The organism is Devosia pacifica, from assembly GCF_014652635.1.
GTDB lineage: Bacteria > Pseudomonadota > Alphaproteobacteria > Rhizobiales > Devosiaceae > Devosia > Devosia pacifica.
In genome coordinates, this window is record NZ_BMZE01000002.1 from 340,172 (window position 1) to 396,734 (window position 56,563).

Here is a 56,563-nt window from a genome sequence, read left to right on the forward strand (position 1 = left end):
TTCATGGTAGCGGGGCGCGAAGAGCTGCTGCTGCATCCCGAACTCGTCAAGGCGGTGCGCCGCTCACTGCGGCTGATCGATGCCGATCTCAGGCGCAATGCCGATGCAAACGCGCATTTCCTGACCATTCTCACCAACCCGACCTATGTCGAACGCATTCTGCGGGCGATGAACGAGTCCGGCGTTCTCGGCAAGTTTGTGCCCGAGTTCGGGCGCATCGTCGCTTTGATGCAGTTCAACATGTACCACCACTACACGGTGGACGAGCACCTGATCCGCGCCATCGGGGTGATGGCCGATATCGAGAATGGCGGGCTGCGGGACGAATTGCCGCTGACGCACGAATTGCTGCCGCAGCTCAACGATGTGCGCCTGCTCTATGTTGCGCTGTTCCTGCATGATATCGCCAAGGGCCGGCCCGAGGACCACTCGATCGCCGGGGCCCGCATCGCCCGCCGCTTCTGTCGCCGGCTCGGGCTGTCCCCAGCGGAAACGGAAACCGTCACTTGGCTCGTTGAATACCATTTGTCGATGAGCGAGGTGGCACAGGCCCGCGACATCCAGGATCCCGAGACTGCCAAAGCCTTTGCCGATATCGTGCAGTCGCCGCAACGCCTGGCTTTGCTGATGATCCTCACTGCCTGCGATATCCGCGCCGTCGGGCCGGGGGTGTGGACCGGCTGGAAGGGCTCGCTGCTGCGCGCCCTGTACTTCGCAACCGAGCCGCTTTTGTCGGGCGGGCACTCCAAGGTCACCCAGTCCGACCGGATCGAGGATGCCCGCATCGCGCTGCGTGGAGCACTTGGCAAGTGGCCGGATGAAGAGCTCGAGGCCTATACCGGCCGGCATTACGATCATTACTGGCTGCGCGCCGAGCCGGAGCTGCAGATCGAACACGCCCGGATGATTCGCAATGCCGACAAGTCGGGCGAACCGTTCGCCGGCACCATTCGCGTCCAGGGCTTCGAAGGCATCACCGAGGTCAGCTTTTATACCCCGGACCACCCGCGGCTGCTGTCGCTGATCGCCGGTGCCTGCACCATGCAGGACGCCTCGATCATCGGCGCGCAGATCTTTTCGACGCGAGACGGGCGGGCCATCGATACTTTCCGGCTGAGGCGGACCTTCACCTCGGATGAGGATGAGAAGGTTCGCGCCACCCGTATCCTCGATACAGTCAAGCAATTGCTGCAGGGCCAGCGCCAGATCCTCATCGATCTCGGCAAGGAGAGTCGCTACAACAAGCGCCTCAAGCCGTTCTCGCTGCCAGCCGAAGTGATGGTGTCGAACAATCTCAGCGAGAAATTCACTGTCATCGAGGCATCAGGGCTCGATCGCATCGGGCTGTTGCACCAGCTCACCCGCGAAATCTCCGATCTCAACCTGACGATCGGCTCGGCGCATATCGGCACCTATGGCGAGAAGGCTGTGGACGTGTTCTACGTCACCGACCTTACCGGCCAGAAGATCACCTCGAAGCCGCGCCAGAAGAAGATCCACGATGCGCTGATGCAGGTGTTCGAGAAGAAACCCTCTGAAAAGAAGCTGCTCAATGCCTGAGCGGGCGGTACCGAAGGTGCCTCCGGCGCCCTTGCCGTGAGCCTTTACAAGAATTTCCTCTCGGTCGGCGGGCTGACGCTGCTCTCACGCGTTGTCGGGTTCGTTCGCGATGCGCTGATGGCGGCGGTGCTGGGCACCGGCCCGGCGGCTGACGCGTTCTTCGCCGCGTTCCGCTTTCCCAACCTCTTCCGGCGGCTGTTTGCCGAAGGCGCCTTCAACACCGCGTTTGTGCCGATGTTCGCGGGCGCGCTCGAGGCGGAGGGCGAAGCGCACGCCAAGCATCTGGCCGCCCGCATCATGGCCTGGCTCACAGCGGCGCTGCTTGTCATCACCGTGCTTGCTGAACTGTTCATGCCGGTGATTCTGATTCCGTTTGTGCCGGGCTTTGCCGATCAGCCGGAAAAGTTCGAGCTGACGGTTCTGTTGACCCGGATCCTGTTTCCCTATCTCGCCTGCATGTCGCTGATGGCCGCCTATGGGGCGATCCTCAACAGCCTCGGGCGGTTCTTTGCGGCGGCGTTCGCGCCGGTCCTTCTCAATGTCGTCAGCATCGCGGTCCTCGTGCCGCTGACGGTGATGGCGCTCGAGGCCGATATCGCCGCTATCTGGGTAGCGATAGCGACGCTGTTCGCGGGGTTCGTGCAGCTGCTGACTGTCTGGATTGCGTTGCGCCGCACCGGCTTCATGCCGCGCTGGCAATTGCCGCGCATCGATCGCGAGGTGCGCAGCTTCTGGATGCTGGCAGTGCCGGCCATCCTCACCGGCGGAATCACCCAGATCAATATCTTCGTCGGCACCATCATCGCATCGAATGCGCAGAGCGCCATCTCCTATCTGTACTATGCCGATCGGCTCTATCAGCTGCCGCTCGGCATAATCGGCATCGCCATAGGCACCGTGCTGCTCCCCGAATTGACCCGGCATCTCAATGGCGGCCGTACCGAAGCGGCCCGCGCCAGCCAGGAGCAGTCGGTGCTCATCTCCATGCTGCTGTCCGTGCCGGCAGCGGTGGCCCTGTCTGCCATTGCGGTGCCGATCGTTCGCGTCCTGTTCGAACGCGGTGCGTTCGATGCAGAGGCAACGGTGCAATCGGCGCGGGCGCTCGTCGCCTTCTCCGTCGGCCTGCCGGCATTCGTTCTGGTACGCGTGCTGCAGCCGGGCTTTTTCGCGCGCAAGGACACGATCACCCCAACGATCTTCGCCGGCCTTTCGGCTGCCGCAAATATCGGGCTGTCGCTAGCCTTGTTTCCGGCGTTCGAGCATGTCGGGATTGCTCTTGCGACTTCCCTTTCGGCCTGGCTCAACACGGTGTTGTTGATGGTGGCGCTGGCCTGGCGCGGGCATTTCGCCCTGACAGCTTCGGAATGGCTGAAGCATTTGGCAATCTTCGTCATCAGCCTTGCGATGGGTGGGGCACTCTGGGCGCTTGGCAGCCGCGGCACGGGTCTCTTCGCCTCTGGTGGCAATGTCGTCTTGCAGGCGGCGGCGCTCGGCGCCATCATCCTGTTCGGTATCCTTTTTTACTTCACCTTCATCCACATCACGCGGGTGCAGCCAATGGGCCAGTTGCTGCGCCGCCTGCGGCGCGGTTAAGGTCCGGCTTGCCTTGGCACGCCTGTTCGCGCGATAAGCCAAGTCCCTCAGCCTGTCCCAATCGATAATCGGGATCCCGAATACATGGCCTTCACCGACCGCGTCTTTTCCGGCATCAAGCCCTCGGGCGATCTGCATCTTGGCAATTACCTGGGCGCCATTCGCCGGTTCGTGCCGCTACAGGATACGCACCAGACCATCTATTGCGTCGTCGATATGCACGCCATTACGGTCTGGCAGAACCCCGCTGACCTCAAGCGCTGGACCTATGAAATCGCTGCGGCCTATATCGCGGCCGGGCTGGACCCGAAGAAATCCATAATCTTCAACCAGTCCCAGGTCATCGAGCATGCCGAGCTAAGCTGGATCTTCAATTGCGTTGCGCGCATGGGCTGGATGGAGCGGATGACCCAGTTCAAGGACAAGGCCGGGGCGAACTCGGAGAATGTCTCTCTGGGCCTGTTCGCCTATCCCTCGCTGATGGCCGCCGACATCCTGCTGTACAAAAGCACTGCCGTGCCGGTGGGCGAGGATCAGCGCCAGCACCTTGAGTTGACCCGTGATATCGCCAAGAAGTTCAATCACGACTTCAAAAAGCAGATCAAGGCCAATGGCCATCGGGGCGACTTCTTCCCCGTGACAGAGACGATGGCCGCCGGTCCGGCCATGCGCGTCAAGAGCCTCAAGGACGGCTCCAAGAAGATGAGCAAGTCCGACGCTTCGGACCTGTCGACGATCTATATGATGGATGACGCCGATCTGATCGCCAAGAAGATCAAGCGCGCCACCACGGATGCCGATGCCTTGCCTAGCGAAGAGGCAGGCCTCGCCGGCCGCGCCGAGGCCGAGAATCTGGTTGGCATCTATGCGGCCCTTGCCAACCGCACTGTCGACGAAGTCCTGGCAGAATTTGGTGGCCAGGGCTGGGGCGTCTTCAAGCCGGCGCTAGCCGAACTCGCCGTCGAGAAGCTCGCCCCAATGGCGGATGAAATGCGGCGCCATCTCGAGGATCCAACGGAAATCGAAAACATTCTGCGCGACGGCGCCGGCCGCGCCCGCGCGATTGCCGAAGAGACGATGCAGGCGGTCCGCGCCATTGTCGGATTCGTTCGCTAGATGCGCGTTCAAGCGACAGCATCGCGCTAGACACACAGGAGGCGCCGATGGTTTCTCAGACCGAATACAAGCGCAAGTTTCTCGTCGTCATCGATGAGACGGAAGAGTGCGACCGCGCCGTCACCTTCGCGGCCTGGCGGGTGCATCGCACTGGCGGCACCGTGGTGCTGATGAGCATTATCGAGCCCCCCGAATTCCGCGGCCTCGGGGTCGAGGACGTGCTGCGTGCCGAAGCGATCGAAGAGGCCGAGAACAATCTCGATGGGCGACTGCGCCGGCTCAAGGAGATCGGTGACGTCAAGGTCGAGACGGTGATCCGCGAAGGGCGTGGCGCTGAACAGATCGAGAAGCTGATCGGCCAGGACCCGGACATCGCGATCCTCGTTCTGGCTGCCTCGCGCGCCGGGGACGGCCCGGGGCCGCTGGTGACGCACTTCGTCGGACGCGGCGTGCCGATTCCGCTGACCATTGTCCCCGGCTCGATGAGCGACGACGAGATCATTGCTATCTGCTGAGCGTCGGCGAGGTGTCTGCCACCGCATTTGCGACGGTACGCTGCTTTCGGGCCAGCATCGGATCGTTGAGGAAGGTCCCGAAGGGAAAGAACGACGCGAAGAGCGTCTTCAGCCATTCCCATGCCGTCAGCCCCCTGCCCGGCAGACAGACCAGCATCGCCGCTATATAGGTGAGAAAGGCAATGCCGTGGATCATTCCCACTGGCGGCACCAGATGGGGGTAGGCAAAGGCGTATTTCAGCGGCATCGCGACCAGAAAGAGCGCCAACGTTGTGATGCCTTCGACCACGCCTATTGTCCGGAATACCCCGATCATCGCCCACCCCATCGCTCTCAAATAACCTGAAAAGCGCTTTCAAGTTTTCTTGGGACGGCTTATCACACCATTGCGTGCTCCGAACGCGGCGCATCGTCGCTTTTGCCCTTGCGCTCAAGCCACGAACTACTATTTTAGAAGCGTTCTAAATCGAGTTGGAAGGCGTACGCCATGTTCATCCAGACCGAAGCCACGCCCAACCCGGCAACCCTGAAGTTTCTGCCCGGCCGTGAAGTGCTGAGCGGCGAACCGCGCGACTTCCGGTCGCCGGAAAGCGCAGTCGTCTCGCCACTGGCAGCATCGCTGTTCGAGATCGATGGCGTCACCGGCGTCTTCCTCGGCTCCGATTTCATCTCGGTCACCAAAGATGACACCAACTGGGCGCATATCAAGCCGGCGATCCTTGGCGGGATCATGGACCATTTCCTGTCTGGTCGGCCGGTCATTGGTGAGACCGTTTCGGGCGCCGATATCTACTCGGAGACCGAAGAAGAATTCTTCGAGGATGACGACAGCGAGACCGTGGAAGTCATCAAGGAACTGCTGGCCACCCGCGTTCGCCCGGCAGTGGCGATGGATGGCGGCGACATCACCTTCCGCGGCTACCGCGAAGGCACGGTGTTCCTTCACATGCAGGGTGCCTGCTCCGGCTGTCCCTCCTCAACTGCAACGCTGAAAAGCGGCATCGAGAACCTGTTGCGCCATTTCGTACCTGGCGTCGAACACGTCGAGCAGGTCTAGGCGCAAGCTAGAGCGATATTTTCAAAGCCCGGCCTCCGCCGGGCTTTTTTGTATCCTCGATCATCCTTGCCGAGGTGGCAGAAAGCGCTTTTCGAGACTTGCCACCATCGTATAGGCCGGATCGAAGACATTGCCGACCCGATAGCGAATGGCCTGCCCCATCAGATGGCTTGCTCCCGTCGCGTCGAGACCATAATCCGCGGTCAGCCAATCGAGCATTTCGGTGGTTGCATGCTGCAGCGCCTGGTCGAGCGGACGGGCATTGCCGACGGTGAAGATCTCATCCGAGGTTTCGCCACGCGGCCAGTTATGCCGGCGAAACTTTTCGACAGAGAGCCGCACCGTCACCTCCATCGGCGTTTCGACGCCCGTGCCGACGATTTCGCCGTCGCCCTGGACGGCATGGCAATCGCCCAGGAAGAAGAGCGCGCCTTCGACAAAAACCGGGAACCACGCCGTCGTCCCGGGACCGAATCCGCGATAATCCATATTGCCGCCGTTTTCGGCGCTGGTTGCGGTCGAAAAGGCTTGGCCCAGCGATGGCGCGACGCCAAAGCAGCCGATCATCGGCTCGAAAGGCAGGCTGAGATAGTCGAGCAAGGGCGGCGGCGATTCGAGCCGCACCGTGCCCGCCTCGGCATCGATCAGCCATTCGGTCCGGTCGCGCGGGGGCAAGGATCGGACCCGCTCAGGATCGACGACGTTTCCAGCAAGCGCCGCGCGGGTCCAGCCGCGCTCGCGGATCGGACGCATTTCGAGAATTTCAACCCGCAGCGAATCGCCCGGTTCGGCCCCTTCGATATAGACCGGCCCGTTCATCGGATTGGGTCCATGGGCGCGCGAGATGCCATCCTTGTCATCGCCGATCGCATCGAGCGTCTGCGTTAGCACGGTGTCACCACTTTCGATGCGAAGTGCGACAGGCATGCTGCCCAAAACGTTATGCCATACAGTCGGGACGAGGTGATGCGTGGACATGGGGGACACGTGCTTCGGACGGTTGCGGACCGCTCAGTTTGAACACCGCAAGCCGCTTAAAACAAGATGGGCGACCCTCGGGCCGCCCATTGTGCTTATTCCGCTGCTTCCGGCATCCCGTCCCGCGTTTCCAGCGAGTCGAGGATGATTTCCGGCTTTTTCTTGCGCCTGATCCGGATGCGCTTGATCCGACGGCTGTCGGACGCAAGGATCTCGAAGTCGAAATGCGGCAACCGGGTCACGACTTCGCCCCGCGAAGGCACGTGCCCGGCGAGGTCGAACACCAGACCGCCAAGCGTATCGACATCGTCGGCATACTCGCCGGGGTCGAACTCCGAACCCAAAAGCGCAGCAACATCATCGAGTTCAGCCCGCGCATCGGCGATATAGACCTCGGGACCGACCTTGCGGATCAGCGCGACTTCAAGCTCGTCGTGCTCATCCTCGATCTCGCCGACAACAGTCTCCAGCAGATCCTCGATGGTGACGAGACCATCCGTGCCGCCATATTCATCGACAACGATCGCCATATGGACGCGACTGGCCCGCATCTGCTGCAGCAGGTCGCCGACCGGCATCGAGGTCGGCACGAACATCGCGGTGCGCAGCAGATTTACCTTGGAGAGTTTCTGGCGAAGCGCTGCGGAGTTCATCTTGACCGGCACGGCTTTATCGTCGCCGGTGACCTTCTCGGTGATCTTTTCCATCACGTCCTTGACGTGGATAAAGCCGAGAATGTTGTCGAGATTCTCTTCATAGACCGGCAGCCGCGAATGCCCGACTTCGCGGAAGCGGGCGACCAAGGCGCCGAGATTGGTATCGTTTTCAACCGCTTCGATGTCGGAGCGCTCGACCATCACGTCTTCGACAGAGATCTGGCGAAGCTTGAGGACGTTCTTGAGAATCGCTCGTTCGCTCTCGGAGAAGTCGCTGGTGTCGCCATCTCCGTTCACATCGAGCGCAACCTCGAGGTCATCCCGAAGCGTGGCTGTGCGCATCGCCCACATGGCCTTGAGCCTTTGCAGGATGCCATTCTGCCCCCGCGACGTGGCGAGGGCGGTGCTAGAAGGAGGTTCGGGCGTCTGTTCGGACGCTGCGGACGTCACTGTAAGATCAGTATTTGTCATCGTGTGATGCCGCCCATGCGGCTCGTGGTCCTCTCATTGTGCTGCGGCCTTGGCCACATCGGGCTAAACGCCCTCATCGGCATAAGGATCAGCTATTCCCATCCCTGCCAGTATCTGGGTTTCGAGACCTTCCATGTTAAGGGCCTCGTCCTCCTCGAGGTGATCATACCCGAGAATATGCAGGAATCCATGTACGACAAGATGGGTGAAATGATGGTCAAATCCAATGCCCATCTCGTCCGCCTCGCGCACAACCGTCTCGCGCGCCAGGATTATGTCGCCTAACAAGCCGGCAACCGGCCCGAAAGGCTCGATCTGCGGAAACGATAACACGTTGGTCGAGCTATCTTTTCCCCGCCATTCCGCATTCAGCTCGCGTTGTTCTGCATCATTGGTCAGAACAATGGAAATTTCTGCGGCGCCAGTCAGTCGCGCACCAGAACCTTCCAGTGCAGCCATAATGGCCCGTTCCGTCAGAGCTTCGGCATTTTCGGGCCAAAGCTCGTCATTACGGATGACGGCAATATCGAGCGGCGCCTTGCTCAGTTGTCGGCATCCTGCGGTATTTCAGCGTGCGCACGGGCTTGCGCTTCGATCGCTGCCTTGCGTGCCAGCCGGCGCTGCTGGTCGGTCTCATAGGCGCGAACGATCCGCCCGACCAGCGCGTGTCGAACCACGTCCTTATCGGAAAACTTCGTAACGTGAACGCTTTCGACGCCCTCGAGCAGCCTGACGGCCTCGATAAGCCCCGAGAATTCGCCACGCGGCAGATCCACCTGGCTTGGATCGCCGGTGACGATCATTTTCGAGTTCTCGCCCAAACGGGTGAGGAACATCTTCATCTGCATCGAGGTGGTGTTCTGCGCCTCGTCGAGAATGATCACGGCGTTTGCGAGGGTGCGGCCGCGCATAAAGGCGAGCGGGGCAACCTCGATAATGCCGGAAGTAATGCAGCGCTCGACATGCTCGGGGCGCATCATATCGTAGAGGGCGTCATAGAGCGGGCGCAGATACGGATCGACTTTTTCCTTCATGTCGCCCGGAAGAAAGCCCAGACGCTCGCCGGCTTCGACCGCCGGGCGCGACAGGATGATGCGATTGATCTCGCCGCGTTCGAGAAGCGATGCCGCATAGGCTACCGCCAGATAGGTCTTGCCGGTGCCCGCAGGGCCTGTACCGAAAATGAGCTCGGCGCGATCCATGGCGCGCATATAGGCGTCCTGCGAGGGCGTACGGGCAACAACGGTCGCCTTGCGCGTCGCAATCTGCGCCATGCGCACCTTGCCCTTTTTCTCAAGGGTGGGCAGCGTCAGCTGGCTATCTTCAGTTTCGATCATCCGAATCACGGCATCGACGTCGGAGATCTCGGCAGCGCGGCCTTCTTCGAGCGAGGCATACAGCGATTCGAGAACCCTGCGTGCCTGATCGACACCGGCCGCGGGTCCTTTGAGAAGGACATGATTGCCGCGCGGCGTCGCCGATACCTCGAGACGCTGCTCGATCAGCGCGAGGTTCTGGTCGAAATCGCCATAAAGCTGCGCGGCAAGGCGATTGTCATCGAATGCGAGTTCAAGTTGGGATGCGAGTGCGTTGTCGGCGGTCGGTGCCAAATGCCTGCTCAAGCTGGTTGCGCTCCACTCATAAGGACCTCGACGAATTAGTCGTCGGTTCGCCCCGGTGAGGTCGACGTGGTGTCACGCCACGTGACTATCAACAAGGCTACCAGAATTGTGTTCCGAATCCCGTGACAATTTGCCGACAATGGAATTTTTTCCAACATCGATGATATCGACCGGCACGATGGACCCGATCAGGCTCTCATCGCCATCCATGTGGACTGCTTGTAGATAGGGCGAGCGACCACCCACCTGGCCAGGATTGCGGCCCTTGCGCTCAATCAGAACGGGCAGAGTGCGGCCTACACAAGACGCATTGAAGGCCGAGGTGCGCTCACCCAGCAGCGATTGAAGCCGCGCCAGCCGCTCAACCTTCACCTCTTCCGGCACTTGATTTTCAAGCGCAGCCCCGGGCGTGCCCGGGCGGGTGGAATATTTGAATGAGAATGCCGAGGCGTAGTCGGCCTCGCGGACAATCTCGAGCGTCTGGGCGAAATCATCTTCGGTTTCCCCTGGAAACCCGACAATGAAATCACCGGACAGCGCCAAGTCCGGGCGGGCGCTTCTGATGCGCGCAATCAACTCCAGGTACTCGTCGCGGGTATGCTTGCGGTTCATCGCCTTGAGGATGCGATCCGAGCCGGACTGCACCGGCAGATGCAAATATGGCATGAGAAGCGACAGATCGCGATGCGCCTCGATCAGGGCATCATCCATGTCGCGCGGGTGCGAGGTGGTATAGCGCAACCGCTCCAGCCCATCGATCTCGGCAAGGCGATAACACAGTTCGGCAAGGCCTACGGAGCGGCCTGCCGCATCAAGCCCGTGATAGGCGTTGACGTTCTGGCCGAGCAGCGTGATCTCCTTCACCCCCGCATCGACCAGGCGGCGGGCTTCCTCCAGCACCTGCGCCAGCGGCCGCGACACTTCGGCACCGCGGGTGTACGGCACGACGCAGAACGAGCAGAACTTGTCGCAACCTTCCTGGACGGTAAGGAACGCCGTAAGCCCGCGCTTCAGCGTCACCTCACGCCGTGCAGCCGGCAGGTGCGTGAACTTGTCCTCCTCGGGAAAGTCGGTGTCGATCACCTGGCCCTTCATCGAGGCTTCGAGAAGCTGCGGCAGGCGGTGATAGGCTTGCGGGCCAAAGACCATGTCGACCATCGGGGCGCGCTTGATAATCTCCTCGCCCTCGGCCTGGGCAACGCAACCGGCGACACCAATCCGCATCTCATGCCCTGCCGCCCGCCGCTCATCACGCAGCACCTTGAGCCGGCCCAGTTCGGAAAATACCTTTTCGGAGGCCTTTTCGCGAATGTGGCAGGTGTTGAGAACCACCAGATCCGCCTGTTCCATCTGCGTCGTCGGCTCGTAACCATGCGGCGCCAGCGCATCGGCCATGCGGTCGCTGTCGTAAACATTCATCTGGCAACCATAGGTCTTGATGAAGACCTTGCGGCTGTTCGGCTTGGTATCGGGTTCGCTCATGGCGCGCTGTTTAGCAGAAAGCTCGGCATCTCTCCAATGAAGATCACAACAGCATTACCTCGATGCAACCTGCGGCGGCGCCATCGGGTTGATCGGGAAAGCATCGTTCAAGGAGTTGATGATGAGCGACAAGGACAAAAGCCAGGGCGGCGAAGCCCCAGCATTCGACGATCACGAAAAGCCTGGCCCGAAGAATTCGAAGGTTCAGATCCGTGATGCCGGCAAGGAAGCCCAGGCGGACGAGCCAGAGGATTGGGACAAGCGGGATGAAGCCTCAGACGAGAGCTTTCCGGCCAGCGATTCCTCAGCCAAGTACTAGGCTCACACCCAATGACACAAGAGAAGCGGCCGGCGCATTGCCGGCCGCTTCTTTTTCGACTGCCACAAATACAAACGGCCCGCCGTGACAGCGGGCCGTTATGAAGCAAGGCCTTGCGCCTCGCTGCGAATTCTCACCGATCAAGCAAGGCCGATGAAGGAGAGAATTGCAACAACGATAACGACGAGACCCACAATGTAGATAATGCTGTTCATGGTTTAGCCCTTCAAGATTTACTCGATCTTGCCGGATCAACCGAGCAGCAGGAGAATCGTTCCCGACGATGTGAACGAGGACAGGACGAATCTTGTCGTCCCGCCCCCATGCCGTCTAAAGGCCGTCTGTCACGGCAGTCGTTGTCGCGCCTTCCGGCTCCTCAGTGATCGCAGGATTCTCGGGGCTGACAGAATTGAGAAGGGTCTGCACCGTCTGCTCGTAATCATCCATATCGAGCACACCGTCCGAACCGTCGACCAGCTTATTGATCTCGTTGACCTGGTATATCTGGTCCTCAAGTGTCATCGCGCCGGTCATGTCGTTGTCGACGATGATCTGGGCGGCTTCTTCCGGGTTTTCGGCAGCATACGCCCAGCCTTTCATCGAGGCGCGAACGAAGCGCGTCATCTTGTCGACGAATGCCGGGTCCTCAAGGTCTTCCTCGAGTACGTAAAGCCCGTCCTCGAGCATGCCGACACCTTCATCACGATAGTTGAAGACGGTCAGCTCGTCCTCCGTGAAGCCGGCGCGCAGCACCTGTCCATACTCGTTATAGGTCATGGTCGAGATACAGGCGGCCTGCTCCTGGATCAGCGGATCGACGTTGAAGGCCTGCTTGAGAACCTCGACGCCGTCCTCCCCGCCTTCAGTCGGCAGATCGAGTGCGGCCATCCAGGCGTAGAACGGATACTCATTGCCGAAGAACCAGACGCCGAGCGTCTTGCCGGCGAAATCATCGGTCGATTCGACACCCATATCCTTGCGGCAAGTGAGCAAGAGGCCCGAATTTGCGAAGGGCTGAGCGATATTGACCAGCGGGACGCCACGTTCGCGCGCCGCCAGTGCTGCCGCCATCCAGGTGGTGATGACATCGGCACCGCCGCCTGCGATGACCTGCTCTGGCGCGATATCCGGACCGCCCGGCTTGATCTCGACGTCGAGATTCTCTTCCTCATAAAAGCCCTGCGCCTCGGCCACGTAGTAGCCTGCAAACTGGCCTTGTGTGACCCATTTGAGCTGCAGCACGACGCTGTCCTGCGCCGTTGCAGCCCCGGCACCAGCCAGCACCATCGCGCCGGCGACTGTCCCGATCAGTAGTTTCTTCATGGTCTGCGTTCCCCTTGTTGATTGGGCGTCCGCTCATGCACCACGCACGGACGGATGCCAGTAGGTTGTGGCTCGCTCGATGAGCACCACCACCCCGTAGAAGGCCGATCCCGCGAGCGCCGCCACCGCGATCTCGGCCCACACCATGTCGACGTTCATCCGGCCGACTTCGGTCGATATCCGGAAGCCCATTCCCACAACGGGCGTCCCGAAAAATTCCGCCACGATCGCCCCGATCAGCGCCAGGGTCGAATTGATCTTCAAGGCGTTGAAGATGAAGGGCGCCGCTGCGGGAAGGCGCAACTTGGTCAGTGTCTGCCAGTAGCTTGCGGCATAGGTGCGCATCAGATCGCGATCCATGCTGCCGGCAGCGCCGAGGCCGGCGATGGTGTTCACCAGCATCGGAAAGAAGGTCATGATCACGACGACTGCGGCCTTGGAAGGCCAATCAAAGCCGAACCACATCACCATGATCGGCGCGACGCCGATGATCGGTAGCGCCGAGACGAAATTGCCAAGGGGCAGAAGCCCGCGCTTAAGGAAATTCGATCGATCAATGAGGATGGCCACGACGAACCCGGCCCCACAGCCGAGCGCGTAGCCGATCAGGACGGATTTGAGAAATGTCTGCTGGAAGTCGGCCCAAAGGGTTGCCGTGCTGGTGACGATCCGCGCCCAGATGGCAGAAGGCGGGGGCAGGATGACTTCGGGAACATTGGTGCCTCGCGTCACCGCCTCCCAGATCACCAGCACGGAAATGCCGAACAGTAGCGGGATAAGCACGCCGAGCCGAGGTTCATAGCGGCGGGCGGCAAGGGCGGCGCTGAGCCGGTCAACGAAGAGCCAGGCGAACAGCCATGCCGCGATCAGGGTCAGCCAGAACGGCGAGATCGTCACTGCCGGCGTGGGCAGCGCAGCAAGGACAGCCGCAAGCCCGAGAGCGGCAAGGACGCCATCGAGCCAAAGCGAAACGGGAACGGCGAGCCGCAACAGGCTGAGCGTTGAGAGTGCGCAGAACAGAAGCAAAGCAGGGTTTTCGAAGGGCGCACCGGCGAGCAGCGCTACTAGCCCGAACAGTCCGGTGCCAGCGGCGACAAGCGCCAGATAATGCTGCAGCTGGCTCATGCGGCACGCGCCCCCAGCCGCTTGTTGACCAGCCTTTCAACGAGCCCGACGGCGATCACCAAGAGCGCCGCAAGGATAGAGGCTGCGAACAGCGCAGACCAGATCTGGACCGTCTGGCCATAGTAAGAGCCGGCGAGAAGGCGCGCGCCGAGGCCTGCCACGGCGCCCGTCGGCAGCTCGCCAACGATCGTACCGACAAGGCTTGCCGCCACGCCAACCTTCATCGAGGTGAACAGGTATGGCAGGGCGCTTGGCCAACGCAGCTTGAAGAAGGTTTGCGTAGCGCTGGCATGATAGGTGTGCATGAGATCGAGCTGGATGCGCTCGGGCGCGCGCAGGCCCTTCACCATGCCGACGGTTACCGGAAAGAAGCTGAGATAGGCCGAGATCAGCGCTTTCGACAGGAACCGTGCCGGTTCGGTCGGCATTCCGAGCTGTCCGGTGAACAGGTTGAAGCCAATGACAACGATCAACGGCGCCAGCGCCAGGATCGGGATCGTCTGGCTCGCGACGATCCACGGCATTAGCGAGCGGTTCATGGCATGGTTGTGAACAATCAGCACGGCGAGCCCGATGCCGAGCACGGTGCCCATCCCAAAGCCTGCCATCGTCGCCGATAGCGTCACCCAGGCATGAAACACCAGTGAACGGGGCACAGTGGGGGAAACGGCAATGGTGGTGTTATAAAGCTCTCGGAACACCTGATGCGCCGTCGGCAGCACCGGGCGATCCTGATTCCAGGTATCGAGGACGAAGCGCGAGAACGGCACGTCGGTTTCATCGGCGCGCTGATAAATGCTCTCCTGCCAGGGCGCGTTGACGGGAATCGCTGCGGCGTACCATATGGCGACGATCGCCGCGAGCACTACCAGGACTGGCAGAAGCGAGCGGCTCATCCGCTATTCCTCGTACGAGTGCCCAGCGCGCAGGCCGTCGCGGACGCGGGCGGCAAGGCGCAGGAACTCGGGCGTTTCGCGGATATCGAGCGGACGTTCCGCCGGCAGATCCGAGATGATGACGTCGGTGACCCGTCCGGGCCGAGGCGACATGACTACAATCTTGGTGGACAGGTAGACCGCTTCCGGGATGGAGTGGGTCACGAAGCAGATCGTTTTTTCGGTTTCCGACCAGAGCTTGAGCAACTCGGCATTGAGGTGATCGCGTACGATCTCATCGAGGGCACCGAACGGCTCGTCCATCAACAGTAGGTCCGCATCGAACGAAAGGGCTCGCGCGATCGAGGCGCGCTGCTGCATGCCGCCGGACAATTGCCATGGGTGCTTGTTCTCGAAACCGGTGAGGTTGACGAGCTCCAGCGTCTGGCGAATGCGCTTTTGCTGCTCGGCCCTCGAATAGCCCATGATCTCGAGCGGAAGCGCTACGTTCTTTTCGATGGTTCGCCACGGGTATAGCGCAGCAGCCTGAAAGACGTAGCCATAGGCGCGGTCCTTGCGGGCGTTTTCGGGGGTCTGGCCATTGACGGTGATCGAGCCGGCGCTGGGCTGCTCGAGATCGGCGATGGTGCGCAAAAAGGTCGTCTTGCCGCAGCCCGAGGGCCCGATAAACGAGACGAACTCGCCTTTTTCAATCTCCAGATCGACATCCGAAAGGGCGGTGACCGGCCCGTCATTGGTTTCGAAGGTCAGGGTCAGCCCGCTTGCGCTGACCACGGCGGGCTGGAGCGTATCGATCCTCGAAGGCGCTTGCGTCGGGTCGCTCACTGTCTCGCCTCTCCCAGATCGCGCAACAATTCGCTGAGAATCTGTCCCTCCGCCTCGATTTCGTCTACCAGCCAGTTTCCCTCGTAATTTGCGAGATCGACCACCGCCACAGACTCCCGGCCGTTTGGCGAGATTGCCGTAGCGCTTACTTGCATGTGTTCGGCCGACTGCTTGACGATCTTGATGCGCGGCGGGGCCAGATCCGTCGGCGTGACGAAATCGACCCGCTGATCTTCAGGAATGCCCATCCATAGCGCTGCAAGCTCCGGTGTCCAGATATCGCCACCGGGAAGCCCATCGACCATCAGCCCAGGCTCGAACAGTTGTGCCAGAACGGTATCCGCGTCCGCACCAAATGCGGCGCCCGATGCCAGCACAGCCATTGCGATGCCTGCAGCAAGCCGGCGCACCTTCATACCCCGCTCGCCGGTATGCCGGAGCGCTCGATCTTGCGCGGCGCGGTCAGCTCCTTCCAGGTCGACAGCGCCTTGCCCACGGCCTGATAGGGTTCGCGCTTGACGAACTGGCCGTGGCCTTCCTTCGAGGTGAGTTCGCCATCCCTGAGGCTGACCGTGCCGCGGCTGAGGGTAAACCGTGGCAGTCCCTGCACCTGCTTGCCCTCGAAGACGTTGTAATCGATCGCCGATTGCTGGGTCTTTGCCGAGATGGTCTTTGTTTTCGTTGGGTCCCAGACGACGATATCGGCATCGGCACCAACCAGAATGGCGCCTTTCTTGGGATAGATGTTGAGGATTTTGGCGATATTGGTCGAGGTGACCGCCACGAACTCGTTCATCGTCAGCCGTCCGGTGACGACACCATATGTCCAAAGCATCGGCAGGCGATCTTCGAGACCGCCAGTCCCGTTGGGGATCTTGGTGAAATCGTTGATGCCTGTGCGCTTTTGATCGGTGGTGAAGGCGCAATGATCGGTCGCCACCACCTGCAATGACCCCGAGGCGAGGCCGGCCCAAAGCGAATCCTGGTGCTGCTTGTTGCGGAACGGCGGGCTCATGACCCGGCGCGCCGCATGATCCCAATCCTTGTCGAAATATTCGCTCTCATCGAGCGTCAGATGCTGGATCAGCGGCTCCCCATACACGCGCTTACCCTGCTGACGGGCCCGGCGGATGGCCTCGTGGCTGTCCTCACAGCTGGTATGCACCACATAAAGCGGCACACCGGCCATGTCGGCGATCATGATGGCGCGGTTGGTGGCCTCGCCCTCGACCTGCGGCGGGCGGGAATAGGCGTGTGCCTCGGGCCCGTTATTGCCAGCGGCGAGGAGCTTGGCGGAAAGGTCAGCGACGACATCGCCATTTTCGGCATGGACCAGCGGCATGGCGCCAAGTTCGGCGCAGCGCTGGAACGAGGCGTACATCTCGTCATCCTGCACCATCAAGGCACCCTTATAGGCCATGAAGTGCTTGAAGGTGTTGATGCCCTTGTCCTCAACGATGGTCTTCATCTCGTTGAAGACCTGCTCGTCCCACCAAGTGATCCCCATGTGGTAAGAGTAGTCGCAATGGGCGCGCCCGGCCTTGTTGTCCCAGCGCTGCAATGCTTCGAGCAAGGACTGGCCGGGATTGGGCAGGCAGAAATCAACCACCATCGTCGTGCCGCCGGCGATCGCAGCACGGGTGCCCGATTCAAAGTCATCGGTGGAATAGGTGCCCATGAACGGCATTTCGAGATGAACGTGCGGATCGATGCCACCCGGCATGACCATGCAGCCCGAGGCATCGAGCACCTCGTCACCGGAAAGATCCCTGCCGATCTCCACGATCGTTTCGCCCTCGATCTTCACATCCGCTGTGTAGGTGAGGTCGGCGGTAACGATCGTGCCGCCCTTGATGACTGTGCTCATGTCCCGTTCCCCTTCTCCCGTTGCCAATCAAGTTTCATGCCAGACACCAGGGCGATAATCGCCTAGGCGACGATCTCGGCCGTCTCGACCACGGCATGAACCAGCACTTCCGCGCCCGCACTCGCCCACTCCCGCGTAATTTCCTCGGCCTCGTTGTGGCTGAGCCCGTCGACACACGGGCACATCACCATCGCGGTCGGCGCCACGCGATTGATCCAGCAGGCATCATGGCCGGCGCCGGAGACGATATCGCGATGCGAATAGCCGAGCCGTTCGGCGGCGTTTCTTACGGCGGCGACGCAATCGGCATCGAAGGTCACCGGGTCGAAATGCCCGGTCGGCTCGATGGAAATCCCAAGTCCCAGCTCATCTGCTATGCGCTGTGCCTGTTCTTCGAGCTGAGAACGCATCGATGTCAGCTTTTCGAGCTCCGGCGAGCGGAAATCGATGGTGAAGACGGCCTTGCCGGGAATGACATTGCGCGAATTTGGATAAACATTGGCCTGGCCGACAGCGCCTACCGCGTTTGGCTGATGTGCCATGGCAATCTGGTGAACAGCTTCGGTGATGCGTGCCATTCCGAGCCCGGCGTTCACCCGCATGTCCATAGGCGTCGAGCCGGTATGAGCGTCCTTGCCAGTCAGCGTGACCTCGAGCCACCACAGGCCCTGCCCGTGCGTGACGACGCCGATATCTTTTTCTTCCGCTTCGAGGATCGGGCCCTGCTCGATATGCAATTCGAAGAATGCATGGATCGGACGAGAACCGACCTTCTCTTCGCCCTTCCAGCCGATGCGCTCGAGCTCGGCGCCGAAGCTCTTGCCCGCGGCATCCTTGCGGTCGTAGGCCCAATCGAGCTCATGAACTCCGGCGAAGACGCCTGAAGCAAGCATGGCGGGGGCAAAACGCGTCCCCTCCTCGTTGGTCCAGTTGACGACGACGATCGGACGACGGGTTTGAATGCTGAGGTCGTTCAATGTGCGGACCAGCTCAAGTCCGCCGAGAACACCGAGCACCCCATCATATTTGCCGCCGGTGGGCTGGGTATCGAGGTGCGAGCCGACATAGACCGGCTCAAGATCAGGCTCCGTGCCTTCCCGGCGGGCAAACATCGTGCCCATTTCATCGACACCGAGGGTCAGGCCGGCCTGTTCGCACCATTGGGCGAACAGCTCCCGGCCTTCTTTGTCTGCGTCGGTCAGGGTCTGGCGGTTGTTGCCGCCCGCCACACCCGGACCAATGCGGGCCATTTCCATCAGACTGTCCCAGAGCCGATCGCCGTTGATCCGGAGGTTCTCGCCTGGTGCAGTCATGGAGTGTCCTTTCGTTTTGCGTCAGGTGCTCGGGAACGTGAACTGAGCGCCTTCCTTGATACCCTTCGGCCAGCGCTGGGTCACAGTCTTCAGACGGGTATAGAAATGCACGCCCTCTGGCCCGTAGATCGAATGATCGCCGAACAGCGAGCGCTTCCAGCCTCCGAAGGAATGGTAGGCCACTGGCACCGGGATCGGCACATTGATGCCGACCATGCCGACCTCGATCTCATCGGCAAAGGCACGCGCTGCGTCACCATCGCGGGTGAAGATGGCGGTGCCGTTGGCAAATTCATGCCCGTGGATCAGATCGACGGCGTCCTTGTATTCATTGGCGCGCACCACCGAGAGCACCGGGCCGAAAATCTCGTCGCGATAGATCGACATATCGGGGGTGACGCGATCGAACAGCGTTCCGCCGACATAATAGCCGTCCTCATAGCCCTGCAGCTTGAAGTCGCGGCCATCGACCACCAGGTCGGCACCGGCCTCGACGCCTTCGTTGATGTAACCGAGGATCTTGTCGCGGTGCTGCTTGGTGACGACCGGGCCCATTTCCGACTCACGGTCGCTCGCCGGGCCGATCTTGAGCTTTTCAATGCGCGGCTTGAGCTTGTCGATGAGTGCGTCGGCAGTCCTTTCGCCAACAGGAACTGCCACCGAAATCGCCATGCAGCGTTCGCCCGCAGAGCCGTAGCCGGCGCCCATCAGCGCATCGGCTGCCTGGTCAAGATCGGCATCGGGCATGATGACCATGTGGTTCTTGGCGCCGCCAAGTGCCTGCATGCGCTTACCGTTGCTGGTACCGCGCTGGTAGACATACTCGGCGATCGGCGTCGAACCGACAAAACTGACGGCCTTGATATCGGGATGATCGAGAATGCCATCGACCATTTCCTTGTCGCCATGGATGACGTTGAAAACGCCGTCGGGCAAACCGGCCTCACGGAACAGCTCCCAGCAGAAAATCGATGCTGACGGATCGCGCTCGGACGGCTTGAGGATGAAGGTGTTGCCGCAAGCAATCGCCAGCGGATACATCCACATCGGCACCATGGCCGGGAAGTTGAACGGGGTGATGCCGGCAACAACGCCGAGCGCCTGGCGATCCGAGTAAGAATCGATCTTGGGGCCGACATTGCGAGAGAACTCGCCCTTCAACAGGTGCGGGATCCCACAGGCGAAATCGACGCAATCGATGCCGCGAGCAATCTCGCCAAGCGCATCATCATGCACCTTGCCGTGCTCGGCCGAGATGATGCGCGCCAGCTCGTCCGTGTTCTCGTCAAGCAGCTGCTTGTAGCGGAACATGATGCGAGCCCGCTTCATCGGCGGCATATTGGCCCAGGCCGGCAGTGCCTCTTTGGCGGCGGCAACTGCAGCGTCGAGCTCCGAAAGCGTCGAGAGCGGCAGGTCGGCGGTCTGCTCACCGGTCGCGGGATTGAAGACCGGGCTCTTGCGCACCGACTCCGATACGTAGCGCTTGCCGGCGACGGCATTTTCGATGACGGTTATCGCCATTGCGGATGTGCTCCTGGAATGTAGGTTCTATCTGCACTCATTTAGAACATTCATTCCATATTACTCAAGGCTTGCCAGGATCCGCGACAATGTGTCGACGATCTCATCGATATGCTGACGCTCGAGGATCAGCGGCGGGGATAATGCGATGATGTCTCCGGTGGTGCGGATCAGCAGGCCCGCCTCGTATGCCGCAAGGAACGCCGAGAAGGCGCGCTGCGTCGGCTGACCGGCTTTCGGTTCGAGTTCGATCGCGCCGACAAGCCCGAGATTACGAATGTCGATGACATGCGGCTTGTCGCGCAGGGAATGCAGCGCTTCGCCCCAATAGCCAGCCAACTCAGTTCCGCGGGTGAGAAGACCTTCTTCTTTATAGGTCTCGAGCGTTGCGAGCGCAGCCGCCGAAGCGATCGGATTGCCGGAATAGGTGTAGCCGTGAAAGAACTCGATCAGATGCTCCGGCCCGTTCATGAAGGCGTCGTGGATTTCGGACGAGACCATCACCGCGCCCATTGGAATGACGCCGTTGGTCAGCCCCTTGGCGGTGACCATGATATCCGGAGTCACACCGAAATAGTCTGCGGCAAAGGGCGTTCCCAGCCGTCCGAAACCGGTGATCACCTCATCAAAGATCAGCAGGATGCCGTGCTTGAGGGTGATGTCGCGCAGCTTTTGCAAATAGCCCTTGGGCGGGATCAAGACGCCGGTGGATCCGGCGACCGGCTCGACGATAACTGCTGCGATGGTTGACGGATCGTGCAGCGTGACGATGCGCTCGAGGGCATCGGCGAGATCGGCGCCATGTTCCGGCTCGCCCATGGTGAAAGCGTTCCGCCCCGGATCGTGGGTATGCGGCATATGATCAACGCCGGTCAGCAACGTCCCGAACATCTTGCGGTTGGCGACGATGCCCCCAACGGAAATGCCGCCGAAATTGACGCCATGATAGCCACGCTCGCGCCCGATCAGCCGGAAGCGGCTGCCATCGCCCTTGGCGCGATGATAGGCCAGCGCCACCTTGAGCGCCGTTTCCACCGATTCCGATCCGGAATTGGTGAAAAGCACATGATCGAGCCCCTTGGGCGTGAGATCGACCAGCCGGTTTGCCAACTCAAACGCCTTGGGGTGCCCCATCTGGAAGGCCGGCGCATAATCGAGTTCAGCGGCCTGATGCTGGATCGCCTCGGTAATCCTGGGCCGGCAGTGCCCGGCGTTGACACACCACAGACCGGCCGTTCCATCGAGCACCTGGCGACCGTCAGAGGTCGTGTAATGCATGTCGCGGGCACCGACGAACATGCGTGGCGCCTTCTTGAACTGGCGGTTGGCGGTGAACGGCATCCAGAACGCTTCGAGGTCGTTCGGCACGGCATTGGCGGCTAGTGACACAGCGTCTGGGCTCCTCGCGGTCTGGCAAACTTGACCAGCCTGATCAACTCTGGCTCTTGACGCATCAGCGTGATATCCAGATTTTTGACCAGTTGGAAAAATGTTAGCATCCTCATGCCGCCAATCAAGGTGAAAAATGGCAGGGGCCCGGGTGGCCGTGCGACTGGCTCGATAGCCGTCAAACCGGGAGAGGGGCGTGGCAGGGGGCGGCCGCTAACCCGCATCCAGAAAGAAAAGCAGCAGGTCATCCTCGAGGCGGCGCTCGAGGTGTTCTCGGTCTATGGGTTCCGGGGTTCGACGATCGATCAGATCGCCGAGGTTGCAGGTATGAGCAAGCCGAACCTGCTCTATTATTTCCCCAAGAAAGAAGACATTCATCGCCGCCTGATCCGTACCCTTCTCGACAACTGGCTGGCGCCATTGCGACAGATCGACGAGGACGGTGATCCGGTGCCGGAAATCCGCTCCTATATTCGCCGCAAAATCGAGATGAGCCGCGATTATCCGCGCGAAAGCCGGCTGTTTGCAAACGAGATGCTGCAGGGCGCGCCGCACATTATCGACATGATCGAACTCGACCTGAAAAACCTTGTCAACGAGAAGGCGCGGGTGCTGTCAGGCTGGATGGATGCCGGCAAGATCGTGCGCACCGACCCCTACCATCTGATCTTTTCGATTTGGGCGACGACGCAACACTATGCCGATTTCGACGTTCAGGTCCGCGCGGTCCTCGGACGCGACCGCGGTGGCGAGGGACGGTTCGAGGACGCCGCGGCCTATCTCGAGAAGCTGTTCATGCAGGGTCTGATTCCGCGGAAGTGAGTCAGCCTTCGGCGTCGAGCTCCGGATAGTGCCGGAATATCCCATCGACATTGAACGGCGTGCGCCGATCGCTGGCAAGGTAGGTGGCAATCTGCGGGCGTTGTCGCACCCGCTCATGCAGCGCCATCACGGTGGGGTAGCGCGGCGCCAAGGTCTTGGTCAGCCGCGGGAACGCGTAATTCAGACCGTCGACGAGATGAAACAGCGACAGATCCGCATAGCTTAGCGACTTGCCGACGAGAAAATCTCGCCCTGCTGGATTGTCCGTCAGGATCCTTTCGAACCAGCCGAGAAATTTCGGCACACGGGATGCTCTGAATTCCTCTGCACGCCTTAAGGCCTCGTCCTTCTGATCCTCGTAGTAGCGTCCAGGCCCGAGGGGATGGTGCACATCATGCGCTTCCGCCGTCATGTCAGCGATGGTGAGCTGGATCTGGTGGGTCCACAGGCGCAGCCGCTCATCCTCGGTTACAAGTCCAAGCAGGGGCCCAAGATAGAACAGGATCGCGGCAGTCTGGCCGACCACCACCTCGCCGTGGCGCAGGAAAGGCGGTGCAAATGACGGCGTTGTCGAGGCATCGAGCATCGAGATGACCTCTTTGTCGCCTGCCTCGCGTCCGATATCGACATAGTCCGCCTCGACTTCCTCGAGGGCCAGCCGGACGAATTCGCCTCTGCCCGGAATGCCGGTCCAGTAATACAGTTCGTAGGTCATGATGCGTCCTTATTCTGCTCGCCAGCAACGGATGGCGCGGCCCAAGGTTCACCTCTGCAATTAGGCCGCTGCGACGTGAAACCCGCTGCCACCTCCGGCCTTGACGCGATAAAGCGCGGCATCGGCAAGCCGCATCAAGGCGCCGCTACCAACCCCGGTACCGGCACGCGCCACGCCGATGCTGACGCCGAGTTGCGCCATGGATTGCCCGAGAGCAATCGGTCGACGGACAGCGGCGACAATTGCTTTAGCGAGGTCCGCAATCTCACACTGGTCGACTAGAAGCACCGCAAATTCATCACCGCCGAGGCGGGCAACCGTGGCCGTTTCACCAACACAACGCACAAGTCGCGACGCCACCACACGCAGCACCGCATCACCCGCAGCATGGCCGTGTCGATCGTTCACCTGTTTGAAGCCGTCGAGGTCGAGATACAATAAGGTAAAAGGCGTGGAGGCAGCGGACAACCGCTCCAGATCGTTTTCGAAACCCAGCCGGTTGGCGAGCCCAGTCAGGCTGTCGCGACCTGCCAGCGCCCTCGCCTCGCGCCGTTCAAGTTCCAGCCTGTGCGTGACCGTCAGCAGCGTAACCAGGGCTGCGATGGTGACAAACAGCATGATGAAAATCAGCGGGATCCGACTGGCCCCGTAGGCACGCAGCGCACTCGAGCCCGGCTGCGCCGGTCTCCAGATCACGGCGCGGGCGGAGGAGTCCAGAGGAACGGCGACCTCACCGGGTTGGATGTCGGAGAGCGTACCGAGCCGCATCTCGTCGAAGCCGTACCGGATGCCAAGGCGCATTGCCGACTCGGTGGTAAGAGAGCCTCCCGTTGCCGCCAGCGTTGAAAGCATGCCCTCGACCCGACGCTGCTCGGTCAGCCGGGCGTTGCGATCGATCGTCTCAACCACTTGCGAGACCGTCAGCAACAGTGTCGCAGCGAGAAGCAGCAAGCTCACGATCGCGGCGACCACCAGTTTGCACGGCGTCTTGAGGCCCACCGAGGCGGTACATGTCGATCGCTTTGAGGCTGTCGGTAACTGCATGACAGCCATCTGACCACAGCTTTGTATTCAAAGCGTTATCGTAGATCTACTCAGCAGGCTCGACGGATTTCGCTGACGGATTGTTGGGGTGCGTGGTCCAGTTGGCATAATCATCGCTGACGACCCTTCCGGTGCGTGGATCTTTCGTACCAGCGGCCATAGGCAGCATCGAGATACAGTCCTCGACCGGGCAAACATCGACACACAGATTACAGCCGACACACTCGTCATCCATGACCTCGAAATGCCGGACGCCATCCTTTTCACGCGTGATCGCCTGATGCGACGTGTCTTCGCAGGCGATGTGACAGCGGCCGCACTTGATGCACAAATCCTGGTCGATCCGCGCCTTAGTGACGTAGTTGAGATTGAGATACTGCCAGTCCGTCACATTGGGGACGGCCGCGCCGACGAACTCGTCAACGGAACGATAGCCCTTGGCATCCATCCAGTCGGAGAGGCCTGAAATCATCTCCTCGACGATCTTGAAGCCGTACGTCATTGCTGCGGTACAGACCTGAACATTGCCGCAGCCGAGCGCCATGAACTCGGCAGCGTCACGCCAGGTTGATATGCCGCCAATACCCGAAATCGCCATGCCGCGGGTCTCAGCGTCACGGGCGATTTCAGATACCATCGACATTGCGATCGGCCGAACGGCGGGTCCGCAATAGCCGCCATGGGTGCCCATGCCGTCGATCGTCGGGGTCGGCGCCATGATGTCGAGGTCGACACCGGTAATCGAATTGATGGTGTTGATCAGGCTGACCGCATCGGTGCCGCCGGCAAGTGCAGCGCGGGCGGGCCTGGTGATATCGGTGATGTTCGGCGTCAGCTTGGTAATGACCGGCATGCGCGAATATTGCTTGCACCAGCGCACGACCATTTCGACATATTCCGGAACCTGGCCGACGGCGGATCCCATGCCGCGCTCGCTCATGCCGTGCGGACAGCCGAAATTGAGTTCGATGCCATCAGCACCGGTTTCCTCGACGCGCGGCAGGATGGCTTTCCAGCTTTCTTCCTCGCAAGGCACCATGATCGAGACGACGACCGCCCGATCCGGCCAGTCGCGCTTAATCTGCTTGATCTCGCGCAGATTGGTTTCGAGATCGCGATCGGTGATCAGCTCGATATTGTTGAGTCCTAAGAGCCGCCGGTCGCCGCCCCAGATTGCGCCATAGCGCGGGCCGTTTACGTTGACGACGGGAGGGCCCTCCTCGCCGAGCGTTTTCCAGACGACGCCGCCCCAGCCGGCGCGGAATGCGCGCTCGACATTATAGGCCTTATCGGTTGGCGGCGCCGAGGCGAGCCAGAACGGATTTGGTGATTTGATACCGGCGAACGTGCTTGTCAGGTTGGCCATGGCGTCAGGCTCCTTGTGTCACAGCAGGCGCCGTAGCGGCGCTCAATGCCCGATGGATGCTTTTGGCCGCATCGCGCCCCTCTGCAACGGCCGTGACGGTCAAGTCATCGCCGCCTGTAGCGCAATCGCCGCCCGCCCAGACTTTCGGATTGGAGGTTCGTTGCTCCTCGTCGACCGCAATCTTGCCACCGGCAAGCGCGACGCCCTCGCCATCGCTCGACAGGGTCTGGCCAACGGCCTTGAACACCTGATCGCAGGCTAGAGAGAGGGTCTTGCCTGTTCCCCGAAGGCTTTGATCGACGAGTTCCGTGTATTCGAGCTCAATTCCGGAGACGCGCCCATCCTCGACGAGGATACGCAGGGGCGACAGCCAGTGGCGGATCAGCACACCCTTGGCGGCTGCCAGATCCTGCTCGAACTGAGAGGCATTCATCTGCTCTTTGCCCCGGCGGTAAACCATCGTGACCTCTTCGGCGCCAAGCAGTTTGGCCTGAACCGCCGCATCGATGGCGGTCATGCCGCCACCAATGACCACGACACGCCGGCCGATCGGCAGGCGCGAAAGATCTTCGGCCTGGCGCAGATCGGCAATGAAATCGACGGCATTGGCGACGCCATCGACAGACTCGTTCTCGGCGCGCAGGATATTGACGCCGCCAAGCCCGATTCCGAGGAACACTGCGTCAAACTGGTCCGTGAGTTCGGCCAGCGTCATGTCTTCGCCGAGCAGCCTGCCCGTCTCAATGGTGATGCCACCGATCGCAGTGACATAATCGACCTCGGCCTGGGCAAAGCTGTCCACAGCCTTATAGCTCGCGATTCCGTATTCGTTCAGGCCGCCCGGCTTTTTATGCGCATCGAACACGACGACGTCGTGGCCGTTGACTGCGAGACCGTGGGCGCAGGCAAGGCCGGCCGGGCCTGCGCCGACCACGGCGATGCGCTTGCCGGTGGGTGCCGCCCTTTCGAAGAACTGGACATTTTCGCGCATCGCTTCATCGGTCGCATAACGCTGCAGGGCGCCGATCTTGACCGGCTTTCCCTCAGCATGTTCGCGCACGCAGGCCTCTTCGCAAAGCTCTTCGGTCGGGCAAACGCGGGCGCACATCCCGCCCATGATGTTCTGGCTAAAGATCGTCTCAGCAGCACCGAGCGTATTGTCAGTGGCGATCTGCCGGATGAACATCGGGATGTCGATCTCGGTCGGACAGGCGTTCATGCAGGGGGCATCGTAACAGAAATAGCATCTGTCAGCCTCTACCTGCGCCTCGTGCCTCACCAGCGGCGGATGCAGATCCGAGAAATTGCGGGCGTATTCCTCGGCACTCAAACGGCCCGCCGCTATGCCTTCTGCCGGGACACCTATGGCCATGTCCATCCCCTGCTGCTGTCGTTCCCCGACCGAACGCTAGCGCAGCTTCGATTTTTTATCAATTGGTCAAATATCTGCGGCGACTGCTGACGCTTCATGCCGTATCCGCGTCATTTCCGGGCCATTCGACGGCCCTTATTGATGCAGGGAACCTCGCGGGTTGCAAAAAATCACACCGACGCGCGCATTTGTGACGATCAGGTCACACTGCGCAAAGCTGTTCCACCTTTACAGTAATATCGAACCCGAGAAATTGAACTTCTTAACAAATGGGTAGAATGAAATCCTACCTTATCGTTTCAAAGTGAGACAACCTGGCACCAGGTAACGCTCTATTCGCGTTGTTTGTTTGCAACAGTTCCATAATCGGGCGGAAATCTGGCACGGCGGTCCACATTCTGACCATCTGCCACCTTTAGGCGCCTCGCTCATCGTTAACTGCGAGAGTGAGTGTTCTCGATTGTCCAATCGTCTTTGTGTTGCTGCCCTTGTCGCCGTGTCGCTGCTGGCCGGCGGAACCGTTTCCTCCTACGCCCAGTGTGGCGGTGCCTCCTGGTATGGTCCGGGCTTTAACGGCCGTACATCCGCCTCCGGCGAGATCTTTAATGAAAATGCGATGACCGCTGCCCACAAGTCGCTGCCGTTCGGCACCAAGCTGCGCGTCATCGACCAAAGCACGGGCAAGCATGTTGTCGTGCGCATCAACGATCGCGGGCCCTATCATGGCAATCGCATCATCGACCTTTCAAAGGCCGCTGCAACCCAGCTCGGCTTCCGCAACCGCGGTGTTACATCCGTCTGCATCGAGCAGATGTAATCTTTTTGCGCCAGAGTGCGCATAGAACGATCAGTCTCACGTGCTTTCACGTGAACAGGGCCGCACCGGCATAGCCGGGCGGCCCTTTGTCTTGCAGCGTACCGCCAGGGCTTCTGGCCGGCTTTCCTTGTCAGGCATTTTGCTCTAGCGTCCCGCTGTCATTTGCCCACCGAGTCATTCCCGCCCATGCGCTACGGCCTCGAGCTGCCGCCCCACATTCGGGTCTTTGCGGCTTTTTTCATCTATTCGTTCTGTCTGGGCAGCCTTTATCCAAGGCTTCCGGCAATCCAGACGGCGATGGGCGTCGGCGAGGGTGGGCTTGGCCTTGCCCTCGTGGGTTCGGCAATCGGCACACTGATCTCGTTGACCTTCGCGACGCCGATTCTCGACAAGGTCGGATACCGCCGCTCGCTGCTGGTTCTGGTGCCTGTACTCAGCCTGCTGTTCGCGGTTGCAGTGCTTGCGTCGGGCCCGCTGCAATTTTTTCTGCTGCTGCTGCCCGTTGGCATGTGCATCGGCGCGATCGAGTTGATCATCAACCTAGAGGCGGACCGTACCGAGGCGCTGCTTGGACGGCGCATCATGAACCGAGCCCATGCATTCTGGAGCTTCGGGTTCTTTTCCGCCGGGCTTGCCGGCGCCGTTATTGCGCAGCTTGGAATCTCGCCGGCTGCGCACCTGTTCGGCATGGTGCCGGTGGTGCTGCTGGCGACGATCCTGTTTCTTGGCAAATACAATCCCGCAAAACACCGGGTCGCGCCCGGCCCGGAGAAACAGCCCCTGTTTGCACGCCCGAGCCTCGCAATCATGGTGCTGGTGGCCGTCACGCTCTCGGCGATGGTGCTTGAAGGAGCCGGGGCCGACTGGTCGGCCATCTACATGCGCAACGTGTTCTCGGTGGAACCCTTCATCGCCGGGCTCGCCGTTGCGACCGGCGCCGGCGCGCAGGCCCTGGCTCGGTTCTTCGCCGACGGGTTTGTCGAACGCTTTAGCCCCGTTCTTGTGGCGCGCACGCTGCTAAGCGTTCTCGGCATCGGCACACTGATCGTCTTCTTCTCGCCTTTCCCAATGCTGTCACTCCTCGGTTTCGCGCTGATGGGCGTCGGTACCAGCGCGATCTTCCCGCTGGCGATGTCGGCTGCGGCTCAGCGCACTGACCGACCGGCGGCGATTAACGTTGCGGCGCTTGCGCAGATTTCCTTCGTGGCTTTCCTTTTGGGCCCGCCCTTGCTCGGGCTCGTCGCGGAGCATTTCGGCATCCGCTGGTCGTTTGGTGTTGGCATTCCGCTGGTGATTCTCAGCCTTGTCACCGCGCAAGCTCTTGGCCAGAAGCCCATGGCTGAAGCGGCACCAGCCGAGCAGAAGGCGCCCGGTGTCTGATCTACCGCCCATTGTCGACCTTCGGCAGTCTGCCACGGCGCTTCGCATCCAGCGTGGCGCCATGCGGCTCTTGCGCGAGACCTACGACATGGCGTGCTATTCCGAAGTGCCTCTGGCCAATGGCCGGCGCGCCGATCTTGTTGGAATAGGTCCGAAGGGCAGTATCTGGATCGTCGAGATCAAATCGAGCCTGACCGACTTTCAGGTCGATCGTAAATGGCCCGAATACAAGGACTTTTGCGACCGCTTCTTTTTCGCAAAGCCGCCGGAGCTGGACCCCAACATTTTTCCGGATTCCGAAGGGCTGATTGTCGCCGACGGCCATGATGGCGCTGTGCTGCGCGACGCCGCTGAGCAGCCGCTGCAAGCTTCGCGACGCAAGGCCCTGATGCTGAAACTGGCGCGTCTCGGTGCGGATCGCCTCCACACGCTGATGGACCCGGGACCCAAATGATGCGCTTTGAAAAACCGCGCATTGCGGCCCAATGGCGCATCGCCGCCCTGTTCTTCATTCACGCGCTGGCATCCGGTGCGATTCACACGCGTATTCCGGATCTGCAGCTGCAGCTTGGGCTGAACGAGAGCGAACTCGGGTTTACGCTGATGGGGCTGCCTGTCGGCGCCCTCTCGATGTTCCTGTTTTCAAGCAAGATCATCGAGCGGCTGGGACCGCGCCGCACAATTCTGTTTCTGATGCCGGTGATGGTAACGACCCCGGCCTTGATTCCGCTGGTGCCGAATCCCTTTGCGATGTTTGCCTTAATGGCACTCAACGGTGTTGCGTTTTCCGTGACCAACATTGCGATGAACGTCGAGGCGGATCGAATCGAAGCCAGCTCCCCCGATCGCATCATGAACACCTGCCACGGCGTCTGGAGCGTCGGCTTCCTCCTCACCGCACTGATCGGTGCCGTGGCGCGTGGCCTCCATATCAGTCCATTGGTTCATCTCGCTTCGCTGATCCCGGTCGTGATGTTGGCCATGGCGGTGGTCGTCTGGCCGATGAAGGCTGCGGCAGAGCGGCCCCACGCCGGGAGTGGCAGGCGCCGCCTCGCGTGGCCCACGGCGGCCACCTTAGGACTCGTGGGCTTCGGCCTTTGTGCGGGGGTGCTTGAGGGGGGTGCGCGGGCCTGGTCGATCATTTACATGCGCGAGACCTTCGAAGTCTCGGCGTTCGTGCAATCGCTCACCCTGCCGGCGCTTCTGGCCTCGATGGCAATCGGCAGACTGACAGCGGATCGTTTCATCGACAGGTTTGGACCGGTGCGCGTTGCGCGGGTCTTGTGCCTCGTGTCGCTCCTGGGCCTGAGCTTTGTCGCGCTCGCGCCTGTCGTAGGGGCGGCGCTAACGGGCTTTGCGCTGATCGGGTTTGGAATCTGCGTAACGATCCCGCTGATGTTGTCGGCTGCAGCGCGGCTGGGCGACCGTCCTTCCTCGGAGAACGTAGCAGCAACCACACTGCTCATTCAGAGCACCAACCTTTTGTCACCAGCCGTTCTCGGCTGGATTGCTGAAGGATTCGGGTTGCGCACGACGTTTGGCGTCATGGTGCCAATTGTCGTGCTGTCATTCATCATGGCGAACAGGCTGGCGCCCCGTAGTCAAGACGGGGCCGCGCGGGCGGCTGCGTCGTCCTAGCGCGGCGCGCGCTTGGCGAGGATGCGCTGCAGGGTACGCCTGTGCATGTTGAGCCGGCGCGCTGTCTCGGAAACATTGCGATCACACAGCTCATAGACGCGCTGGATATGCTCCCAGCGCACCCGATCCGCCGACATCGGGTTCTCCGGCGGTGTCGGGCGTTCTTCGTCGCTCGCAAGCAGCGCGTTAATGACATCGTCCGCATCGGCAGGCTTTGACAGGTAGTCAGTCGCCCCGAGCTTGACCGCCGTTACGGCCGTCGCGATGTTTCCGTATCCGGTAAGGACCACCGCACGCGCGTCCGGACGCTTGGCATGCAGGCGCGAGACCACATCAAGCCCGTTGCCATCCTCAAGCCTCAGATCGACCACGGCATAGGCAGGCGGGTCGGCCTCGACAGCAGCAATGCCTTCAGCCACCGATCCGGCGGTGCGAACGGCAAAGCCGCGACGCGCCATCGCCCGCTCGAGACGGCCAAGGAAGGCGGCGTCGTCGTCGACGAGCAGCAGGTTGGGGTCGATGTTCACAAGGTCTTCGGCGGTTGTCATGGCTTTCACATAGGTACTGGCGGGCCGGAAATCAAAGCGTGCCGGAACGATCTATCACATCCGCGTCGCGTGGCCAGCGTATTGCCACGCGGGCATGCCCATCTGGTTCGGCATTGCGGAACGAGAGTGCAGCGCCACTACGCTCGAGAAGTGTCTTGGCGATGAAGATCCCGAGGCCCAGCCCGCCGCCACCTTCAAGGGCGCCGTCCTGAGCTGCGCGATGCCTTGTTGTCAGATACGGCTCACCGAGCCGCTGGATCAGTTCGAGGGCAAACCCTGGCCCATCATCGGTAATCGTCACCCAAACCCGTTCGGCATCCCATCCGAGTTCGACCCGCACGGTGGAGCGGGCGAAATCGGTGGCATTCTCGATCAGATTGCCGAGGCCATACAGCAGCCCCACATTGCGCCGGAACACCGGCGTGGGACCTGCGGCGGGCTCTGTATAGAACAGGATAGCCTTTCCGCGCCCCTCATGCTGACGCGCGACCTCGTCCAGAATATCGGTCAATGGCGCAGAGGCGAACGGGTCGGCGTCATCCGCCCCGAGATTGCGAAGCTTGGCGAGGATTGCGCGGCAACGCGCAGCCTGGTCGATGATCAGTTCAACGTCCTCGGCCACGGCATCGCCATCGCGCACCTCGGCGCGCATTTCCTTTGCAGCCAAAGCGATGGTGGACAAAGGCGTGCCGAGTTCGTGCGCGGCTGCGGCCGCCAGACCATCCAACGCCCGAAGCTGCTCGCGTCGCGACAGCGCGAGTTCAGTAGCGGCAAGCGCATCGGCCATCTGCCGCGAGTCGTTGGACACACGCATGGTATAGGCCGAGACGAACACCACGCCGCATATCAGCGACACCCAGATGCCGATGACATAGACGCGGGCAAAACTGATGCTTTCGGCGGGATCCCAGGGAAGCGGGAGATGCCAAACCGCCAAGATCGAGGCCAGGAGGATTACCAGTGCTGCCAGCACGAAAGTCGCGCGTTTTGGCAGGGAGGTCGCGGATACCGCTACAGGCGCGAGCAGCAGCAATGCAAACGGGTTGTGCAGCCCTCCGGTCAAGGCCAGCAGGCCCCATAGCTGCAAGCAGTCATAGCCTATCTGCGCTGCGGCAAATTCTGGCGATGGCCGGTAGCCGGCGCCGTACCGGATCACAAGAATCAGGTTCAGGACGACGGAGAGAGTTATGAGGGCAAGGCATTCGGCCAAAGGCAGGGGATAGCCCAGGCCGAAAGCGACGAACAGCACGCCGATGGCCTGGCCGGCCACCGCCAGCCAACGAATGCGGACAAGGGTTTCAAGGCGCAGCGCCGGACTTGCCGAGGGGCGGGAGAAAATCGCGAACTGGGCCTGCATTAGCCTTGCTTGACCGGCCTATGGGGGTGGCGTGATCGCTTTTCAAGATACGTTTTCGACAGGAACACGCTTGATCCTACCCCGTGAGTGCCCACATCAACATCGTTCCTGACTGGGAGTTGACACAATGAGCACAGCAATCATCAAACCGCAATGGTCCCCCGTGACCATAGCATTGATGGTAGTCGGGTTCATCGTTTTCTGGCCGCTGGGCCTGGCGATGCTCGGCTACATCCTCTGGGGTGAAAAATTCGGCGGCTCCGCCGACAAGGCCCAGAGTTATTTCGAGAAGGGCAAGGCCTGGTGCACATCCGGGCGTGGCAGCTATACGCCGCGCTCATCGAGCGGCAACGCCGCATTCGATGAATACCGCGAAGAGCAGCTGCGCCGGCTCGAGGAAGAACGTCGTCGTCTCGACCAGGAGATCGAGGACTTCCACGAGCACATGGAGAACCTTCGCAAGGCCCGTGACCGCGAAGAGTTCGATCGCTTCATGCGCGATCGGCACGGAAGCCGGCAGGGCTACGGGGCGCCCGAGCCCCAAGAAGGCGGCTGGAGCAACCAGCCCGGCTAAAACAGCCTCGCATAATATGAGAGGGCGCTCCATTGGGGCGCCTTTTTTGTTCCCCCACCGCCGGAAAAACGACCTGAGCTAACAGCCTCGCGAGTTTTGGAACGCACGAAGGACGCGTTCGTTGGTCACCCAACTGCAAGATTAAAAAGGAGGCAGACAAAATGAAACGCTTTACAATGATCGCAGCCGTAGTTGCCCTCGGCGCAGCCCCTGTTGCAGCCCAGGACACCATGGCCACCAACGACGAGATGCAGGTCGGTGCCACCGACTGGTCGCAGCTCATCCGTACGCGTGATATCACCGGCGGTCCTGTCTATACCACCAATGAGGCCTATGACGAAGGTTCGTGGGGCATGGACGGAGATACCAGCTGGGGCTGGTCCGGCTATGACGGCGTTGGTCCTGACTGGAACGAAATTGGCGAGATCGAAGACCTCGTTCTTGATCAGTCAGGTCAGCTGACCGGCATCGTCGCAGAAGTCGGCGGGTTCCTCGATATTGGTGACAAGCACGTCTACCTCGAAGTTGGCGACGTTGACCTCGTACCGGTGGACGGTGGTGAGAACTACGTATTCATCACCCGCTTCTCCGAGGAGCAGCTCGAAGAGCGTGAGAGCGTTGATGAGGGCTGGTGGCAGTAAGCACTTTACTGTTGTAGCTTTGAGGTGCGTCCATCGGGCGCACCTTTTTTATGGGCGCTCTTCGACGCTGATGTTTCGCGTGGCACTGCCGGATCGAATCGCGCAATCTGGCGCTGATGAGGCTCACCTTTCCCACATTTGCACCACGAACCACCAATGTCGAGATCGATGGTCGATCTGTATTGGTGAATGTTCGCAAGAGTGCGCGGGCACGAAGTTATCGGCTGACGCTGACGCCCAAGGGCGAAGTGATGCTGACACTGCCGCATTCCGGGCGTTGGGGCGAGGCGCAGGCTTTCCTGCATCGCCACCAGGAGTGGCTTGCCGTGCGCGTCAGGCGACACGAGGAGCGCGCGCGGCTTGAACCAGACGACACAGTGTTGGTTCGCGGCGAGCCGCACCGTATTCGCGCCACCGGACGCTTGCGCGGCCGCGTCGAGATTTCTCATGATGGTACGGAGCCGCTGCTTCTTGTTCCAGGCGACGCACCGCATCTGCAACGGCGTGTCATCGACTGGATGAAGGCTGAAGCACGGCGCGATTTCGAGCAGCGAAGCGCACACCACGCCAGGACACTCGGCGTCAGCGTTCGCTCGATCTCGATCCGGAGCCAGAGCACACGCTGGGGGTCGTGCTCGTCAAATGGCAATCTCAGCTATAACTGGCGGCTGATTGCTGCGCCGCCATTCGTTCTCGATTATGTCGCGGCGCACGAGGTAGCGCATCTCGTTGAAATGAACCATTCCCCCGCTTTCTGGAAGACCGTGACTCGGACACTACCGGATATGGAGCGCGGCCGCGCCTGGCTGAAAGCAAATGGCCGAGAGCTGATGACCCTGGGCGCCTGACGCCCAAGGTCTTCATAGTCAGTTTCCGAAAATCATATCCATCAGCGTGCGCTGAGCGCGCGGGCTTTGCTGAGGCGTTGGCTCGGCAGCATTGGGATTCCATTGCGGCTCGGTTGCCACCTGCTGCGGTGGAATTTGCTGGCCAGTCATCGGGTCGAGTGGCTGCTGCGCCGGCTGCTGCTGGACCGGATATCCCGTGTTCGGATCGATCTGCTGCTGGGCTTCGCCGGTCACGGGCTGCCCGGTATTCGGATCGATCTGCGCCGTCTGCGGAACAAGCTGGCCGGTGCCTGCATCAATCTGCGGCTGTATGACCTGACCGGTTGTCGGATCAATGAACTGGACCATCGGCTGGCCGGTCTGCGGATCGATCATCGGCTGCCCGGTATTCGGATCGAGGATCTGTTCCGCCACGAGGGTGGAACTCCCATCGCCGTAACCCGGCAACTGCGCCACCTCGAGCCCCTGATGCGCCCTGGTCATGTATTCCGACCAGATCGCGACTGGCACGTTGCCTCCCGACAAGGTCGTGCCCGACGCATCGTCATTGCCCAGCCAGACGCCGGTGACCATGTCGGCGGTATAGCCCACAAAGACTGCATCCTTGGCATTCTGGCTGGTGCCAGTCTTGCCGGCAAACGGCCAGCCATTGAGATTGGCCCCGCGCCCTGTCCCAACCTCGACGGCAGTCTTGAGCATGTCGTTCATCTCGGCAACGATCTCGGGCGCCAGCACCCGGCCCGGGCCCGCGTCCGAGGCCTGATAGAGCACTTCGCCGTCGACCGTTTCAATGCTCGAGATGACGTTCGGGATGACGCCGACGCCACCATTGGCAAACGGCACATAGGCTGAAGTCAGTTCGAGAAGCGAAACTTCCTGCGTTCCGAGGGCGATCGAGGGCACCGCTTCCATCGGCGTCGAGATGCCCATGCGCGTTGCGACGTCGATAACCGATTGTGGCGTGACGTCGATCGCGAGCCGGGCAGCTATGGTATTGAGGGAATAGGCCAGGCCCTGTCGCAGGGTTACCGTGCCGACATACCTGCCGGTGGCGTTGCCGGGACTCCAGCCATTATACGTGAACTGGGCATCCTCAGCGAGTGTATCTGGGGTGTAGCCCTTTTCCATCGCGGCGGTGTAGACGAAGGGCTTGAACGCCGAGCCTGGCTGGCGGCGCGCCGTGACGGCACGATTGTACTGGCTCTTGTTATAGTCAACGCCGCCGATCAGGGCCCGAACGGTACCGGTCGTATCCATCGAGACCAGCGCCGCCTGCGAGAATCCGCGGTTGCCACCCTCTTCAGCGACCTTCTCGCGCACGACGAACTCGGCGTGCTTTTGCAAATCCCAGTCGAGCGTGGTGTGAACCACCACGTCTTCATCGACCTCGCCGAGATAGTCGTTCATCAAGGTTTCGACCCAGTCGGCCACGTAATATTCAGACCCCGCGACGCGCGATGGGGCGGAGCGATCCGGATTGGCCTCGGCGGCGTCCGCCTCCTCACGGGTAACATAGCCCTCTTCGACCATTGCGTTGAGGACCAGCGCCTGTCGGCGCGCCGCGATATCGGGGGCCGATTTGGGGTTATAGGCGGATGGTGCCGGCAAAATGCCGGCGAGCGTTGCGGCTTGGCCGAGTGACAAATCTCGCGCCGAAATACCATAGTAGGTCTGCGCGGCAGCTTCGATGCCGGTAGCACCCTGCCCGTAATAAACCCGGTTGAAGTAGAGCTCGAGGATCTGCTCTTTGGTGTAGTTCTGCTCGAGCCACACTGCCAGCACCGCTTCCTGCACCTTACGGCCGAGGGTCTGGTCGGGCGACAGGAAGAGGTTTTTTGCCACCTGCTGGGTGATCGTCGAGGCACCGCGCGTGATTTCGCCGGCACGCAGCGTTTCCACAAGAACCGCCGCGAGGCCAACCGGGTCGACACCCATATGGCTCATGAAGCGCCGGTCTTCGCTGGCGATGATGGCTGCGGGCACGTAGTAGGGCAATTCGTGGTAACTGATCGCTTCGCCACCGGTCTGGCCACGGTTCGAAATCAGCCGCCCATCTGCAGCAAGGACGCGGATATTGGGCGGCCGCTCCGGCACAGCCCAACTGTTGGAATCCGGCAATTGCATACCGAAATAGACCACCAGCCCCATAGCAGCGAGACCGGCCACCAGGCCGCCCATGAACAGGAAATAGACGATGCCGACGAAGAAACCGCCGGCACCACGGCGCTTCCGCTTCGGTGGTTTGCCGTTCCCGCCGCCGCCACCGCGGGTCGATCTCTCGCTGCCCTTGCGTGACTTTTCGGCCTTCTTGGACTTTCGTGGATTTGGCTGAGCGTCGCCTGTCGGCAGAACGGGAGCAACGCCACCCGAGCGCTCATCGTCAACAAACGCGCCAACGCCGGTGCCAAGACTTGGCTCAACACGCTCTCCCTTGCGCCGGCGTCCCGATTTGGATGCGCCGCGCTTGCCTTGTTGACCGCCTACGCGATCCTCGGGAGAAATACGAAAATCCATGCTGTCGAGCCCTGATGACGCTGCTGACGGGTCCTGCCCGCCAGATCCATATCATTGCGCAATTATGCGAAAGGCGTGTCGCCGAAATGTTTGCCAGCAACCAGTGTTTTGACGATAGCCAAGCGTCTTGTCCGGTGCAATTGTGGCCTGTTTATGTGGAACTCTACGACACAAGCCTTTGTGTTGCGAGAATAATACACCAGTTCACAAACTTGCGAGTCCTGTCCTGACCAGAATTCGCTGCGGTTCTTGAGAAGCCGAGGCATCTTATACACAGGAGCGACCGCCAGGGCCGCTACTCTGTTCGATATATCAGACGTCGAGATTAGCAACGCTCAGTGCGTTGTCCTGAATGAAATCTCGGCGCGGCTCGACGAGATCTCCCATCAACGCGGTGAAGATCGTATCCGCGTCGTCGGATTCCTTGATCTCGACCTGCATCAGCGTGCGCGCATTTGGATCGAGTGTCGTCTCCCAAAGCTGGTCGGGGTTCATCTCGCCCAGGCCTTTATAGCGCTGCAGAGAGACGCCCTTACGCCCGGCGGCGGCAACCGCCCGGAAGAGCGATCCGGGGCCATAGATCGAGACTTCGTCATTCTTGCGGGACAGCACCGGCACGCCGCCATAGAGCTCTTCGAGGCGTGGCGCCAGCTGACGCAGGCGTCGCGCGTCTGCACTTTGCAACAGAGCACGATCGATCATGTGCGTTTCTGTCACGCCGCGCACAGTGCGCGAGAATGACATTCCGCCTTCCTCCGTCGGCTCGCCGGTCCAGCCGCGCTCGAGTTCGTCCGAAATTCGGTCGAGCCGGTTGGCCACCCGGCGCACCGCTTCTGCTGCAGTGTCGGGATTTTCCAGAGCTTCAGGATCAAGCCCGCCAACGATTGCGGCCTGCTCAACGAGGCTACGATTATAGCGGGTATTAAGGCTGTCGATCGCCTGCACCAGGTCGCGCGCCTGATTGAGGATTTCGAGAAGATCCTGGCCGGCATGGGTGGTACCGTCGCGGGTCGTGAAGACGGCATCCTCGATGCCGGTCGACAGCAGGTAGTTTTCGAGCGCCCGCTCGTCCTTGAGATAGAGCTCCGACGAGCCACGCTTGACCTTATAGAGCGGCGGTTGCGCGATATAGATGTGGCCGCGCTCGATCAGTTCACGTGTCTGCCGATAAAAGAATGTCAGCAGCAGTGTGCGGATATGGGCGCCGTCGACATCGGCGTCGGTCATGATGATGATCTTGTGGTAGCGCAGCTTATCGGGATCGAACTCTTCCCGGCCGATACCGGTGCCGAGCGCCGTGATCAGCGTGCCCACCTGATCGGACGAGATCATTCGGTCGAAGCGCGCGCGCTCGACATTGAGGATCTTGCCGCGCAAAGGCAACACAGCCTGCGTTGCCCGGTCGCGTCCCTGCTTGGCCGAACCACCAGCCGAGTCACCCTCAACGATGAAGATTTCCGCTTTGGCGGGATCGCGCTCCTGGCAGTCCGCGAGCTTGCCGGGAAGCGAGGATATCTCGAGAGCACCCTTGCGGCGGGTCAATTCGCGAGCCTTTCGGGCCGCTTCGCGGGCGGCCGCTGCCTCGGCGACCTTGCTGACGATGACCCTGGCCTCGTTCGGGTGCTCTTCAAACCACTGGTTGAGCTTGTCGTTGACGACACCCTCGACCACGGGGCGGACTTCGGACGAGACCAGCTTATCCTTGGTCTGGCTTGAAAACTTGGGGTCGGGCACCTTGACCGATAGCACGCAGGTCAGTCCCTCGCGGGTGTCGTCACCCGTCATCGAGACCTTTTCCTTTTTCGAGATACCCGAGGTGTCGGCATAGGCCGTGACCTGCCGGGTAAGCGCGCCACGAAGGCCCGCAAGGTGGGTACCGCCATCGCGCTGCGGGATGTTGTTGGTGAAGCACAGCACGTTCTCGTGGTAGCTGTCGTTCCACTGAAGCGCCACTTCAACCGTGATGCCATCGCGCTCGTGCGAAAAGGCAATGGGCTTTTCGATCAGCGAGGATTTGGCCTTGTCGAGATAGCTGACGAACGCCTCGAGGCCACCTTCATAGAAGAGCTCAACGTCGACCGGCTCGGGATGCCGCCGGTCCTTGAGGTGAATGCGCACACCCGAATTGAGGAATGCCAGCTCGCGCAGCCGATGCTCGAGCGTTTTGAAATCGAACTCGGTCTTGGTGAAGGTTTCCGGCGACGGCATGAAGCTGATTTCGGAGCCGCTGCGACCTTCATAGGTGCCCGCCGATTTATGCTCCTCATAGGTACCAACGACCTTGAGCGGCTCATCGACATTGCCATGCGTGAAGCTTACGTCGTGAATTTTGCCATTGCGGCGGATCCGCAGCTTCAGCCAGCTCGACAGCGCGTTGACCACGGACACACCAACGCCGTGCAGACCGCCAGAGACCTTGTAGGAATTCTGGTCGAACTTACCGCCGGCATGCAGCTGGGTCATGATGACTTCTGCCGCGGAAACACCTTCTTCCTTGTGCAGATCGGTCGGGATGCCGCGGCCGTTATCGTTGACCGTCACTGAGCCGTCGGCATTGAGCATGACGGTGACAAGATCCGCGTGCCCGGCCAGCGCCTCGTCGATGGCGTTATCGACGACTTCGTACACCATGTGGTGCAGGCCCGAACCATCGTCGGTGTCGCCAATATACATGCCCGGACGCTTGCGCACCGCATCCAGTCCCTTGAGCACCTTGATCGAGTCGGCGCCATAATCGGAAGGATTGGGAAAATCGGTGTCGGTCATGTTTTTCCGAATCAGGGTAATGGGTTGAATTTGTTCTAGCAGGAACCGGCGGCCCACCCCAAGCAGAATGCCGACTTTTGCCGGATTTGCAGGGGATTCAGGTGCCCTCTTATGTGAACAGCCGTCCTTCGCGTACACCGATGCGCTGCGCGCGCTCGCCAAACGCTTCGAACAGCACAGAATCCGTCCCGGTCAGGAAACACTGGCTGCCAAGTTCGTCGAGCGCCTGAAAAAGCGCGGCACGTCGGCTCGCGTCCAGATGCGCTGCGATCTCGTCCAAGAGCATGAACGGCGCAATGCCGGCGCGTTGACGGACCAAGCGGGCATGCGCCAGAATGAGACCGATAAGAAGTGCTTTCTGTTCGCCGGTCGAGCCCAACGCTGCCGGCACCCCCTTCTGGGCATGCACAACCTCGAGATCGACGCGGTGAGGTCCATATATGGTGCGTCCAGCGGCACGATCAAGCCGTCGTGCATCGCCCCAGAGCGCCAGGAGACTTTCCTCAAGTGCTGCGATTGAATGCGGTTCGTCGCGATCCTCGAATAATGGCGTCAGGGACAAGCGTGCTGCGGGAAAACCGGCATCCGTCAGGCTCTGTTCGATCAGGGCCTGCAGGTGCGCGATACTATCAACCCGGTTGACGTGAATGCCGGCGCCAAGCTCCGCCATCTGCTGCTCGAGCGCCTTGAGCCAGGCCGGGTCGGCGTCCTCTTCCAGCAGGCGGTTGCGCTGGCGCATAGCGCGTTCATAGTCGCTGACGGTCGCCGCGTGGCCGGGCGTCAGCGTCGTCACCAACCGATCGAGAAACCGGCGCCTGTCACCTGCAGGCCCGGAGAACAGCCCGTCCATCGCCGGCGTCAGCCACAACACGCGCAGATAGGCGCTCATCGATTCGACGGATCGGGCATTGGCACCGTTGATGCGCACCCTCCGTCCCTGAGGCCCGGCGCCGGTGCCGACATCGACTGCACCCTCTGGTGTCTCGATCGTTGCGGCAACAGCCCAGCCCTGCTCGACCGCGTGGGCCTGAAGCGTTTCGAACTTGGCACCGCGAAGACCCCGGCCTGGTGCCAGCAGCGAAAGTGCCTCGAGCAAATTGGTCTTGCCCGAGCCATTCGGTCCGGTCAGCACCAGATGTCGAGGATCAAGATCGAGAGCGGCGGTGGTGTAGTTACGGAACGCCGTCAGGCGCAGCCGCGCAATGTAACGGCTGGGCGGCATGCTGCGGCCTTGTGCATTTGAGGAGTTACCGGTTTCCGGTTCAGACACGCATCGGCATCAGAACGTAAAGGGCGCGTGTTTCCCCGGTATCCTGGACGAGCGTCGGCGAGCCGGCATCGTTGAACATGAACTCGGCTTCATCGGAGCGGATTTGGGCGATGATATCGAGCAGATAGCGGGCGTTGAAGCCAATCTCGAAGCCATCGGTCTCGAATTCTACCGCAAGCTCCTCGCTGGCGGTGCCGTGATCCGGGTTCGTCACCGACAGCTCTAGCTGACCGGAATGCGCCGACAGCTTCACGGCCTTGCCGCCGCGATCGGAGGCTATGGTCGAGACGCGATCAACCGCCGTTGCAAAGCTCTGGCGGTCAACGCTCATGCGCTTGTCGTTATTCTTGGGCGTCACCCGTTCGTAATCCGGGAAGGTTCCCTCGATGAGCTTCGACAGCAGGACGACGGGGCCGAGCGTGAAGCGGATCTTTGTTTCGCTCACCTCGACGGCAACTTCGCCTTCTGCGCTGTCGAGCAGCTTTTGAACCTCGCCGACGGTCTTTTTCGGCACGATGATGCCGGGCATGCCGGCCGAGCCTTCGGGCGCATCGGTATCGGCGCGTGCCAGACGATGGCCATCGGTTGCGACGGCGCGCAGCACCATGCCGTCGCGGCTGCTCTCGATGGCATGAAAGAAAATGCCGTTGAGATAATAGCGCGTCTCTTCGTTAGAGATGGCAAACTGCGTGCGTTCGATCAGCTCGCGCAGTTCACCCACCGGGATCGAGAAGGTGTGTGCAAAGTTGCCGGATTTCAGATCAGGAAAGCTGTCGGGCGTGAGGCACGCCAGATGAAAGCGCGAGCGCCCGGAGGTCAGCAGCATCTGCTCGCCGCCCTCAGTATCAAGGCGGACTTCGGCGCCATCGGACAGCTTGCGCACGATCTCGTAAAGCGTGTGGGCTGGCACGGTCGTTGTGCCGGGTGTCGAGACCATCGCCGGCACGCTCTCGGTCACCTCGATATCAAGATCGGTGGCGCGCAGTTCCAGACGATCCTCGCTGGCCTTGAGCAGCACGTTCGCGAGAATGGGATAGGTGTTGCGGCGCTCGACGACGCGATGCACGTGGCTCAGCGATTTCAGCAAATGGTTGCGTTCGAGCGTGACCTTCATACGGGAAACTTCCTCAAATCGTCGGCTGACAGACGCAGCAAAAACCCCGTTGTGCGGGGCCGAGACCTTTGCAATTTGCTGAGTGAAAGGCAAGGGCATCGGGGCGGTTGTGCCCCGACGAATGGCCGCACCGGCGGATACCGGCACAGCCCCCAGTGCGCGGGTTATTCCTCGAGCATACGCTTGAGCAGTTCGATCTCCTGGCACAATTCAGAATCATCGCGCATCAACTGCTCGACCTTGCGCACCGAATGCAGAACCGTTGTGTGATCGCGTCCGCCGAAGCGGCGCCCGATCTCGGGCAGCGACCGTGCCGTGAGGATCTTTGCCAGATACATCGCGATCTGGCGCGGCCGCACCACATCGCGCGAACGGCGCGCACTCAACAACTCGGTGCGCGGTACCTTGTAGTGACGGGACACCATTTTGAGGATGTCCTCGATGCGGACCTTGCGGGCGTCACGAGTGCGCACCAGATCGGCCAGCTTGTTCTCGGCCATCGGCACGGTGATCAGTTCACCGGTCAACTGGTAACCTGCGACCAGCCGGTTCACCGCTCCGTCAAGGTCGCGGCCATTGCTGACGACGGCGCGCGCGATGTAGTCGATCACTGCCGAGGGAAACTGCACGCCAAAGCGGGCATGCGCCTGATCGGCGCGGCGCTGGACAATGCCGCGCCGCAACTCATAGTCGAACCCTGTGATCGGAACCACGAGTCCGCCCGACAGGCGCGAACGCAGGCGATCATCGACGAGTTCGAGATCGCGCGGCGGCGCATCGGCGGCAACGACCACCTGCTTGGCACCAGTGAGCAGGGTACCCAGTGTGTGCCCGAATTCGGTTGCCGACTTGCCCTGCAGGAACTGCATGTCGTCAATCAGCAGCAGATCGACCCGGCGCAGCCATTCCTTGAAGGCGATTGCCGATTGGCTCTTCACCGCGGTGATGAAGCTGTACATGAAATGGTCGGCGGTGAGGTAGACGATAGTCCGGGTGCTGTCGGCGGCGCTTGCGGCGTGCGCAATGGCATTGAGCAGGTGTGACTTGCCAAGTCCGACGCTCGAATGAAGATAGACCGGATTATAGCTGACCGTGCCGTTGATGACCGCGTTCGCCACTTGGCGCGCTACGCCCAGGGCGATCTCGTTGGGGCCGCCGGCCACAAAGGTATCGAAGGTCATGCGCTGATCGATCGCGCTGCCCGCCAGGGCGTCGCCCTTGTTGGCGGAATTATCGTGCACGAGGCGCGGAGCCTGGGACGGGGCCGTGACTTTCGGCTGTTCGGGTGCTTCTGGCTGGGCGGACGAAGCCTGCTCGGGTTTCGGAGCCAGACGAACCCGTGCCTGACCGTTGACGCGCTGGGTCAGCTGCAGACGAGCAACTTCAGGAGCATCCTGCTGGAAGGCCTCGAGCAGACGATCGGAATAATTGGACTGCACCCAGGAGCACAGGAAGCGTGTCGGCGCGGAAAGATGCGCGAGGTCGGCTACGACCTCCTCCAGTTCCAGACGCTGGAACCAGCTTGCGAAGACATCTTCGCCTACGCTTGCCTTGAGACGCGCACGGACGCGCGCCCACAACTCGCGCTCATAGCCCTCGCCGGATTTGTCGAAACTCATTTCGCGCGCCTCTTGGCCTTTGGAGCTCGCGCTGGGTTCGGCTGCTGAACGTCCGGCATCATTCCATTCGTCCTTCCCGGCTATCGCCTGCTCGTTCATAATTCCTGTCCTGCCTCTTCTAAGTCTCACAGTTGCCGCGAGTCCGCCGCTCGCCGCTCCCCCGCGGAGTCCGCACCGTTCTGGCACGGCATTGACGGGCTTGAAGACGGCAAATCGCCTCTCCTGCGTGCCCCACCAAGCACACACCCGTTTAGTCATTTCTATTGGCAACGACGCCCACCGAACGTGTCGTCTGGCCAACCTTGTCGCCGCTTACGGCACAGTTGTTCTGCTCTGGTCAAAGAATTGAGCCAGATTTATACTTCCTGCAGCTAAGTGACGATAGGGCAAAATGCCCCGTTGAACCTGAGTTTACTGCCCCAACTTGCTTTCCATCAAAAGCCGACGCCTCTTGTCAGTCGCCTTGTCTTGAGATGATGGATGCATCCTAGAGCGGGGGGGCGCTGCTCGCAACATGGGAATCAAGCAAAATGGGACTTGACTCTCGCAGTGAAAACCGTCCCGCCGAGGCGGCCCCCAACAAGCGCCTGTGACTCAATCGGGAATCGGTTGGGATCGCCTGAAATGGGTTAGCAATTTATTTCCAGAAACCATATCGACGTCGATTTTCGAAGCGACAGTATCACTGCGTATCAGCAGGTAACGTCCTGCCCACACTCACTTTATTCTGCGTAGCACACCTCGGAAGCCAGCGGGTCGCCGGCGTCATCGAGTCGTCATCAATCTGATACGTTCGAAAAATGCTTGCGCATACTAGCGCATCAGAATGCCCGCGCAACTGCCCAAAAAAAAGGCCCCGCAAGGGGCCTTCATTCAAGTGCCATGAGACGCCTTGAGCGTCTCATCATCGGCGATCAGGCAGCCAGTGCCTTAACCCGATGATTGAGGCGCGATACTTTGCGCGCTGCAAGATTAGCATGGACGATACCGCGCGATGCGGCGCGCTGGATTTCGGTCTCGGCGGCGCGCAGCGCAACCATCGCATCAGCATGATCGCCCTTGGCGATTGCCTCTTCGACCCGGCGGATGAAAGTGCGCATCCGCGAACGGCGCGCCTTGTTCATCGCAGTGCGAACTTCGATCTTGCGTGTTGCCTTCTTGGCAGATGGCGTGTTGGCCATGAACGTCCTCTCGGCACGGCATCCGAAAGACGCGGCGACGTCTCGGTCTTCCGGGCATGAAACGGGAAACGGCGGCACCAGCCGCCTCAAGTTGGCGCGGTCTATAGCGTTGCCGGCAGGTTGCGTCAACCGAAATCGGGCGGTCAGCGCACCCTCTTCTGGCAGCGCGGGCAATAAAAGGTCGAGCGGCCCGACTGCACGATGCGTTTGACGGTGCCGGTGCACAGCGGGGTCGGGCACGGCTCGTCCTCGCGATCATAGACTGCGAACCGCATCTGGAAGTAGCCCGAGGCGCCATCTGCAGCTCGGAAATCGCGCAATGTCGACCCGCCGGCCTCAATCGCCTCGATCAGCACCTTTCTGATCGCAAGAACAAGATCTTCAAGAACAGCCTTCGGGTGGCCGTTCGTCTTGACCAGGGCACTGCACTTGACCGTCGGCAAAATGTGCGCCCGATGCAGGGCCTCGCAAACATAAATATTGCCGAGTCCGGCAACGACACGCTGATCAAGCAGCCCTGCCTTGACCGGGGCCGCCTTAGTCCTGAATCGCGCCGCCAGCATGTCGGCATCGAACTCGTTGCCCAAGGGCTCGGGACCAAGATCCTTTGTGTAGCGATTGTCTTGATCTTCTGCGAACAGATCGACGAACCCGAACCGCCTCGGATCGGAATAGACAAGGTGAAGCGGACCGTGCGTCGGATGCGTGATCGACCAGATCATATGGTCGTGCTTTCGCGCGGTGTTGGTCTCATAGTAGCGGGTCGGCTGATCGATATCGCGCTCGGTGAACCGGTAGGCGCCGCTCATGCCGAGGTGCGAAAGCACCGTGTTCCCATCGTCCAGCCGCACAAGGAGGTATTTGGCGCGCCGGTCGACCCGGACAATCGTGCGGCCCTCTAGAGCCTTTGCGAACCCTTCTGGAAAGGGGAACCGCAAATCCTTGCGATTGAGCGTCACCGCCTCGATCCGGGCATCCGTCAGATAGGGCTCGAGGCCGCGACGGACGGTTTCCACCTCGGGGAGTTCTGGCACGAAAACCGCCTTTCGCCCTGTGCGCCTTTGCGCATGGAAATAGATGAGGCTTGTGGTTATTGTGCGCCCGATCTCGAACAGGAGACGGCGCGGCCGAACACGCGATGACCCAAAACGATGAAACCACGCATTTCGGCAAGAAGACGGTTGCGCTAGAAGACAAGCAGGGGCTTGTCAACGGCGTCTTCCACCAGGTTGCCGATCGCTATGATCTGATGAACGACCTGATGAGTGGCGGCATTCATCGGTTGTGGAAGGATGCGATGGTCAATGAGCTGGCCCCGCCGCGCGGCGGCCAGCGCGCCTATACCGTCCTCGACATGGCGGGCGGCACCGGAGACATCGCCGAGCGCATCCTCAATGCCTCGATCGGTTATGCAGAGGTGACTGTCTCGGATATAAATTCGGACATGCTGCGGGTGGGCGCTGAACGCGCCGAGACCTGGCGTTACGGCAATCGTGCGAATTTCGTCGAAGCCAATGCCGAGGAGCTGCCGTTTCCCGACAAGAGCTTTGATGCCTATACCATTGCATTCGGGATCCGGAATGTACCGCGGATCGACAAGGCCCTTACGGAAGCACATCGCGTGCTCAAGCGCGGCGGACGGATCCTCGTTCTCGAATTCTCACAGGTCGACGTGCCGGGCCTCGACAGCATCTATCGCACGTTCTCGGATGTCCTCATTCCGCCAATGGGTCGTGTTGTAACCGGTGATGCGGCGCCCTATCGCTATCTGGTGGAATCGATTCAGCGCTTCCCGGCGCCCGAAGTGTTTTCGAGCAAACTCTCTGATGCCGGGTTCCGGCGGGTCAGCCATACGGCGATGAGCGGGAACATTGCGGCTTTGTTCAGCGGCTGGAAGTTCTAGAGAATGGGACTTGCGGACTATGCCCGCCTGGCGCGCGCCGGCTACGTGTTAGCGCGCGAGGGCGCTTTTTCGGTGGTGGAGGAAAAGCACCTTCCGCCCGGCGCGCGCGCCGGGGTGCGGCTGGCACGGCTGATCGAGCGGCCTGAGATCAAGCGGACGGGCCGCGTCGAGCGGCTTACCCGCGCCCTCAACCGGCTCGGCCCCACCTACGTGAAATTCGGCCAGACTCTCGCCACCCGGCCGGACGTCGTCGGGGCAGATATTGCGGGGGATCTTTCAGCGCTTCAGGACCGGATGACGCCTTTTGATCCGGATCTGGTCCCCGATATCCTCAGGGAGGCGCTCGGCGAGCGCGCGGATGATCTGACGGCACTTTCCGCCCCGCTTGCGGCGGCATCGATTGCACAGGTGCATTCGGCGCAGCTCAAGCCCCTGCGTGGCGCCCGCGCAAAGAAGGTCGCGGTAAAGATGCTGCGGCCCGGCATCGCCTCGCGCTTTTATGCAGATATCGGCAGCTTTTATGCCGCCGGCCGATTTGCCGAGCGGTTGCTTCCGGCTACCCGCCGCCTGAAGCCGACCGATGTCGTCAAGACGCTCGACCATTCGGCGCGCCTCGAACTCGATCTGCGGCTCGAGGCTGCGGCGATCTCCGAATTTGCCGAGAATATCAAGAATGACGAGGGTTTCGTCATTCCAGAGGTCAGCTGGGACCACACGGCCGAGAACGTGCTGACAACGAGCTGGGTCGAAGGCATTCCGATCCGCAATCATGCAGCCATCGACAGGGCCGGTCTCGACCGCAGGAAGCTGGCTGCCACTTTGCTGCAGAACTTCTTGCGCCATGCGATCCGGGACGGGTTCTTTCACGCCGACATGCATCCTGGCAATCTGTTCGTCGATCCGCGCAGCGGCGATATCATCGCGGTGGATTTCGGCATTATGGGCCGCATCAATCGTTCAGAGCGCCGCTTCCTTGCAGATATTCTTTACGGCTTCATCACCCGCGACTACCGCATGGTCGCGCAGCGTCACTTCGACATCGGCTACGTGCCGGAAACTCAGTCAGTCGATGACTTTTCGCTGGCAATCCGCTCGATCGGCGAACCGCTGCACGGCCGCACCGCCACCGAAATTTCGATGGCGCGGGTTCTCGGCCAGTTGTTCGCGATCACCGAACTGTTCGACATGCAGACCCGGCCGGAACTGGTTCTGCTGCAAAAATCGATGGTGCTCGTCGAAGGCGTTGCGCGCGCGCTCGATCCGGACCTCGACATCTGGACGGTTGCCGAACCCGTAGTCGGGGAATGGCTTCGCCGCGAACAGGGCCCACTTGGTAAGTTCGAGGATCTGCGTGAAAGTCTCGAGACGCTCGGGACCGCTGCACGCCGTGTCCCGCTCTTGATCGCCGAGGCGGAAATCGTGCTGGCCGATGAACGGGCACGCAAGCGGACCCAACCGGTTTTGCCGCCGGCACTCGTTCAGGCGATTGGATGGTTGGGAGCCGGCGTTTTGCTTCTCGCCTTCATCCGCCTGCTGTTTTTCTGGTGACCCAATGCAGGAAATAGAAATCGCCTTCGAGTGGCTGGCGACCGGTAAAGGCCTTTCGCTGCCGCAGCGTCAGAGTGACGGTGCGGCCGGCATGGATCTTTGCGCGGCTGTCGAAAATGAGACACCCCTGGAGATATCGCCGGGCGGCATAGCAATGGTGCCCTGCGGGTTCCGCATGGCCCTGCCCGCGGGGCATGAGGCGCAAGTGCGTCCGCGCTCGGGGCTCGCGGCCCGATACGGGGTTACAGTTCTGAATTCTCCCGGTACCATCGATGCCGACTATCGCGGAGAGGTGAAGGTTCTGCTGATCAATCACGGTCCCTCGCCCTTCGTGATCAATCGTGGCGACCGCATCGCGCAACTGGTGATCGCGCCGGTCACGGCGGCTCGTTTCAGCGAGGAGATGCAGCTTGATGAGACAGAGCGGGGACATGGTGGCTTCGGCTCGACGGGTCATAGCCGCGGCTAGCCTTTCGGGCGCGACCCTCGTGGCTGGGCCGGCAACGGCCGGCGACAGGGCTCTACTCGATGTCATCGGGTTTTCCGAGGACAGTCGCTATTTCGCCTTCGAGGAGTACGGCATTCAGGACGGCTCGGGCTTCGCTTACTCAAACATCTACGTCATTGACCTCAACGCTGACCGCTGGGCTGCCGACACGCCGGTTCGCATCCGTGATGACGAGAGCATGCATGGTCTTAGAGCCATCAGACGTCAGGCCAGCGACACCATCCAGCCTGTAATGTCGGATCTTGAGATTACCGAGCCAGCCGAAACGCTTGCCCTCAATGCAGATGGCGAACTCTCGGCAGACGACTATCAGCTCAATTTCGGACTTCCGCCCTACGGGCTCGGCGAGGTTCGGGGCATCGAGACGCTACGGCTTGAAAGCTTTAAAGCGCCGACCGTTGAACCGTGCAGCGAGTGGTTCGACATCGCCCCACTCGGCTTCCGGCTGTCGATCGAGCGGGATGGCGCCATAACCAGCCTCTTTGAGGACGAAACCGTTCCCGCCTCGCGCGGATGCCCCTACGGCTACCGCCTTTATGGCGTTTTCCTTCCCTTTGAAGAACAGGATACCGAGGCGGGCGTCGCGGTCATCTCGGTTTATCCCGGGGGGTTCGAGGGGCCGGACCGGCGTTTCATCGCGGTGCCGCTCAGACCATGACAGGCGCCGGGCTAACGAGCGAGGAAACGCGCCGCTACGCGCGGCACCTCGTGCTCAAGGGATTTGGCGGCGCGGCGCAGAACGCCCTCAAGTCTGCAAGCGTGCTGGTGGTCGGTGCCGGCGGGCTGGGCAGCCCGATCATCCTCTATCTCGCTGCGGCCGGCATCGGGCAAATTAGCGTGGTTGATGATGACGCGGTATCACTGTCAAACCTGCAGCGGCAGATTGCGCACACAGACGCAGATATCGGCATCAACAAGGCCCTGTCAGCAACCAACCATGCCCGGCTGCACAACGACAGGGTGCGCCTGGTTGCGCATCCCCGGCGCTTTGGTACAGCCGACGCCGAGCTTCTTGACGGATGCACCCTCGCAATCGACGCCACGGACAATGTTGCGACACGTCGCGAGCTTGCCCGAGCCTGCGCCAGCCGGAAGATCGATCTCATCCATGGGGCTGTGTCGATGTTTGATGGACAGCTGAGCGTGATTGCCCCGCACCGTCGGACCGCCGACGGTCGACCAGGCCCGGATCTCTCTGCTCTCTATGACGATGCCGTCAGCGACGTGGACCTGCCGAGTTGCGAAGCCAACGGCATTCTGGGGCCGGTGACTGGCGTCATCGGCACATTGATGGCGATGGAGGCGATCAAGCTGATCAGCGGCGTCGGAACACCTTTGGTGGGCCGGCTTCTTGTTTATGACGGGCGCGATGCCCGGTTTACCGAGCTCGCCTACTAGGCGTCCGGGTTCTTGAAGACCAGCGCCGCGTTGGTGCCACCGAAGCCGAAGGAATTCGACAGCACGACGCCGAGATCGACGTCATCACGACGCTCGCGGACGATCGGCATTCCATCAAACTCCGGATCGAGTTCATCGATATTGGCACTTTCGGCGATAAAGCGATTGGCCATCATCAGGATCGAATAGATTGACTCGTGAACGCCGGTGGCGCCCTGGGAGTGCCCCGTGAGAGCCTTGGTTGCGGAGATCGGCGGGCAGTCCTCACCGCTGCCGAAGACGGCGCGGATGGCCTCCATCTCCTTGAGATCACCGACTGTCGTCGATGTCGCGTGCGGGTTGATGTAATCGACCGGAGCCTTGATGTTGGCGAGCGCCATGCGCATGCAGCGCTCCGCGCCTTCCCCGGATGGGGCGACCATGTCGAGGCCATCGGATGTGGCGCCGTAGCCGACAAGCTCGGCCCAGATCTTGGCGCCACGCGCCTTGGCGCGCTCGTAATCCTCGAGTACCAGCACCCCGGCGCCACCAGCGATGACGAAGCCATCACGTGCCTTGTCATAAGGACGCGAGGCCTTTTCCGGCGTCTCGTTGAAATCGCTGGACATGGCGTTCATGGCGTCGAACAGGTTCGACAGCGTCCAGTCGAGGTCTTCGTGGCCACCGGCGAACATCACATCCTGCTTGCCGAGCTGAATCTGCTCGAAGGCATTGCCGATGCAATGCTTCGAGGTCGCGCAGGCGGCGGTGATGGAATAATTTACGCCCTTGATACCGAAGGCGGTTGCAAGCGTTGCCGAGGCGGTCGACCCCATCGCCTTTGGGACGGCAGTCGGGCCGATGCGACGCGGGCCCTTGTCGCGGGTGATATCAGCGGCTTCGACAATCGTTCGCGTCGAGGCACCGCCGGATCCCATGACCATGCCGGTCATCGGATTGGAGATATCTGCGTCTTCAAGCCCCGCATCAGCGATTGCCTGCTGCATGGCAAGATAATTCCAGGCTGCGCCCTTGCCCATGAATCGCGTCACGCGCCGATCCAGAACTTCGAACGGGTCGAGCTTTGGTGAGCCGTGCACCTGGCTACGGAACCCGAGTTCGGCGTATTCCGGCGCGAAACTGATACCCGGACGCGCTGACTTGAGGCTGTCCGTCACCTCGTCCAGCGAATTGCCAATCGGGGAAATAATGCCCATGCCGGTGACGACGACACGTCTCATCGTGGCCCTGCTCCATTTGCTTCTGGCGCTGTCGCGCCAGGCGGGGGATCAATATCAAGAAACATGGCGGGATAAGCGCGCCAGCCCCTCAACCGATCCTGTTGTCCTGCATCTGCGCGTCCGTAAAAAGCCCGACGCGCAGATCATTGGCTTCGTAGATCTGCTTGCCGTCGGCCTTTACCCAGCCATCGGCAATTCCAAGCGTCAGGCGCGAACGCAATACCCGCTTGATGTCGATACCATACTCGACACATTCAATATCGGTCGTCACTTGTCCCGACATCTTGATCTCGCCGCCGAGTGCGCGTCCCCGGCCTGGCGAGCCGCCCCAGCCGAGAAAGAAGCCGGTCATCTGCCACAGCGCATCGAGACCGAGGCAGCCGGGCATCACCGGATCACCGATGAAGTGGCACTTGAAGAACCACAGGTCGGGCTTCACATCGAGCTCGGCCCGCACCTGGCCCTTGCCGAAGCTGCCGCCATTGTCATCAATGTGCGTGATCCGGTCGAACATCAGCATTGGCGGCGCGGGCAGGCGCGCATCCATCTGACCAGGCAACTCGCCACGGCTATGCGCCAGAAGCTCGTCATATCCAAATGATTGGGCGCGCTCTGACATGCGTTGCCTCTTCGTTTACTATTTGGCTCTGATAGTTGGGTGGTGTGACGGGGTCAATAGCGCCGCGTGTGGCGGTCGAGCTCACAACGCTTGTGCCCAAAAGGGGCAATCGATATAACCGAAAGCCATAATTAGCGCCGTTCCGCCCGTTTCAAGGACCCAATGGCAGACCGCAACTACACTGAAAAGACCGACCCGTCCCGCAAGCCCTGTCTGACGGCGGTGCTGCGTATGGCCGGCCTGCGCCCAACACGTCAGCGTGTCGCACTTGCAGAATTGCTGTTCGGGGGGCCGCACCGGCACATCAGCGCCGAGGAGCTGCACAGCGAGGCGAGCATTGCGCGGGTTAATGTCTCGCTCGCGACAATCTACAATACGCTTCACCAGTTTCACGAGGCCGGCCTGCTGCGCGAAGTCGCGGTAGATGCCTCACGTTCCTATTTCGATACCGACACGTCCGATCATCATCACTTTTACGTTGAAGACGAACAGCGCATGATCGACATACCGGCGGATTCGGTGAAGTTCGATGCTCTTCCGAAGCCCCCACGGGGTATGTCAGTGACGCATGTCGACGTCGTGATCCGCGTGCGGCGGCACCAATAGCAAACCCGCGTGCCTCGTTCTCGTGATGACAAGCTAGGTGCAGCCACCCGCACGCATGCGTGACAAACCTGGATCCGGCCAGAATAGTGCGCCCGTGTTCCTTGGTCGCAAGGATGCTCAATGAACGAAAAGATCAATATTAACGGCTATTTCGACCGGATTGGGTTTACCGGATCCATTGCGCCGACGCTTCAGACCCTTGAAGCTTTGACGGCGCTGCACCCCGCGTCCATTCCCTTCGAAACGCTAAGCCCGCTTCTCGGCAAGCCGGTTCTGCTTGACCAGAAGAGCCTCGAGCGCAAAATGCTGACCGAGCGGCGCGGGGGTTATTGCTTCGAACACAATCTGATGTTGATGCGGGTTCTGGCGGATCTCGATTTTTCTGTACGTCCGCTCGGCGCCCGTTCGCTTTGGGGGCTTGATCCCGACAGTGTGGAGCCGATCAGCCACATGCTGCTGGCGGTCGATATCTCCGGGAGTAGCTATATCGCAGATGTCGGCTTTGGGGGACCCACGCCGACGGGACCATTGCGCCTGCGCGACGGTGTCGAGCAGAAAACGCCGCACGAGCGGTACCGGCTGATCGATATCGGTGGTGAATGGCGCCTCGAAATACGGCTCGGGCCGGAAGACTGGCGGGCCATGTACCGCTTTACCCTCGAGGAGCTCGCCGAAGAGGACTATCAAGCCATCAACACGCAGGTGTCCAGCGCCCCGGACGCACCGTTCACGCGGATGCTAGCGGCGGCGATTGCGCCAAAGGGCGCGCGCCATACTCTCGCAGACACCGAACTGTCGCACTACACTGAAGACGGTATCAGCAAGGAAACGCTCAACAGCGTCGAGGCCCTGAAGACCGCGCTCACGGACGTTTTCGGGATTGCCTTGCCGGAGGATGAGGCGCTTGATGCGACACTCGAAAGAGTGATTTCGGGATCTGCTGCACCCGAAACGTCTGTAGCGCAGGGTTAACGAAACCTCACCGTCGCTCCTGCGAAACCTTTGCCGGGAGGTTTGCATGGCATCATGCTATTTCGCATTTCTGCGTGGCATCAATCTTGGCAAGCGCCGGATCCGGATGGCGGATTTGAAAGCATGCCTTGAACCCCTCGGGTCGAGCGACCTCAAGACAATTGTCGCCAGTGGCAATGTCCGGTTCAACACGGAGCAGCCGGATAATCTCAAGGCACGCATCGAGGCGGCTCTTGAAGAACGCTTCGATTATCATGTCGGCGTCATCCTGCGCAGCGCCTCGCAGATCGAAACCATGCTTGAGCGGCACCCCTTCGCCTCAATGGATCAGCGTGCTGACGCGCAGCGATTCGTTCTCCTGTTTGACGAGCCGCTGCCCGAGGGCCTTGCGGTAGCGGGCATTGACGGCGTCTTTGACATTCTGCGCGTTGACCAACGCGACATCTATCTCGCGGCCTACCGGCAGACCAATGGGCGTTACACCGAGGGCTTTACGAGCCTGACCCGGCAGCTCGACCAGACACTCGGCAAAGCCAGGCTCGAGACCATGCGCAACTTCAATACGATCGAGAAGGCTTTCGTATGATTACGGTTTTCGGCTCCATCAATCTCGATCAGGTGGGCACGGTCCCGCGCCTGCCAAGGCCGGGCGAGACGGTAGCCGGCGGAACGTTTTCGACAGCGTCTGGCGGCAAGGGTGCCAATCAGGCTCTGGCGGCGCGCAGGGCCGGCGCCACCGTCAGGCAAGTCGGGGCTGTCGGAGACGATGCTTTTGCCGGCGAAGCCCTTATTCTGCTTCGGGAAGCCGGAGTCGACCTTGATGGCGTGCGTGTGATCGAGAATTGCGCCACCGGCATCGCCATGATTTTCGTCGATGCGCAAGGAGAGAACGTCATTGCTGTCCTTCCGGGTGCGAATGGGCAAGTGACCGAAGATGAAGCAGAAACGGCCGTATCGGGGATGAAAGCTGGAGACGTTTTGCTGCTGCAACAGGAAGTGCCGCACCAGGCAACCCTTCACGCTTTACGCCTCGCGCGCGAAAAGGGCGTGATTTCAATTCTCAACACAGCGCCCTTCCTGGACACCACTGTTGAAGCAGCAGCGCTGGCGGACATCGTCGTCGCAAACGAAACCGAGTTTGACCTGTTGGCAGGGAGCGACGAAGCAACGCGCGACTCGGCTCTTGCAGAGCGCAGCGCCGATACCGGGCGGACTTTTATTGTTACACTCGGTGCCGCAGGCGCAGTCGCGGCAAAAGACGGCCAGCTCATCAAGGCCCCTGCCCCAAAGATTACACCGCTCGACACTGTCGGGGCGGGCGATACGTTTTGCGGTTATCTGGGAGCAGGGCTCGAGGCTGGAGAAACGCTTGAGGCAGCAATGCGCCTGGCGATCGCTGCGGCAAGTCTTGCATGCCTCAAGCAGGGTGCACAGCCGGCCATACCTTCGCGCTCAGACGTGGAAGCAGTCCTAGCGTAATCCAGCTGACCTCCTAGAATCAAAACGGGCCCTCGCGGGCCCGTGACGTATTTCGCGTGATGGTGATGCAGATCAGCGCGGCGCGAGAACCATGACCATCTGACGCCCTTCCGAGCGTGGCTGGCTCTCCACCTTGGCAATCTCGTCAAACTGCTCACGGACCTTTGTGAGCAATTCCAGTCCAAGATCCTGGTGCGCCATTTCACGGCCACGGAAGCGCATGGTGACCTTGACCCTGTCGCCATCGCCGATGAACCGCTCGACGCGCTTCATCTTGGTCTCGTAGTCATGCGTATCGATGTTCGGCCGCAACTGCACTTCCTTGACCTCGATCACCTTTTGGCGCTTTCGCGCCTCGGCAGCCTTCTTCTGAGCCGCATACTTGTAGCGGCCGAGATCCAGCATCTTGGCAACCGGAGGCTTTGAATTCGGCGCAATCAGCACCAGATCAAGGCCAGATTCCTGGGCGGCAGCAAGCGCGTCGCGGGTACGGACAACACCCTGGTTGTCACCTTCCGCATCGATCAGCTGAACTTCCGGCGAGGAAATATCTTCGTTTGCGGGCGGCCCCTCCTTTTGGGGCTGAACGACTCTCATTGGACGACGAATGGCAGGCGATCCTTCTTCTGTTGATAGATAGCGCGAGTGAACTGCTAAAATCGTGGTCCCCTCGCTAGAAGTCAACAGGCAAACGCTCAAGTTCTGCCACGGTTGCCACACTGAACCTGGAACAGGCGAAAGGACTACGCAAAGATGACCGAAAAGGCTCAGCCGATGAGGGCACCGCAAGTCGAAAGTTTGACGCTTGGCGACGGTGATGCCCGCCGCACAGTGGCGGTGCAGCGCAGAGGTGGCCGCGCACCGGGCATTTTCTGGCTAGGAGGCTATCGTTCCGACATGGCGGGCACCAAGGCTGCGGCGCTTGACGCTCTCGGCGCCGAGACCGGACTTGCTGTCACACGGTTCGACTATTCGGGCCATGGCCACTCCGGGGGAGACTTTGCCGATGGTACCATTACCCGATGGCTTGAGGAGGCCCGGGTGGTCTTTGACAGCACAACGGGCGATCAGCTTCTGGTCGGTTCCTCAATGGGTG

The 56,563-nt window shown here is 60.9% G+C and carries 55 protein-coding genes (2 of these 55 cut by a window edge); 24 read left to right on the plus strand and 31 right to left on the minus strand.

Features of this window, described 5'->3' with window-relative positions:
* The 4 genes from IE127_RS08740 to IE127_RS08755 form a co-directional block, all read left to right on the plus strand.
* Positions 1-1,560 carry the 3' portion of a [protein-PII] uridylyltransferase gene (locus IE127_RS08740; RefSeq protein ID WP_189425299.1) on the plus strand. The gene continues 1,239 nt to the left of window position 1, outside the view, so only the last 1,560 of its 2,799 coding nucleotides appear in the window; its start codon lies beyond the left edge, outside the window; its stop codon occupies positions 1,558-1,560.
* Between the two features lie 36 nt (positions 1,561-1,596).
* Complete coding sequence (gene murJ, locus IE127_RS08745) at positions 1,597-3,153, plus strand: murein biosynthesis integral membrane protein MurJ (protein WP_189425301.1); 1,557 nt, start codon at positions 1,597-1,599, stop codon at positions 3,151-3,153.
* 84 nt (positions 3,154-3,237) lie between these two features.
* The gene (gene trpS / locus IE127_RS08750; RefSeq protein ID WP_189425303.1) at positions 3,238-4,269 is read left to right on the plus strand and encodes a tryptophan--tRNA ligase; all 1,032 of its coding nucleotides are present in this window, start codon (positions 3,238-3,240) and stop codon (positions 4,267-4,269) included.
* A 47-nt stretch (positions 4,270-4,316) separates the two neighbouring features.
* On the plus strand, positions 4,317-4,784 hold the full coding sequence (locus IE127_RS08755; RefSeq protein WP_189425305.1) for a universal stress protein: 468 nt from the start codon (positions 4,317-4,319) through the stop codon (positions 4,782-4,784).
* Here the strand turns inward: IE127_RS08755 and IE127_RS08760 are convergent.
* Positions 4,774-5,100 carry a DUF3817 domain-containing protein gene (locus IE127_RS08760; RefSeq protein WP_210310464.1) on the minus strand — a complete coding sequence of 109 codons (327 nt, stop codon included), beginning with the start codon at positions 5,098-5,100 and terminating at the stop codon, positions 4,774-4,776. The two genes, IE127_RS08755 and IE127_RS08760, sit on opposite strands and share 11 nt — an antisense overlap.
* A 171-nt stretch (positions 5,101-5,271) precedes the next feature.
* On the opposite strand from IE127_RS08760, the gene IE127_RS08765 reads away from it, so the two are divergent.
* The gene (locus IE127_RS08765; protein ID WP_189425309.1) at positions 5,272-5,841 is read left to right on the plus strand and encodes a NifU family protein; all 570 of its coding nucleotides are present in this window, start codon (positions 5,272-5,274) and stop codon (positions 5,839-5,841) included.
* Between the two features lie 60 nt (positions 5,842-5,901).
* Here IE127_RS08765 and IE127_RS08770 read toward each other — a convergent pair whose 3' ends face one another.
* From IE127_RS08770 to miaB, 5 genes are all read right to left on the minus strand, one after another.
* Positions 5,902-6,819: an acetamidase/formamidase family protein gene (locus tag IE127_RS08770; protein ID WP_189425310.1), complete on the minus strand. Its 918-nt coding sequence runs from the start codon at positions 6,817-6,819 to the stop codon at positions 5,902-5,904.
* A 95-nt stretch (positions 6,820-6,914) separates the two neighbouring features.
* Complete coding sequence (locus tag IE127_RS08775; RefSeq protein WP_189425312.1) at positions 6,915-7,946, minus strand: hemolysin family protein; 1,032 nt, start codon at positions 7,944-7,946, stop codon at positions 6,915-6,917.
* 63 nt (positions 7,947-8,009) lie between these two features.
* On the minus strand, positions 8,010-8,492 hold the full coding sequence (ybeY, locus tag IE127_RS08780; RefSeq protein ID WP_189426069.1) for an rRNA maturation RNase YbeY: 483 nt from the start codon (positions 8,490-8,492) through the stop codon (positions 8,010-8,012).
* Entirely contained in the window at positions 8,489-9,568 is a 1,080-nt protein-coding gene (locus IE127_RS08785; protein WP_189425313.1) for a PhoH family protein, read from the minus strand. Before IE127_RS08785 ends, ybeY begins: the two co-directional genes overlap by 4 nt.
* Before the next feature lie 72 nt (positions 9,569-9,640).
* Positions 9,641-11,050 (minus strand): tRNA (N6-isopentenyl adenosine(37)-C2)-methylthiotransferase MiaB, encoded by a 1,410-nt coding sequence (miaB, locus tag IE127_RS08790; protein ID WP_189425314.1) that lies wholly within the window; start codon positions 11,048-11,050, stop codon positions 9,641-9,643.
* Positions 11,051-11,171: 121 nt separating this feature from the next.
* Between miaB and IE127_RS08795 the strand changes: the two genes are divergently transcribed.
* Entirely contained in the window at positions 11,172-11,369 is a 198-nt protein-coding gene (locus IE127_RS08795) for a hypothetical protein (protein ID WP_189425315.1), read from the plus strand.
* Positions 11,370-11,699: 330 nt separating this feature from the next.
* On the opposite strand, the gene IE127_RS08800 is transcribed toward IE127_RS08795, so the two are convergent.
* From IE127_RS08800 to aptA, 9 genes are all read right to left on the minus strand, one after another.
* A complete protein-coding gene (locus tag IE127_RS08800) occupies positions 11,700-12,692 on the minus strand; it encodes an ABC transporter substrate-binding protein (RefSeq protein WP_189425316.1) in 993 nt (330 codons plus the stop codon).
* 33 nt (positions 12,693-12,725) lie between these two features.
* Positions 12,726-13,817: an ABC transporter permease gene (locus IE127_RS08805; protein WP_244640065.1), complete on the minus strand. Its 1,092-nt coding sequence runs from the start codon at positions 13,815-13,817 to the stop codon at positions 12,726-12,728.
* Positions 13,814-14,713 carry an ABC transporter permease gene (locus tag IE127_RS08810; protein ID WP_189425317.1) on the minus strand — a complete coding sequence of 300 codons (900 nt, stop codon included), beginning with the start codon at positions 14,711-14,713 and terminating at the stop codon, positions 13,814-13,816. Before IE127_RS08810 ends, IE127_RS08805 begins: the two co-directional genes overlap by 4 nt.
* 3 nt (positions 14,714-14,716) lie before the next feature.
* Complete coding sequence (locus tag IE127_RS08815) at positions 14,717-15,508, minus strand: ABC transporter ATP-binding protein (RefSeq protein ID WP_189426071.1); 792 nt, start codon at positions 15,506-15,508, stop codon at positions 14,717-14,719.
* 26 nt (positions 15,509-15,534) lie between these two features.
* Positions 15,535-15,954 carry a hypothetical protein gene (locus IE127_RS08820; protein ID WP_189425318.1) on the minus strand — a complete coding sequence of 140 codons (420 nt, stop codon included), beginning with the start codon at positions 15,952-15,954 and terminating at the stop codon, positions 15,535-15,537.
* On the minus strand, positions 15,951-17,405 hold the full coding sequence (hydA, locus tag IE127_RS08825; protein ID WP_189425319.1) for a dihydropyrimidinase: 1,455 nt from the start codon (positions 17,403-17,405) through the stop codon (positions 15,951-15,953). Before hydA ends, IE127_RS08820 begins: the two co-directional genes overlap by 4 nt.
* 62 nt (positions 17,406-17,467) lie before the next feature.
* Positions 17,468-18,718 carry a Zn-dependent hydrolase gene (locus IE127_RS08830; protein ID WP_189425320.1) on the minus strand — a complete coding sequence of 417 codons (1,251 nt, stop codon included), beginning with the start codon at positions 18,716-18,718 and terminating at the stop codon, positions 17,468-17,470.
* Positions 18,719-18,739: 21 nt separating this feature from the next.
* A complete protein-coding gene (locus tag IE127_RS08835) occupies positions 18,740-20,239 on the minus strand; it encodes a CoA-acylating methylmalonate-semialdehyde dehydrogenase (protein WP_280516646.1) in 1,500 nt (499 codons plus the stop codon).
* 60 nt (positions 20,240-20,299) lie between these two features.
* Positions 20,300-21,628 (minus strand): omega-aminotransferase AptA, encoded by a 1,329-nt coding sequence (gene aptA / locus IE127_RS08840; RefSeq protein WP_244640067.1) that lies wholly within the window; start codon positions 21,626-21,628, stop codon positions 20,300-20,302.
* 114 nt (positions 21,629-21,742) lie between these two features.
* Here aptA and IE127_RS08845 point away from each other — a divergent pair, with 114 nt between their 5' ends.
* Positions 21,743-22,450 carry a TetR family transcriptional regulator C-terminal domain-containing protein gene (locus tag IE127_RS08845; RefSeq protein WP_189425321.1) on the plus strand — a complete coding sequence of 236 codons (708 nt, stop codon included), beginning with the start codon at positions 21,743-21,745 and terminating at the stop codon, positions 22,448-22,450.
* A 1-nt stretch (position 22,451) separates the two neighbouring features.
* Here the strand turns inward: IE127_RS08845 and IE127_RS08850 are convergent, their stop codons facing one another.
* Genes IE127_RS08850 through IE127_RS08865 form a run of 4 tightly spaced genes read right to left on the minus strand, consistent with a single transcriptional unit; the run spans position 22,452 to position 26,947 of the window.
* A complete protein-coding gene (locus IE127_RS08850) occupies positions 22,452-23,165 on the minus strand; it encodes a glutathione S-transferase (protein WP_189425322.1) in 714 nt (237 codons plus the stop codon).
* A gap of 60 nt (positions 23,166-23,225) precedes the next feature.
* Positions 23,226-24,209, minus strand: a complete 984-nt coding sequence (locus IE127_RS08855; protein WP_189425323.1) for a GGDEF domain-containing protein — start codon at positions 24,207-24,209, stop codon at positions 23,226-23,228.
* A 46-nt stretch (positions 24,210-24,255) separates the two neighbouring features.
* Positions 24,256-25,575: an NAD-dependent dihydropyrimidine dehydrogenase subunit PreA gene (gene preA, locus IE127_RS08860; RefSeq protein ID WP_189425324.1), complete on the minus strand. Its 1,320-nt coding sequence runs from the start codon at positions 25,573-25,575 to the stop codon at positions 24,256-24,258.
* A 4-nt stretch (positions 25,576-25,579) separates the two neighbouring features.
* Entirely contained in the window at positions 25,580-26,947 is a 1,368-nt protein-coding gene (locus IE127_RS08865; RefSeq protein WP_189425325.1) for an NAD(P)-dependent oxidoreductase, read from the minus strand.
* Between the two features lie 460 nt (positions 26,948-27,407).
* Between IE127_RS08865 and IE127_RS08870 the strand changes: the two genes are divergently transcribed.
* The 4 genes from IE127_RS08870 to IE127_RS08885 all read left to right on the plus strand — a co-directional run bounded on the left by IE127_RS08870 (position 27,408) and on the right by IE127_RS08885 (position 30,782).
* Positions 27,408-27,764 carry a septal ring lytic transglycosylase RlpA family protein gene (locus IE127_RS08870; protein ID WP_210310465.1) on the plus strand — a complete coding sequence of 119 codons (357 nt, stop codon included), beginning with the start codon at positions 27,408-27,410 and terminating at the stop codon, positions 27,762-27,764.
* 186 nt (positions 27,765-27,950) lie between these two features.
* Positions 27,951-29,144 (plus strand): MFS transporter, encoded by a 1,194-nt coding sequence (locus IE127_RS08875; RefSeq protein WP_189425326.1) that lies wholly within the window; start codon positions 27,951-27,953, stop codon positions 29,142-29,144.
* Entirely contained in the window at positions 29,137-29,598 is a 462-nt protein-coding gene (locus IE127_RS08880) for an MmcB family DNA repair protein (protein ID WP_244640069.1), read from the plus strand. The genes IE127_RS08875 and IE127_RS08880 overlap by 8 nt, the downstream gene beginning before the upstream one ends.
* Positions 29,598-30,782, plus strand: a complete 1,185-nt coding sequence (locus IE127_RS08885) for an MFS transporter (RefSeq protein WP_189425327.1) — start codon at positions 29,598-29,600, stop codon at positions 30,780-30,782. Before IE127_RS08880 ends, IE127_RS08885 begins: the two co-directional genes overlap by 1 nt.
* On the opposite strand, the gene IE127_RS08890 is transcribed toward IE127_RS08885, so the two are convergent.
* Both IE127_RS08890 and IE127_RS08895 read right to left on the minus strand, forming a co-directional pair.
* A complete protein-coding gene (locus IE127_RS08890) occupies positions 30,779-31,330 on the minus strand; it encodes an ActR/PrrA/RegA family redox response regulator transcription factor (protein WP_189425328.1) in 552 nt (183 codons plus the stop codon). The genes IE127_RS08885 and IE127_RS08890 overlap by 4 nt on opposite strands.
* 31 nt (positions 31,331-31,361) lie before the next feature.
* A complete protein-coding gene (locus tag IE127_RS08895; RefSeq protein WP_189425329.1) occupies positions 31,362-32,687 on the minus strand; it encodes an ActS/PrrB/RegB family redox-sensitive histidine kinase in 1,326 nt (441 codons plus the stop codon).
* A gap of 127 nt (positions 32,688-32,814) precedes the next feature.
* On the opposite strand from IE127_RS08895, the gene IE127_RS08900 reads away from it, so the two are divergent.
* The 3 genes from IE127_RS08900 (at position 32,815) to IE127_RS08910 (ending at position 34,750) form a co-directional block, all read left to right on the plus strand.
* Positions 32,815-33,261, plus strand: a complete 447-nt coding sequence (locus IE127_RS08900) for a DUF2852 domain-containing protein (protein ID WP_189425330.1) — start codon at positions 32,815-32,817, stop codon at positions 33,259-33,261.
* A gap of 161 nt (positions 33,262-33,422) precedes the next feature.
* Positions 33,423-33,902, plus strand: a complete 480-nt coding sequence (locus tag IE127_RS08905; protein ID WP_189425331.1) for a PRC-barrel domain-containing protein — start codon at positions 33,423-33,425, stop codon at positions 33,900-33,902.
* A gap of 116 nt (positions 33,903-34,018) precedes the next feature.
* Entirely contained in the window at positions 34,019-34,750 is a 732-nt protein-coding gene (locus IE127_RS08910; protein ID WP_189425332.1) for a M48 family metallopeptidase, read from the plus strand.
* An 18-nt stretch (positions 34,751-34,768) separates the two neighbouring features.
* Here IE127_RS08910 and IE127_RS08915 read toward each other — a convergent pair whose 3' ends face one another.
* From IE127_RS08915 to mutM, 7 genes are all read right to left on the minus strand, one after another.
* On the minus strand, positions 34,769-37,264 hold the full coding sequence (locus IE127_RS08915; protein ID WP_189425333.1) for a transglycosylase domain-containing protein: 2,496 nt from the start codon (positions 37,262-37,264) through the stop codon (positions 34,769-34,771).
* A 312-nt stretch (positions 37,265-37,576) separates the two neighbouring features.
* Positions 37,577-40,030 (minus strand): DNA topoisomerase (ATP-hydrolyzing) subunit B, encoded by a 2,454-nt coding sequence (gene gyrB / locus IE127_RS08920; protein WP_189425334.1) that lies wholly within the window; start codon positions 40,028-40,030, stop codon positions 37,577-37,579.
* Between the two features lie 109 nt (positions 40,031-40,139).
* On the minus strand, positions 40,140-41,252 hold the full coding sequence (recF, locus tag IE127_RS08925) for a DNA replication/repair protein RecF (RefSeq protein ID WP_189425335.1): 1,113 nt from the start codon (positions 41,250-41,252) through the stop codon (positions 40,140-40,142).
* A gap of 40 nt (positions 41,253-41,292) precedes the next feature.
* Positions 41,293-42,414, minus strand: a complete 1,122-nt coding sequence (gene dnaN, locus IE127_RS08930) for a DNA polymerase III subunit beta (RefSeq protein ID WP_189425336.1) — start codon at positions 42,412-42,414, stop codon at positions 41,293-41,295.
* Between the two features lie 164 nt (positions 42,415-42,578).
* Entirely contained in the window at positions 42,579-44,033 is a 1,455-nt protein-coding gene (gene dnaA, locus IE127_RS08935) for a chromosomal replication initiator protein DnaA (protein ID WP_189426076.1), read from the minus strand.
* A gap of 914 nt (positions 44,034-44,947) precedes the next feature.
* A complete protein-coding gene (gene rpsT / locus IE127_RS08940; protein ID WP_189425337.1) occupies positions 44,948-45,214 on the minus strand; it encodes a 30S ribosomal protein S20 in 267 nt (88 codons plus the stop codon).
* Positions 45,215-45,357: 143 nt separating this feature from the next.
* Positions 45,358-46,248, minus strand: coding sequence for a bifunctional DNA-formamidopyrimidine glycosylase/DNA-(apurinic or apyrimidinic site) lyase (gene mutM / locus IE127_RS08945; protein WP_189425338.1), 891 nt, complete (start codon positions 46,246-46,248; stop codon positions 45,358-45,360).
* 104 nt (positions 46,249-46,352) lie between these two features.
* Between mutM and ubiE the strand changes: the two genes are divergently transcribed.
* The 5 genes from ubiE to IE127_RS08970 are packed head-to-tail and all read left to right on the plus strand — an operon-like array spanning position 46,353 to position 50,571.
* A complete protein-coding gene (gene ubiE / locus IE127_RS08950) occupies positions 46,353-47,117 on the plus strand; it encodes a bifunctional demethylmenaquinone methyltransferase/2-methoxy-6-polyprenyl-1,4-benzoquinol methylase UbiE (RefSeq protein ID WP_189425339.1) in 765 nt (254 codons plus the stop codon).
* 3 nt (positions 47,118-47,120) lie between these two features.
* Positions 47,121-48,665 carry a 2-polyprenylphenol 6-hydroxylase gene (gene ubiB / locus IE127_RS08955; RefSeq protein ID WP_189425340.1) on the plus strand — a complete coding sequence of 515 codons (1,545 nt, stop codon included), beginning with the start codon at positions 47,121-47,123 and terminating at the stop codon, positions 48,663-48,665.
* A gap of 4 nt (positions 48,666-48,669) precedes the next feature.
* Positions 48,670-49,134: a dUTP diphosphatase gene (gene dut / locus IE127_RS08960; RefSeq protein ID WP_189425341.1), complete on the plus strand. Its 465-nt coding sequence runs from the start codon at positions 48,670-48,672 to the stop codon at positions 49,132-49,134.
* Positions 49,079-49,831, plus strand: a complete 753-nt coding sequence (locus IE127_RS08965) for a DUF2259 domain-containing protein (RefSeq protein WP_189425342.1) — start codon at positions 49,079-49,081, stop codon at positions 49,829-49,831. The genes dut and IE127_RS08965 overlap by 56 nt, the downstream gene beginning before the upstream one ends.
* Positions 49,828-50,571, plus strand: coding sequence for a HesA/MoeB/ThiF family protein (locus tag IE127_RS08970; protein ID WP_189425343.1), 744 nt, complete (start codon positions 49,828-49,830; stop codon positions 50,569-50,571). Before IE127_RS08965 ends, IE127_RS08970 begins: the two co-directional genes overlap by 4 nt.
* Here the strand turns inward: IE127_RS08970 and fabB are convergent.
* Positions 50,568-51,791: a beta-ketoacyl-ACP synthase I gene (fabB, locus tag IE127_RS08975; protein ID WP_189425344.1), complete on the minus strand. Its 1,224-nt coding sequence runs from the start codon at positions 51,789-51,791 to the stop codon at positions 50,568-50,570. The genes IE127_RS08970 and fabB overlap by 4 nt on opposite strands.
* 88 nt (positions 51,792-51,879) lie before the next feature.
* Positions 51,880-52,410 (minus strand): 3-hydroxyacyl-[acyl-carrier-protein] dehydratase FabA, encoded by a 531-nt coding sequence (gene fabA / locus IE127_RS08980; RefSeq protein WP_189425345.1) that lies wholly within the window; start codon positions 52,408-52,410, stop codon positions 51,880-51,882.
* Between the two features lie 162 nt (positions 52,411-52,572).
* On the opposite strand from fabA, the gene irrA reads away from it, so the two are divergent.
* The 4 genes from irrA (at position 52,573) to IE127_RS09000 (ending at position 55,467) form a co-directional block, all read left to right on the plus strand.
* The gene (irrA, locus tag IE127_RS08985) at positions 52,573-53,016 is read left to right on the plus strand and encodes an iron response transcriptional regulator IrrA (protein ID WP_189425346.1); all 444 of its coding nucleotides are present in this window, start codon (positions 52,573-52,575) and stop codon (positions 53,014-53,016) included.
* Positions 53,017-53,136: 120 nt separating this feature from the next.
* Positions 53,137-53,988 carry an arylamine N-acetyltransferase family protein gene (locus IE127_RS08990; protein WP_189425347.1) on the plus strand — a complete coding sequence of 284 codons (852 nt, stop codon included), beginning with the start codon at positions 53,137-53,139 and terminating at the stop codon, positions 53,986-53,988.
* 46 nt (positions 53,989-54,034) lie between these two features.
* A complete protein-coding gene (locus IE127_RS08995; RefSeq protein WP_189425348.1) occupies positions 54,035-54,574 on the plus strand; it encodes a DUF1697 domain-containing protein in 540 nt (179 codons plus the stop codon).
* Positions 54,571-55,467 carry a ribokinase gene (locus tag IE127_RS09000; RefSeq protein WP_189425349.1) on the plus strand — a complete coding sequence of 299 codons (897 nt, stop codon included), beginning with the start codon at positions 54,571-54,573 and terminating at the stop codon, positions 55,465-55,467. Before IE127_RS08995 ends, IE127_RS09000 begins: the two co-directional genes overlap by 4 nt.
* Before the next feature lie 72 nt (positions 55,468-55,539).
* On the opposite strand, the gene infC is transcribed toward IE127_RS09000, so the two are convergent.
* On the minus strand, positions 55,540-56,076 hold the full coding sequence (gene infC / locus IE127_RS09005) for a translation initiation factor IF-3 (RefSeq protein ID WP_189426077.1): 537 nt from the start codon (positions 56,074-56,076) through the stop codon (positions 55,540-55,542).
* Positions 56,077-56,220: 144 nt separating this feature from the next.
* Here infC and IE127_RS09010 point away from each other — a divergent pair, with 144 nt between their 5' ends.
* Positions 56,221-56,563 carry the 5' portion of an alpha/beta hydrolase gene (locus tag IE127_RS09010; RefSeq protein WP_189425350.1) on the plus strand. It continues 452 nt past the right edge of the window, so the window shows 343 of its 795 coding nt (coding positions 1-343); its start codon is at positions 56,221-56,223; its stop codon lies off the right edge, out of view.

What these genes read in the sequence shown, in the direction of transcription:
- trpS (WP_189425303.1), top strand. Translation starts at nt 3,238, where the DNA reads ATGGCCTTCACCGACCGCGTCTTTTCCGGCATCAAGCCCTCGGGCGAT.
- IE127_RS08755 (WP_189425305.1), top strand. Translation starts at nt 4,317, where the DNA reads ATGGTTTCTCAGACCGAATACAAGCGCAAGTTTCTCGTCGTCATCGAT.
- IE127_RS08760 (WP_210310464.1), bottom strand. Translation starts at nt 5,100, where the DNA reads ATGATCGGGGTATTCCGGACAATAGGCGTGGTCGAAGGCATCACAACG.
- IE127_RS08765 (WP_189425309.1), top strand. Translation starts at nt 5,272, where the DNA reads ATGTTCATCCAGACCGAAGCCACGCCCAACCCGGCAACCCTGAAGTTT.
- IE127_RS08770 (WP_189425310.1), bottom strand. Translation starts at nt 6,819, where the DNA reads ATGTCCACGCATCACCTCGTCCCGACTGTATGGCATAACGTTTTGGGC.
- IE127_RS08775 (WP_189425312.1), bottom strand. Translation starts at nt 7,946, where the DNA reads ATGACAAATACTGATCTTACAGTGACGTCCGCAGCGTCCGAACAGACG.
- miaB (WP_189425314.1), bottom strand. Translation starts at nt 11,050, where the DNA reads ATGAGCGAACCCGATACCAAGCCGAACAGCCGCAAGGTCTTCATCAAG.
- IE127_RS08795 (WP_189425315.1), top strand. Translation starts at nt 11,172, where the DNA reads ATGAGCGACAAGGACAAAAGCCAGGGCGGCGAAGCCCCAGCATTCGAC.
- IE127_RS08800 (WP_189425316.1), bottom strand. Translation starts at nt 12,692, where the DNA reads ATGAAGAAACTACTGATCGGGACAGTCGCCGGCGCGATGGTGCTGGCT.
- IE127_RS08805 (WP_244640065.1), bottom strand. Translation starts at nt 13,817, where the DNA reads ATGAGCCAGCTGCAGCATTATCTGGCGCTTGTCGCCGCTGGCACCGGA.
- IE127_RS08810 (WP_189425317.1), bottom strand. Translation starts at nt 14,713, where the DNA reads ATGAGCCGCTCGCTTCTGCCAGTCCTGGTAGTGCTCGCGGCGATCGTC.
- IE127_RS08820 (WP_189425318.1), bottom strand. Translation starts at nt 15,954, where the DNA reads ATGAAGGTGCGCCGGCTTGCTGCAGGCATCGCAATGGCTGTGCTGGCA.
- hydA (WP_189425319.1), bottom strand. Translation starts at nt 17,405, where the DNA reads ATGAGCACAGTCATCAAGGGCGGCACGATCGTTACCGCCGACCTCACC.
- IE127_RS08830 (WP_189425320.1), bottom strand. Translation starts at nt 18,718, where the DNA reads ATGACTGCACCAGGCGAGAACCTCCGGATCAACGGCGATCGGCTCTGG.
- IE127_RS08835 (WP_280516646.1), bottom strand. Translation starts at nt 20,239, where the DNA reads ATGGCGATAACCGTCATCGAAAATGCCGTCGCCGGCAAGCGCTACGTA.
- IE127_RS08845 (WP_189425321.1), top strand. Translation starts at nt 21,743, where the DNA reads ATGCCGCCAATCAAGGTGAAAAATGGCAGGGGCCCGGGTGGCCGTGCG.
- IE127_RS08850 (WP_189425322.1), bottom strand. Translation starts at nt 23,165, where the DNA reads ATGACCTACGAACTGTATTACTGGACCGGCATTCCGGGCAGAGGCGAA.
- IE127_RS08855 (WP_189425323.1), bottom strand. Translation starts at nt 24,209, where the DNA reads ATGCAGTTACCGACAGCCTCAAAGCGATCGACATGTACCGCCTCGGTG.
- preA (WP_189425324.1), bottom strand. Translation starts at nt 25,575, where the DNA reads ATGGCCAACCTGACAAGCACGTTCGCCGGTATCAAATCACCAAATCCG.
- IE127_RS08865 (WP_189425325.1), bottom strand. Translation starts at nt 26,947, where the DNA reads ATGGCCATAGGTGTCCCGGCAGAAGGCATAGCGGCGGGCCGTTTGAGT.
- IE127_RS08875 (WP_189425326.1), top strand. Translation starts at nt 27,951, where the DNA reads ATGCGCTACGGCCTCGAGCTGCCGCCCCACATTCGGGTCTTTGCGGCT.
- IE127_RS08885 (WP_189425327.1), top strand. Translation starts at nt 29,598, where the DNA reads ATGCGCTTTGAAAAACCGCGCATTGCGGCCCAATGGCGCATCGCCGCC.
- IE127_RS08890 (WP_189425328.1), bottom strand. Translation starts at nt 31,330, where the DNA reads ATGACAACCGCCGAAGACCTTGTGAACATCGACCCCAACCTGCTGCTC.
- IE127_RS08895 (WP_189425329.1), bottom strand. Translation starts at nt 32,687, where the DNA reads ATGCAGGCCCAGTTCGCGATTTTCTCCCGCCCCTCGGCAAGTCCGGCG.
- IE127_RS08900 (WP_189425330.1), top strand. Translation starts at nt 32,815, where the DNA reads ATGAGCACAGCAATCATCAAACCGCAATGGTCCCCCGTGACCATAGCA.
- IE127_RS08905 (WP_189425331.1), top strand. Translation starts at nt 33,423, where the DNA reads ATGAAACGCTTTACAATGATCGCAGCCGTAGTTGCCCTCGGCGCAGCC.
- IE127_RS08910 (WP_189425332.1), top strand. Translation starts at nt 34,019, where the DNA reads ATGAGGCTCACCTTTCCCACATTTGCACCACGAACCACCAATGTCGAG.
- IE127_RS08915 (WP_189425333.1), bottom strand. Translation starts at nt 37,264, where the DNA reads ATGGATTTTCGTATTTCTCCCGAGGATCGCGTAGGCGGTCAACAAGGC.
- gyrB (WP_189425334.1), bottom strand. Translation starts at nt 40,030, where the DNA reads ATGACCGACACCGATTTTCCCAATCCTTCCGATTATGGCGCCGACTCG.
- recF (WP_189425335.1), bottom strand. Translation starts at nt 41,252, where the DNA reads ATGCCGCCCAGCCGTTACATTGCGCGGCTGCGCCTGACGGCGTTCCGT.
- dnaN (WP_189425336.1), bottom strand. Translation starts at nt 42,414, where the DNA reads ATGAAGGTCACGCTCGAACGCAACCATTTGCTGAAATCGCTGAGCCAC.
- dnaA (WP_189426076.1), bottom strand. Translation starts at nt 44,033, where the DNA reads ATGAGTTTCGACAAATCCGGCGAGGGCTATGAGCGCGAGTTGTGGGCG.
- rpsT (WP_189425337.1), bottom strand. Translation starts at nt 45,214, where the DNA reads ATGGCCAACACGCCATCTGCCAAGAAGGCAACACGCAAGATCGAAGTT.
- ubiE (WP_189425339.1), top strand. Translation starts at nt 46,353, where the DNA reads ATGACCCAAAACGATGAAACCACGCATTTCGGCAAGAAGACGGTTGCG.
- ubiB (WP_189425340.1), top strand. Translation starts at nt 47,121, where the DNA reads ATGGGACTTGCGGACTATGCCCGCCTGGCGCGCGCCGGCTACGTGTTA.
- dut (WP_189425341.1), top strand. Translation starts at nt 48,670, where the DNA reads ATGCAGGAAATAGAAATCGCCTTCGAGTGGCTGGCGACCGGTAAAGGC.
- IE127_RS08965 (WP_189425342.1), top strand. Translation starts at nt 49,079, where the DNA reads ATGAGACAGAGCGGGGACATGGTGGCTTCGGCTCGACGGGTCATAGCC.
- IE127_RS08970 (WP_189425343.1), top strand. Translation starts at nt 49,828, where the DNA reads ATGACAGGCGCCGGGCTAACGAGCGAGGAAACGCGCCGCTACGCGCGG.
- fabB (WP_189425344.1), bottom strand. Translation starts at nt 51,791, where the DNA reads ATGAGACGTGTCGTCGTCACCGGCATGGGCATTATTTCCCCGATTGGC.
- fabA (WP_189425345.1), bottom strand. Translation starts at nt 52,410, where the DNA reads ATGTCAGAGCGCGCCCAATCATTTGGATATGACGAGCTTCTGGCGCAT.
- irrA (WP_189425346.1), top strand. Translation starts at nt 52,573, where the DNA reads ATGGCAGACCGCAACTACACTGAAAAGACCGACCCGTCCCGCAAGCCC.
- IE127_RS08990 (WP_189425347.1), top strand. Translation starts at nt 53,137, where the DNA reads ATGAACGAAAAGATCAATATTAACGGCTATTTCGACCGGATTGGGTTT.
- IE127_RS08995 (WP_189425348.1), top strand. Translation starts at nt 54,035, where the DNA reads ATGGCATCATGCTATTTCGCATTTCTGCGTGGCATCAATCTTGGCAAG.
- IE127_RS09000 (WP_189425349.1), top strand. Translation starts at nt 54,571, where the DNA reads ATGATTACGGTTTTCGGCTCCATCAATCTCGATCAGGTGGGCACGGTC.